65 protein-coding genes and 2 pseudogenes (2 of these 67 only partly in view) are annotated in these 55,222 nt (G+C 58.5%); 40 read left to right on the plus strand and 27 right to left on the minus strand.

Features of this window, described 5'->3' with window-relative positions; genetic code table 11:
* From K2Q04_RS09330 to K2Q04_RS09440, 23 genes are all read left to right on the plus strand, one after another.
* Positions 1-46 carry the 3' portion of a hypothetical protein gene (locus K2Q04_RS09330; RefSeq protein ID WP_291162335.1) on the plus strand. 1,070 nt of this gene lie to the left of the window's left edge, so 46 of the gene's 1,116 nt are visible here — the last part of the coding sequence; its start codon lies beyond the left edge, outside the window; its stop codon occupies positions 44-46.
* A 209-nt stretch (positions 47-255) separates the two neighbouring features.
* On the plus strand, positions 256-666 hold the full coding sequence (locus tag K2Q04_RS09335; RefSeq protein WP_291162338.1) for a hypothetical protein: 411 nt from the start codon (positions 256-258) through the stop codon (positions 664-666).
* A gap of 136 nt (positions 667-802) precedes the next feature.
* Positions 803-1,159, plus strand: a complete 357-nt coding sequence (locus K2Q04_RS09340) for a hypothetical protein (protein ID WP_291162341.1) — start codon at positions 803-805, stop codon at positions 1,157-1,159.
* A 123-nt stretch (positions 1,160-1,282) separates the two neighbouring features.
* A complete protein-coding gene (locus K2Q04_RS09345; protein WP_291162344.1) occupies positions 1,283-1,798 on the plus strand; it encodes a hypothetical protein in 516 nt (171 codons plus the stop codon).
* A gap of 83 nt (positions 1,799-1,881) precedes the next feature.
* Positions 1,882-2,268 carry a hypothetical protein gene (locus K2Q04_RS09350; protein WP_291162347.1) on the plus strand — a complete coding sequence of 129 codons (387 nt, stop codon included), beginning with the start codon at positions 1,882-1,884 and terminating at the stop codon, positions 2,266-2,268.
* Positions 2,269-3,154: 886 nt separating this feature from the next.
* The gene (locus K2Q04_RS09355) at positions 3,155-3,646 is read left to right on the plus strand and encodes a hypothetical protein (RefSeq protein WP_291162350.1); all 492 of its coding nucleotides are present in this window, start codon (positions 3,155-3,157) and stop codon (positions 3,644-3,646) included.
* Positions 3,647-3,915: 269 nt separating this feature from the next.
* Positions 3,916-4,476: a hypothetical protein gene (locus K2Q04_RS09360; protein ID WP_291162353.1), complete on the plus strand. Its 561-nt coding sequence runs from the start codon at positions 3,916-3,918 to the stop codon at positions 4,474-4,476.
* 174 nt (positions 4,477-4,650) lie between these two features.
* Positions 4,651-4,929: a hypothetical protein gene (locus tag K2Q04_RS09365; protein ID WP_291162356.1), complete on the plus strand. Its 279-nt coding sequence runs from the start codon at positions 4,651-4,653 to the stop codon at positions 4,927-4,929.
* A gap of 195 nt (positions 4,930-5,124) precedes the next feature.
* Complete coding sequence (locus K2Q04_RS09370) at positions 5,125-5,289, plus strand: hypothetical protein (RefSeq protein ID WP_291162400.1); 165 nt, start codon at positions 5,125-5,127, stop codon at positions 5,287-5,289.
* A 41-nt stretch (positions 5,290-5,330) separates the two neighbouring features.
* Entirely contained in the window at positions 5,331-5,537 is a 207-nt protein-coding gene (locus K2Q04_RS09375; RefSeq protein WP_291162402.1) for a hypothetical protein, read from the plus strand.
* Positions 5,538-5,540: 3 nt separating this feature from the next.
* Positions 5,541-6,314 carry an N-6 DNA methylase gene (locus K2Q04_RS09380; RefSeq protein WP_291162405.1) on the plus strand — a complete coding sequence of 258 codons (774 nt, stop codon included), beginning with the start codon at positions 5,541-5,543 and terminating at the stop codon, positions 6,312-6,314.
* Positions 6,315-6,422: 108 nt separating this feature from the next.
* Positions 6,423-6,683 carry a hypothetical protein gene (locus K2Q04_RS09385; RefSeq protein ID WP_291162408.1) on the plus strand — a complete coding sequence of 87 codons (261 nt, stop codon included), beginning with the start codon at positions 6,423-6,425 and terminating at the stop codon, positions 6,681-6,683.
* Entirely contained in the window at positions 6,683-6,829 is a 147-nt protein-coding gene (locus tag K2Q04_RS09390) for a hypothetical protein (RefSeq protein ID WP_291162411.1), read from the plus strand. Before K2Q04_RS09385 ends, K2Q04_RS09390 begins: the two co-directional genes overlap by 1 nt.
* Before the next feature lie 97 nt (positions 6,830-6,926).
* Positions 6,927-7,127 (plus strand): hypothetical protein, encoded by a 201-nt coding sequence (locus K2Q04_RS09395; protein WP_291162414.1) that lies wholly within the window; start codon positions 6,927-6,929, stop codon positions 7,125-7,127.
* On the plus strand, positions 7,124-7,339 hold the full coding sequence (locus K2Q04_RS09400) for a hypothetical protein (protein ID WP_291162416.1): 216 nt from the start codon (positions 7,124-7,126) through the stop codon (positions 7,337-7,339). Before K2Q04_RS09395 ends, K2Q04_RS09400 begins: the two co-directional genes overlap by 4 nt.
* Before the next feature lie 2 nt (positions 7,340-7,341).
* A complete protein-coding gene (locus tag K2Q04_RS09405) occupies positions 7,342-7,572 on the plus strand; it encodes a hypothetical protein (RefSeq protein ID WP_291162419.1) in 231 nt (76 codons plus the stop codon).
* Positions 7,573-7,687: 115 nt separating this feature from the next.
* A complete protein-coding gene (locus tag K2Q04_RS09410; RefSeq protein WP_291162420.1) occupies positions 7,688-7,969 on the plus strand; it encodes a hypothetical protein in 282 nt (93 codons plus the stop codon).
* A gap of 20 nt (positions 7,970-7,989) precedes the next feature.
* A complete protein-coding gene (locus tag K2Q04_RS09415; protein ID WP_291162422.1) occupies positions 7,990-8,196 on the plus strand; it encodes a hypothetical protein in 207 nt (68 codons plus the stop codon).
* A gap of 42 nt (positions 8,197-8,238) precedes the next feature.
* Positions 8,239-8,454 carry a hypothetical protein gene (locus K2Q04_RS09420; RefSeq protein ID WP_291162424.1) on the plus strand — a complete coding sequence of 72 codons (216 nt, stop codon included), beginning with the start codon at positions 8,239-8,241 and terminating at the stop codon, positions 8,452-8,454.
* A 13-nt stretch (positions 8,455-8,467) separates the two neighbouring features.
* Positions 8,468-8,710 (plus strand): hypothetical protein, encoded by a 243-nt coding sequence (locus tag K2Q04_RS09425; RefSeq protein ID WP_291162426.1) that lies wholly within the window; start codon positions 8,468-8,470, stop codon positions 8,708-8,710.
* Positions 8,711-8,796: 86 nt separating this feature from the next.
* Positions 8,797-9,003: a hypothetical protein gene (locus K2Q04_RS09430; RefSeq protein ID WP_291162429.1), complete on the plus strand. Its 207-nt coding sequence runs from the start codon at positions 8,797-8,799 to the stop codon at positions 9,001-9,003.
* Between the two features lie 11 nt (positions 9,004-9,014).
* Complete coding sequence (locus K2Q04_RS09435; protein WP_291162432.1) at positions 9,015-9,242, plus strand: hypothetical protein; 228 nt, start codon at positions 9,015-9,017, stop codon at positions 9,240-9,242.
* Complete coding sequence (locus tag K2Q04_RS09440; protein WP_291162437.1) at positions 9,229-10,203, plus strand: hypothetical protein; 975 nt, start codon at positions 9,229-9,231, stop codon at positions 10,201-10,203. Before K2Q04_RS09435 ends, K2Q04_RS09440 begins: the two co-directional genes overlap by 14 nt.
* 465 nt (positions 10,204-10,668) lie before the next feature.
* On the opposite strand, the gene dmeF is transcribed toward K2Q04_RS09440, so the two are convergent.
* A complete protein-coding gene (dmeF, locus tag K2Q04_RS09445) occupies positions 10,669-11,589 on the minus strand; it encodes a CDF family Co(II)/Ni(II) efflux transporter DmeF (RefSeq protein WP_291162440.1) in 921 nt (306 codons plus the stop codon).
* Positions 11,586-11,858: a metal/formaldehyde-sensitive transcriptional repressor gene (locus tag K2Q04_RS09450; RefSeq protein WP_291162442.1), complete on the minus strand. Its 273-nt coding sequence runs from the start codon at positions 11,856-11,858 to the stop codon at positions 11,586-11,588. Before K2Q04_RS09450 ends, dmeF begins: the two co-directional genes overlap by 4 nt.
* 763 nt (positions 11,859-12,621) lie before the next feature.
* Here K2Q04_RS09450 and K2Q04_RS09455 point away from each other — a divergent pair.
* The 6 genes from K2Q04_RS09455 to K2Q04_RS09480 all read left to right on the plus strand — a co-directional run bounded on the left by K2Q04_RS09455 (position 12,622) and on the right by K2Q04_RS09480 (position 17,421).
* Positions 12,622-12,876 (plus strand): hypothetical protein, encoded by a 255-nt coding sequence (locus K2Q04_RS09455; protein WP_291162445.1) that lies wholly within the window; start codon positions 12,622-12,624, stop codon positions 12,874-12,876.
* 149 nt (positions 12,877-13,025) lie between these two features.
* A complete protein-coding gene (locus K2Q04_RS09460; protein WP_291162448.1) occupies positions 13,026-14,348 on the plus strand; it encodes a TolC family protein in 1,323 nt (440 codons plus the stop codon).
* Between the two features lie 16 nt (positions 14,349-14,364).
* Positions 14,365-15,750 carry a copper oxidase gene (locus K2Q04_RS09465; RefSeq protein ID WP_291162451.1) on the plus strand — a complete coding sequence of 462 codons (1,386 nt, stop codon included), beginning with the start codon at positions 14,365-14,367 and terminating at the stop codon, positions 15,748-15,750.
* Between the two features lie 26 nt (positions 15,751-15,776).
* A complete protein-coding gene (locus tag K2Q04_RS09470) occupies positions 15,777-16,274 on the plus strand; it encodes a cupredoxin family protein (RefSeq protein WP_291162454.1) in 498 nt (165 codons plus the stop codon).
* A gap of 47 nt (positions 16,275-16,321) precedes the next feature.
* Positions 16,322-16,636 (plus strand): copper-binding protein, encoded by a 315-nt coding sequence (locus K2Q04_RS09475; RefSeq protein ID WP_291162457.1) that lies wholly within the window; start codon positions 16,322-16,324, stop codon positions 16,634-16,636.
* Between the two features lie 86 nt (positions 16,637-16,722).
* On the plus strand, positions 16,723-17,421 hold the full coding sequence (locus K2Q04_RS09480) for a tetratricopeptide repeat protein (RefSeq protein WP_291162460.1): 699 nt from the start codon (positions 16,723-16,725) through the stop codon (positions 17,419-17,421).
* A gap of 57 nt (positions 17,422-17,478) precedes the next feature.
* Here K2Q04_RS09480 and K2Q04_RS09485 read toward each other — a convergent pair whose 3' ends face one another.
* Positions 17,479-18,615, minus strand: coding sequence for a hypothetical protein (locus K2Q04_RS09485; protein ID WP_291162463.1), 1,137 nt, complete (start codon positions 18,613-18,615; stop codon positions 17,479-17,481).
* A gap of 709 nt (positions 18,616-19,324) precedes the next feature.
* Between K2Q04_RS09485 and K2Q04_RS09490 the strand changes: the two genes are divergently transcribed.
* On the plus strand, positions 19,325-21,340 hold the full coding sequence (locus K2Q04_RS09490; RefSeq protein ID WP_291162466.1) for a DUF4396 domain-containing protein: 2,016 nt from the start codon (positions 19,325-19,327) through the stop codon (positions 21,338-21,340).
* A gap of 24 nt (positions 21,341-21,364) precedes the next feature.
* Here the strand turns inward: K2Q04_RS09490 and K2Q04_RS09495 are convergent.
* Both K2Q04_RS09495 and K2Q04_RS09505 read right to left on the minus strand, forming a co-directional pair.
* A pseudogene (locus K2Q04_RS09495) lies at positions 21,365-21,532 on the minus strand (IS5/IS1182 family transposase); the annotation flags it as partial.
* A 1,278-nt stretch (positions 21,533-22,810) separates the two neighbouring features.
* Positions 22,811-23,662 (minus strand): hypothetical protein, encoded by an 852-nt coding sequence (locus K2Q04_RS09505; protein WP_291162469.1) that lies wholly within the window; start codon positions 23,660-23,662, stop codon positions 22,811-22,813.
* Between the two features lie 595 nt (positions 23,663-24,257).
* Here K2Q04_RS09505 and K2Q04_RS09510 point away from each other — a divergent pair.
* From K2Q04_RS09510 to K2Q04_RS09530, 5 genes and pseudogenes are all read left to right on the plus strand, one after another.
* A pseudogene (locus K2Q04_RS09510) lies at positions 24,258-24,533 on the plus strand (transposase); the annotation flags it as partial.
* Positions 24,534-24,827: 294 nt separating this feature from the next.
* A complete protein-coding gene (locus tag K2Q04_RS09515) occupies positions 24,828-25,823 on the plus strand; it encodes an efflux RND transporter periplasmic adaptor subunit (protein ID WP_291162787.1) in 996 nt (331 codons plus the stop codon).
* Positions 25,824-25,826: 3 nt separating this feature from the next.
* Positions 25,827-27,548 carry an ATP-binding cassette domain-containing protein gene (locus K2Q04_RS09520; protein WP_291162472.1) on the plus strand — a complete coding sequence of 574 codons (1,722 nt, stop codon included), beginning with the start codon at positions 25,827-25,829 and terminating at the stop codon, positions 27,546-27,548.
* A complete protein-coding gene (locus K2Q04_RS09525) occupies positions 27,545-28,687 on the plus strand; it encodes an ABC transporter permease (RefSeq protein WP_291162474.1) in 1,143 nt (380 codons plus the stop codon). Before K2Q04_RS09520 ends, K2Q04_RS09525 begins: the two co-directional genes overlap by 4 nt.
* 3 nt (positions 28,688-28,690) lie before the next feature.
* Positions 28,691-29,800, plus strand: coding sequence for an ABC transporter permease (locus K2Q04_RS09530; RefSeq protein ID WP_291162476.1), 1,110 nt, complete (start codon positions 28,691-28,693; stop codon positions 29,798-29,800).
* A 300-nt stretch (positions 29,801-30,100) separates the two neighbouring features.
* On the opposite strand, the gene K2Q04_RS09535 is transcribed toward K2Q04_RS09530, so the two are convergent.
* From K2Q04_RS09535 to K2Q04_RS09565, 7 genes are all read right to left on the minus strand, one after another.
* A complete protein-coding gene (locus K2Q04_RS09535; protein ID WP_291162478.1) occupies positions 30,101-30,709 on the minus strand; it encodes a TPM domain-containing protein in 609 nt (202 codons plus the stop codon).
* 11 nt (positions 30,710-30,720) lie between these two features.
* On the minus strand, positions 30,721-31,488 hold the full coding sequence (locus K2Q04_RS09540) for a YgcG family protein (protein WP_291162481.1): 768 nt from the start codon (positions 31,486-31,488) through the stop codon (positions 30,721-30,723).
* A gap of 12 nt (positions 31,489-31,500) precedes the next feature.
* Positions 31,501-32,112, minus strand: coding sequence for a LemA family protein (locus tag K2Q04_RS09545; protein WP_291162484.1), 612 nt, complete (start codon positions 32,110-32,112; stop codon positions 31,501-31,503).
* Positions 32,070-32,291, minus strand: a complete 222-nt coding sequence (locus K2Q04_RS09550; protein WP_291162487.1) for a methionine adenosyltransferase — start codon at positions 32,289-32,291, stop codon at positions 32,070-32,072. Before K2Q04_RS09550 ends, K2Q04_RS09545 begins: the two co-directional genes overlap by 43 nt.
* A 38-nt stretch (positions 32,292-32,329) precedes the next feature.
* Positions 32,330-32,620 carry a hypothetical protein gene (locus K2Q04_RS09555; RefSeq protein ID WP_291162489.1) on the minus strand — a complete coding sequence of 97 codons (291 nt, stop codon included), beginning with the start codon at positions 32,618-32,620 and terminating at the stop codon, positions 32,330-32,332.
* 29 nt (positions 32,621-32,649) lie between these two features.
* Positions 32,650-33,045, minus strand: a complete 396-nt coding sequence (locus K2Q04_RS09560; protein WP_291162491.1) for a hypothetical protein — start codon at positions 33,043-33,045, stop codon at positions 32,650-32,652.
* Between the two features lie 194 nt (positions 33,046-33,239).
* Positions 33,240-35,528 carry a heavy metal translocating P-type ATPase gene (locus tag K2Q04_RS09565; RefSeq protein ID WP_291162790.1) on the minus strand — a complete coding sequence of 763 codons (2,289 nt, stop codon included), beginning with the start codon at positions 35,526-35,528 and terminating at the stop codon, positions 33,240-33,242.
* A 123-nt stretch (positions 35,529-35,651) separates the two neighbouring features.
* Here K2Q04_RS09565 and K2Q04_RS09570 point away from each other — a divergent pair, with 123 nt between their 5' ends.
* A complete protein-coding gene (locus K2Q04_RS09570) occupies positions 35,652-35,927 on the plus strand; it encodes a metal-sensitive transcriptional regulator (protein WP_291162493.1) in 276 nt (91 codons plus the stop codon).
* Between the two features lie 85 nt (positions 35,928-36,012).
* Positions 36,013-36,492 (plus strand): DUF411 domain-containing protein, encoded by a 480-nt coding sequence (locus K2Q04_RS09575; protein ID WP_291162495.1) that lies wholly within the window; start codon positions 36,013-36,015, stop codon positions 36,490-36,492.
* Between the two features lie 306 nt (positions 36,493-36,798).
* On the opposite strand, the gene ppk2 is transcribed toward K2Q04_RS09575, so the two are convergent.
* The 11 genes from ppk2 to K2Q04_RS09630 form a co-directional block, all read right to left on the minus strand.
* Positions 36,799-37,590 carry a polyphosphate kinase 2 gene (ppk2, locus tag K2Q04_RS09580; protein WP_291162497.1) on the minus strand — a complete coding sequence of 264 codons (792 nt, stop codon included), beginning with the start codon at positions 37,588-37,590 and terminating at the stop codon, positions 36,799-36,801.
* 53 nt (positions 37,591-37,643) lie between these two features.
* Positions 37,644-38,897, minus strand: coding sequence for an MFS transporter (locus K2Q04_RS09585; RefSeq protein WP_291162499.1), 1,254 nt, complete (start codon positions 38,895-38,897; stop codon positions 37,644-37,646).
* Positions 38,894-41,323, minus strand: coding sequence for a heavy metal translocating P-type ATPase (locus K2Q04_RS09590; protein ID WP_291162502.1), 2,430 nt, complete (start codon positions 41,321-41,323; stop codon positions 38,894-38,896). The genes K2Q04_RS09585 and K2Q04_RS09590 overlap by 4 nt, the downstream gene beginning before the upstream one ends.
* Before the next feature lie 62 nt (positions 41,324-41,385).
* Positions 41,386-42,087 (minus strand): DUF6629 family protein, encoded by a 702-nt coding sequence (locus K2Q04_RS09595; RefSeq protein WP_366935745.1) that lies wholly within the window; start codon positions 42,085-42,087, stop codon positions 41,386-41,388.
* A 93-nt stretch (positions 42,088-42,180) separates the two neighbouring features.
* On the minus strand, positions 42,181-42,489 hold the full coding sequence (locus tag K2Q04_RS09600) for a hypothetical protein (protein ID WP_291162508.1): 309 nt from the start codon (positions 42,487-42,489) through the stop codon (positions 42,181-42,183).
* A 196-nt stretch (positions 42,490-42,685) separates the two neighbouring features.
* Positions 42,686-43,342: an isoprenylcysteine carboxylmethyltransferase family protein gene (locus K2Q04_RS09605; RefSeq protein ID WP_291162511.1), complete on the minus strand. Its 657-nt coding sequence runs from the start codon at positions 43,340-43,342 to the stop codon at positions 42,686-42,688.
* Complete coding sequence (locus tag K2Q04_RS09610) at positions 43,339-43,620, minus strand: DUF2933 domain-containing protein (protein ID WP_291162514.1); 282 nt, start codon at positions 43,618-43,620, stop codon at positions 43,339-43,341. Before K2Q04_RS09610 ends, K2Q04_RS09605 begins: the two co-directional genes overlap by 4 nt.
* Before the next feature lie 37 nt (positions 43,621-43,657).
* Positions 43,658-44,431: an enoyl-ACP reductase FabI gene (gene fabI, locus K2Q04_RS09615; RefSeq protein ID WP_291162793.1), complete on the minus strand. Its 774-nt coding sequence runs from the start codon at positions 44,429-44,431 to the stop codon at positions 43,658-43,660.
* Positions 44,432-45,080: 649 nt separating this feature from the next.
* The gene (locus K2Q04_RS09620; RefSeq protein ID WP_291162518.1) at positions 45,081-46,334 is read right to left on the minus strand and encodes a cyclopropane-fatty-acyl-phospholipid synthase family protein; all 1,254 of its coding nucleotides are present in this window, start codon (positions 46,332-46,334) and stop codon (positions 45,081-45,083) included.
* The gene (locus tag K2Q04_RS09625) at positions 46,331-48,028 is read right to left on the minus strand and encodes a DUF3141 domain-containing protein (protein ID WP_291162521.1); all 1,698 of its coding nucleotides are present in this window, start codon (positions 48,026-48,028) and stop codon (positions 46,331-46,333) included. The genes K2Q04_RS09620 and K2Q04_RS09625 overlap by 4 nt, the downstream gene beginning before the upstream one ends.
* A gap of 132 nt (positions 48,029-48,160) precedes the next feature.
* Positions 48,161-48,454 (minus strand): DUF5676 family membrane protein, encoded by a 294-nt coding sequence (locus K2Q04_RS09630; protein ID WP_291162523.1) that lies wholly within the window; start codon positions 48,452-48,454, stop codon positions 48,161-48,163.
* A gap of 241 nt (positions 48,455-48,695) precedes the next feature.
* On the opposite strand from K2Q04_RS09630, the gene K2Q04_RS09635 reads away from it, so the two are divergent.
* From K2Q04_RS09635 to K2Q04_RS09645, 3 genes are all read left to right on the plus strand, one after another.
* Complete coding sequence (locus K2Q04_RS09635; protein ID WP_291162526.1) at positions 48,696-49,100, plus strand: MerR family DNA-binding protein; 405 nt, start codon at positions 48,696-48,698, stop codon at positions 49,098-49,100.
* Positions 49,101-49,433: 333 nt separating this feature from the next.
* Complete coding sequence (locus K2Q04_RS09640; protein ID WP_291162529.1) at positions 49,434-49,631, plus strand: hypothetical protein; 198 nt, start codon at positions 49,434-49,436, stop codon at positions 49,629-49,631.
* 683 nt (positions 49,632-50,314) lie between these two features.
* Entirely contained in the window at positions 50,315-52,081 is a 1,767-nt protein-coding gene (locus K2Q04_RS09645; RefSeq protein ID WP_291162532.1) for an ABC transporter ATP-binding protein/permease, read from the plus strand.
* A gap of 68 nt (positions 52,082-52,149) precedes the next feature.
* On the opposite strand, the gene K2Q04_RS09650 is transcribed toward K2Q04_RS09645, so the two are convergent.
* The 4 genes from K2Q04_RS09650 to K2Q04_RS09665 all read right to left on the minus strand — a co-directional run.
* Entirely contained in the window at positions 52,150-52,314 is a 165-nt protein-coding gene (locus tag K2Q04_RS09650) for a hypothetical protein (protein ID WP_291162535.1), read from the minus strand.
* A gap of 29 nt (positions 52,315-52,343) precedes the next feature.
* A complete protein-coding gene (locus tag K2Q04_RS09655) occupies positions 52,344-52,853 on the minus strand; it encodes a hypothetical protein (RefSeq protein ID WP_291162538.1) in 510 nt (169 codons plus the stop codon).
* Positions 52,854-53,004: 151 nt separating this feature from the next.
* Positions 53,005-53,442, minus strand: coding sequence for a DUF411 domain-containing protein (locus K2Q04_RS09660; RefSeq protein WP_291162541.1), 438 nt, complete (start codon positions 53,440-53,442; stop codon positions 53,005-53,007).
* Between the two features lie 39 nt (positions 53,443-53,481).
* On the minus strand, positions 53,482-55,222 hold the 3' portion of the coding sequence (locus K2Q04_RS09665; protein ID WP_291162544.1) for an efflux RND transporter permease subunit. The gene runs 1,412 nt beyond the window's last position; only the last 1,741 of its 3,153 coding nucleotides appear in the window; its start codon lies beyond the right edge, outside the window; its stop codon occupies positions 53,482-53,484.

Genomic DNA, 55,222 nt, shown 5'->3' on the forward strand with positions numbered 1-55,222 from the left:
AGAAGCATTCCCGGACGCCTCGATCGAAGTGTCGCTTCCGGAGTAAATTCAATGAGGTAACCCACCGCCCATCCTGCTGGGCGGCTTCCCAGCCTCGTTGATAGAGAAGGCCTCTTGGTACCCGCGACGCACGGGTGTTGAGGGGCCTTTTCGTTTGTAGAAATTAATTTTGAAATCAATTGCACTTTTCATTTGCACTCGTTCCGGCCTAAGTTAGATGTCGAAAGGGTGATACATCTTTCTAGGAGTGAAGAGATGCAGACCCAGCAATCAATGATTTTCCCGCAGCGTGACGTAGCCGCGGTCATCGCCGCTCGCATGCAGAAGCACAATGGCGGCAAGTACGATGCCATTAAGCTGCCGACGGGATGGCAAGTTGTCCCGATCACGGTGCTCCCGGCTTACATGCCGCCGGCCAAGCCAAAGCCCGTCGCCGTCAGCCCGGCCAAGGGGGACTTGACAGTAGGACTCAAGGAGACAGCCGACACCGTCGTCCTGACGTTCGATCTGAAGTCGGTAACGCCCGCCTGGGTGATCGTCTGGCGTGACGGCAAGGAGATGAGTTTCGGCAAGACGACGTTGCTCGACTGGAAGGTCGATGACGACAAAGTGCACATCAAGCTGACGAAGAAAGCGGCCAAGTATCGAGGCCTGTTGGCAGCTTAACTACTTGTTAAGTTTACAGAAATTCAATTGCAGTTGATTGCACAATTCAATTGATTTCTGCACGTCCTAAAGCAGATTATTACGGTCATCACCCAAACATGGAGTGAAGGGGGTGACCGGAAAAAGGTCGAGTAAAATGCGTATCGTCTTCACCGGCCCTGCCATCGACGGCAACGGCAATACAATCCTTCGGGCGAATCTAGCGGCAGCTTGCCTCAAGGCTGATCTGTCAATTCAGCCTGCAGTTCGGCAAGATACCGAGATACTAGTAGCGAGTCGGACGGATACGGTGAAGGCGAAGGCGGCAGCTGCTCGAGGCTTGGAAGTGATCGGATACCCGGAGTACATCAACAAATACCTTAGTGGGGTCAAGTTGCCGACTTCGGGGCGCGCTAACATCTACACCGACTTCGCCATCAATAAGCTCAACCGAGACTTATTGGTGCCGGATTTCACAAACAATGAAACTCTAGCGGCTCTCGATTCGTTGTGAGCCGATGGACTCTACCCGCGACATGCCAGGAGGGCAGCGGACTTATGACTAGGAAACTTTTTGCAGGCGGAAGGGTGCAATTAATTACCCAGGCACGCCTGCTATACAACTAAGGAGGACGATGTGGCCGACGCTACCGTGCTTTATGATAAAGCTCTGGCACTGGCTCCGCAGCTCAAAGACAACTTCATGGACCTCGCGCACCATCTGCGCGATCTATTGGAGACTGATCCGGCTGAGTTTCAGAAGTTCTACAAGAAGTCGTCTGTCAACAAACGAAAGGCGTACTATCTCGTCGAGATCGATAGGGCGTTTCGAAAACTCGGCATCTCGAAGAACCGTTTGCACAAGATTGGCTGGACCAAGGTCATGATCTTGACGAAGCACATAAACGACAGCAATGCCCAGGAATTGATCACTATGGCTGAGCAGAACAGCGCGCACAGTCTGCAAGCGCTCCTCAAGGGCCAGAAGAAACCAGCGAACGCCCATTGCGTGCTGATGTACTTCAAAGATAGCGACTACAACCTGTTCTATAACGCCCTGATCAAACGCGGCGCGCAGCAGTCGGCCCGTGGCCTAATCAACAAGGAAGAAGCGCTCGTAAAGCTTCTTAAGGATCTCGAGAAAGACCGCTGAGTAACCACGAAAACCATTGGCTTGGCTGATGGTTTTGTGGCACGCTGCTTTTGCAATTAATTGCACAAACCCAGGAGGGAAGAATGGCAGCAGCACAGCAGCCTCAGCAGCAAATCTCGGCAACCAAGACCGCACCGGTAGACCTGACCAGCGTTCTACAGGGCGTGGACATGAAGCTCCAGAAGGAACGCGAGCAGATCGCCCGCGCCATCAACGATCCGAACCTGATCCGCGACTTCACGACGTTCAACTCGTGGGTAGCCGGCATGCAGGCCTCGATCCGTACGCTCGATTTGCTCACCGGCAAGGTGATGGACGTTCACGGCACGGCATGGCCCGAGATACCGGCGCCTAAGCCGCCACAGTCCGCTCAGCCGGAGCCCGCTACACCAGCAGAGGCAAAGCCAGCAGAAGCACCTTCCGCACCGATCGCGGCAAGCACTTCTGAAGGGGGCGCAACAGCCCAATGAAACGCGGCAGCACCCCAGTAACGTTCGTCAGCTCTGTAGCGCAGACACGTAAGGGTACCGCCCAGTTCCTTGTCCTCCAATCAGGAGGGCAGGGACCACTCAAGCTGGAGTACCCCGACAAAGCCTCGGCAATGAGTGCCAGAGCCCAAATCATGAAGTCCGGCAACACATACACAGTCGCGAGCATGAAGCTCTTCGGGGCAATCTCAGAAGCTCTCAGAGCGCCTCCGAAACAATCGCGGCAAGCACTTCCCGAAGAGTCAGACTGACAAGATCTGACAGGGACAAAGACCTAAGCCAAAAGCCAACTTTGGACGTCCCTGGAGACAGTCCCAAAATCGCGGCAAACGATAGTAGCAGAACCATGCCTGAAGGAGTGCAATTAATGGCAGCAAGCCCGCAAAACCCCAGCAGATACGAGACGTTTGAAGAGAGCCAGGCAAAGCTCAGAAACAGCCGAGAAAGACTGATCAAAGTGAGCCCAGACAACGATAATAGTAAGGGTGTCAGAACAGCTGCAATTACGTGGGTATTCGCACTGATCGTTGTGGGCGCATCGATCGGTTCAATCGCAACGATGACGTGGTTCAGCAGAGAGATCCAAGGCACTCACAGAACGCCGGTAGAACGCCCAGCAGATGTACAGCCCGTAGAGCAGGAGACGGCACCGGTATGAGCGGAGAGATAGATCCGACGTCGGCAGCGGCGATCGTTGCAATGGTCATGTGGCTGGGTGCAGCACTGCTGTGTCTGTTCGTGGCGGTGATGATGCTGCTGGGGAAACTCTGATGGGTGCGATGGAGCTCGGCATGCTGATCGGCGCTGGGTGCGTGTGGTTCGGCATTTTCTTGTGGGTGTTGTGGGGGAGGCTCTGATGGAGATCCAGATGACGTATGATCAGACGATGGTGCAGCACGTGAATTGGGAGCTTGTATCGCTAGCCGGCTTCTTGCTGGCGGGCGCCTTCATGGTCGCAATATGGCTGCGGTACTCGGCCAAGCTCGACCGTGATTTCGAAGCGCGTATCGCTGCATGGCGCGCATACGAAGGCGAAGAAGTCGCCGAAGAAGACGAGGAGCAGTTCGAGGAACCGGCACAGCCATACGGCCGTCCGAGCTGGTACCGCATGACGCCTGTGCAAAGGGCTGCAGACCCGAAGTCCGTCATACCGCCTGTGCCGAGTGAAGGCGAAGTCTGGAAGCACACGAAGACGGGTCTCAGGTACAAGGTGACGGGCGCAGTCTTCAACGCGCTGACCGATAAAGTCGACGTCACGTATGAGCCGCTCTATGTCCCGAGCGTACGGGAGTTCACCCGCCAGCTGCTCGATCAAAACGAGGACGGTACGGCCCGTTTCGTTCTGATCGATTTCGCCTGATTTGCAATTAATTGCACAAGCAGTCGCATTTCAATTGCACCGGTGTCCGCATGTGCGAGGATGTTTGTATCAAGGGAGCGGTTAGGCGCTCGGTCAGTCCGGCATAAAAGCAAGCTCGCCATTGACGGTATTCAGCCCGTAGATAGAGCATGTACGTGGCTTGATCGTTCCCAAAGCACCAGCTAGTTGGTGTGTGAAAGCCTCGGGCCGCTCAGTATACGGGTGGCTCGGGGCTTTCTTGCATCTAGTGCAGACCCAGGAGGGGTGAAGTGAAACGGTTGGCATATGCAACGCTCGTGTCCGGGCTCATGACAGGCGTCCTGTTGTCGTCAGGGACTGCCAGAGCAGAAGAATGGTATTTCAACAGCGAGCCAAACGCGTTCCAGGGCGCGGTGAATGACGCCTTCATTGTCACTAATCGGCAGATGATGACCGGCTTTACGTGCCGCAATAATTTCGACATGGCGATGAATTTGGTCACGCCCGAGAGGTTCAAAGGCGATCGCGTAGAAGGGAAGGCGACGCTCGCAATCATCGTCGATGACTTGCCGCCCACCGAAATCCCCGCCAAGCTCTTGGTGAACAACAACAATAAGTTCCTCTTCAAGGCAGACGATGCGGAGACCACCCGCACCCATGTCCTCACCATTGCCAAGCTCGTCCGCACGGCAAGTACAAGGTTTGCTGTTGCCGGCATGCTGGACGGTCAGATCATGCACTCGAGCAACTTCGACCTGATTGGTATGCCGAAAGCATTGGGCCAGCTCCTTGCTGCGTGTCAGCGCTCAACCGACACGATGAAGACAGGCAGGACTCCCGTAGAGAAGTAATCAGGGCCGGAATAGGGCGTCGCTTCTCAGGAGGTGGCGCCTTTTGTTATGCAGTTGTTAGCCGTAGTTTGCGCTTAATTGCAAACTTCTCTGCAGGCAGTCGCTTTTCAATTGCACTCGCTCGTATGCAACGCAGAATGAGGACATCAACGGCATCCAACTAGGATTGAAGCGATGCAAACCTCCTCTTTCTCGGCTCTTCGTGCACCTGTCTCCCCGGTAGCTATGGCCCCGGTCGACCTCAAGAAGCTCGCTCGTACGAACCCCCGCAACTTCGCAGCCATGGACGCATCGACGGTCCTCTGCATGGCAGCCCGCGAGTTCAGCCGCATGTTCGGTTCGAAAGAAGAGGCAGTCGCCCAGTTGAAGACGCTGCCGGTTGTTCGCCAGCATGCACTCGACAAGTCGCTCGCCAAGGCAGACGCCAAGCGCCTCGGCCTCATTCGCAACTGAGACGTCAGGAGTAGACGATGAAACGCGAGATCATCGGGCTCAAGCCTGGCTGTTGTGGCTGTTGCCCAGGCCACGATGAGTTCCCCGATGACAGCTACGGTAATCGTCGATCGAAGAGAGCCCGGTCGGAAGGCAAGGCTCGTGAGCACCGGCTTGTTCGCCGCGTGATGAAGGTTCGCACAAAGGCTGAAGCCAATGAGTAATACGCAAGAGAAGCTGCCCGACGGCTACGATGTACGTCTGCTGGGCTTCAAGAAGTGGGCCTGCATCGCACCCGACGGCACGCAGATAGCCGTTTGCACCAACCTCCGCTACGCCGCCAGCCGTTGCCAGCGCCACTCTGTCGGACTCAAGTTTTGATAGCAGTTTGCAATTAATTGCACAGCCAGGAGAATGAACGCATGAACGACACCACGAACGATAGTGGCGAAGTCAACTTCGCCGAGCGCGAGGCCAGGATCAGGGACAACCCGAGCATGGACGACTGTTACGCAACCGGCCGTTCGCACTTTGGCTACGGCTGGGCCTGCACGCCCTGGGGCCATTGGAGTGACGAGCAGAAAGAGGCCTATCGCGCTGGCTACCAGGCCGCGAAGCAGAAAGGCTGACCAGTGGCACGTAGTACCGCTCAGAAGGTCGCCCCGGCTAGCCGCCACAAGGCCCGCTCGAGGGAGTTCCTGGAGCTCGTCGGCAAGATCTCCATGCTGGAAGGCTGGCGTGAGTACGACGCCCTGACGAAGTGGCTGGAGGCTGCCACCTGTGCGCTCCGCAATCCGGTGCTCAGGACGATCGGCGACAAGCTCACGTGGGACGAGAACGAGGCCCGCTACATGAAGATCGTGCACTCGTGCCGGCACCCGGATGACACGATGGGCGCCATGAGCAAGATGCTGGCAGTTGCTCAGCTCGCACTCGACGAGGAGCCGTCTGACTTCATTGGGCCGATGTTCATGGAGGTCGCAGCCAACTCGCACGTCGGTCAGTTCTTCACGCCGCATGAGCTCTCGATAGTTGCCGCCCGCATGACAATGGCGAACCCTCGCGACATGCTCGAGGCTGTCATGAAGGACGAGGGCCGTGATCACCTGATGCTGTGCGAGCCCGCGTGCGGTGTTGGCGGAATGGTGTTAGCAGCCAATCAGGTGATGCGGGAGTTCAACCTCGATCCCGCGCGACACGCCCACTGGGTCTGCACGGACATAGATCTGAAGGCCGTCTGCGGCGCCTACATTCAGCTGACCTTGACTGACACGTCAGCCGTTGTCGTCCACGGCAACACGATCACGCGCGAGATGTTCGATGTCCTGATCACGGCGCCGGCCCTGCGCTACCCGAAGCGCAAGCTGCATCCCGATCACGTAGTCGAGCCCGCTCTGGTGGAGTAGTGTGCAATTAATTGCAAATTTAAGCAGGTGCAGTCGCTTTCTAATTGACCCCGCTCGTATGGGGCGCAGAGTACGTATAGACAACTTGGCAAACTAGGATTGAACCCCATGATCGCACTGAACGCCCTCCAGAAGACGGACATCAAATCGGTTTACACAGGCCGCGCTGGCAAGTGCTGCTGCGGATGCGCCGGCACCCACTCGGAGAAGCCAGCCACCAAGACGTATGTGCTGAACATCCTGAAGAAGAACGCAGCCGACGTTGACGATGACGGAGACAATCTCTCGGTTGAAATCGGTGGCCGCCTGTACGTCGCCTACCGCACGCAAGAAGCCCAGAACGCAGTCCAGAACGCAAGAGCCGCCTGATGAACCGCAAGTCCCAGAAGAAGCTGTCCCGCCTGATGAACGACCTGTTCGCACCCGATCGGGTTCGCGAGAGCGGGATGCAGGCCTCGATCGACCGCATGCTTGCAGCCAAGAAAGCCAAAGAGCAGGCCGCAGCGGGCAATTAATTGCAATTTCTCAGCAGGAGTCGTCGCATTTCAATTGACCACGCTCGCATGGGGCGCAGAGTGATTGCAGAACATATGGCAACTAGGAGTGAGCGCCATGATCGATGTCAGCAAGATCCGCCCGGTCGACCTTTACAACTGCGTGAGCGCGGTGGAGTTCGAGCTGGAGATTGAGATCGGCAAAGATGAAGTAGTCGACATCGCCCTTGGCACGCATGAAGCGTTCGGCCCTGAGACGGGTGTCGCCAAGATTGTCCGCGAAGTCCTCACAGAGGCGCAACAGGAGACCCAGCAGTGAAACTAGCCACTTACATTGACCAGCTGACAACCGCCGGAATTGAGCCTAAGATCGCCACAGCTCATGCTAAGGCGCTCGAAACCATGCTCGATGACAAGTACGTCACCAAGGATTACCTGGACGCCAAGCTGTCCGACGTGAAGGCTGTGCTCTTCCAGACCGTGGGCATTGCCGGTATCTTCCTCGCGATCATGAAGCTGACGGCTCACTGAAGGTGGCCGAGTACTGGCTCACGGGCGTCAATCCGTCCGACGGGGTGAAGATCTACGTCAAACGTATCGGCCCGCACCGCTTCTGGCACGAGGACCGGCTTGAATGGGTGCGCGACGTTGCGCAAGCCACTCGCTTCACCGAAGCCCAGGCGCAGACGAACTACTGGCGATTGAAACGCCTCATGCGCGGCGGCTACCAACTCACGACTGAGATAGCAAGCCCGAAGCGCTAAGAAAGCGCTAACGCCGAGTGTATGCCCGACGTTTAGCAAGCCGAGGATTTGCAATTAAATTCACTTGACCCGCCCCGGTCAGGTCGCAGTATGAAGCCATCACTAGGAGTGCAAGATGACTGAAGAGAAGACTGGAAAGAAGCCAGAAGACCCTCCGAATTTCACAGTGACCGTCGAGCGCATGCCTGGCGAGGTGTATAGGGCAACCGTTGGCCGGTTTGTCGGCGAGGGCAAAGAGAAGGTGTTCGCGATCCACGCGTGCTGGGAGTCGAAGAGCCAAGCCATCGCCATCAAGCGCGCCCTGGAGGAGTTTGAGGAGAACGTCGGCAAGAAGGAGCTGGAAGCCGACCACGATGCTCCGTGGGTCAAGCGGTCGGTGCCGGCTGATCTGCATTAAGCAAGCGTAGGAGAGTAGACGTGCCGAGGTTCAAAGTAACAGTTCAGCAGATGGTCGTAGAGGCGGCCGACATCGCAGTCAACGCCGACAGCTTGGAAGAAGCCGTCAAGCTCGTCAGGCAAGGTATCGATGACGGCACGATTGTTCCCGAGTGGAAGGACGAGCTCGCTCCGATATCGATCGACCATATAGGCGTCAAGATCAGGTCCGTCGTTTCGATCGATTGAGCATAATGCAATTAATTGCAAATACAATCTAGGAGCACGTCGTTGCCGAAGTACACTGTCCGCGTGAAGCAGTACGTGGAAGAGGTCGCTGAGTTCGAAGTCGAAGCCGACAATGACGAAGAGGCCATGGCCCTCGTCAAGTACGGTCTCGAGCATAGCTCGATTGATCTCGATTGGAAGGAAGGCAACGAGGCGCTCGGCCTGCGAGTAGCAACGCTGACCGAGAAGAAGCCTGACGACCCGAAACGTCTGAATTGAGCAGGAGAGCGCCGTGCCGAAGTACAAAGTAACGATCCAGCAGTTCGTCGAAGAGGTGGCTGAAGTGACGATCACTGCCGCCAGTCCCGAAGAGGCCATGCAACTCGCTCAGGAGGGTGTGGATGACGGCTCGCTCGATATCGACTGGAGTGATGGCTCTGACGTCATGGAGGCGAAGGCCATCCGCGCCAGACCGATTGCCAGAAAGGTAAGTAAGCCTGTTGAGCCGGATGATTGGATTGTAGTTTGCAATTAATTGCAAATTCAGTCGCTTTCAGTTTGACCCCGCTCGACTGCATCGCAGAATGAACGGGTCAAGCAATTCATCACTAGGAGTGAATGATGAAACGCGAATTTATCCTCCAGACTGAAATGACCGGCGAAGGCGCCCACCGCGCAATGGCGTTCGAGTGGACCGAGTATCGCGGCAGCCCGTACCTCAGCCTCCTTGAATGCTGGGAGTCGCCCTGCCCGAAGACCTCGCTCAACAAGCTGCGCCGCGAGCTCAAGAAGACGTACGGCGACTACAGCCTGAAGCGGGCAGCATGAGGAGTAGCACATTGCTGAAGTATGACCCCGAAATCGTTGCGCTTGCGTGCCGTATGGTCGAGCTGAGATTGGCCTACACCCGCGTGAACGATCGGTACGCCAAGTACCAGTCTGAGTGGCTCGATGTAACGCGGCGCCACGTGTGGGCGGCCTACACGGAGACAGTCGAGACGCTCAAGGCCACCGCCGAAGCGAAAGGATTAGACGAAACGAAAGGGAAGCCCGATGTCGACGCCTAAGAAACTGAAGCCACTGCTCGCCCTGAGCAAGGTACCTAACCTGCACACGGAAGTGACATGGCCCAAGATGATGAGCACGAAGCTCGACGGCTTCCGGTGCCTGATTGTTGAGGGTGAGCCGCGCTCTCGCAAGCTGCTCGAAATCCCGAACCTGCATGTCAGGCGGCACCTGACCAGCCTTCCACACGGCCTCGACGGCGAGCTGACCGTGGGAGCACCGAACGATCCGAACGTCTTCACGAACACGGCGAAGGGCGTGGGCAAGCAATCAGGAGAACCCGACTTCACGTTCTGGGTGTTCGACGACTTCTCGCTCGATGCGCCGTTCATGACCCGGCACGAGAATGCACGCACTGTGGTTGAGAGCCTGAACCTGCCGTACGTCAAGCTGCTGCCGCATGTGCATGTGAAGTCGGCCGACGAATCTGATGACATGAGCCGCTGGTGGTTCGACCAGGGTTACGAAGGAGCGATCCTGAGATCGATAGCAGGCCAGTACAAGTATGGCCGCTCGACGCTGAACGAGCAGATCATGCTGAAGATCAAGTTCTGGGAGGACACCGAAGGCGAAATCCTGGCAGTCCACGAGCAGGAGTCGAACACGAACGAAGCTCAGGTCGATGAGTTGGGCCACACGAAGCGCTCGACAGCCAAGGCCGGCAAGGTCGCCAACGGCACGCTGGGTGCAGTCGATGTCCGCTGGAACAACGGCAAGGAGACCGTCGAGTTCAGCTTGGCAGCCGGCGTGGCTGCGCTCTGGGCGATCAAGGACGAGCTGCCAGGCCAGATGGTCAGCTTCAAGTTCAACGGTATCGGCGTCAACGGCCGTCCCCGTTTCCCGATCTGGAAAGGCCTAAGAAGTGCAATTGATTGCACGACAGCAGATGCTGCGGTCAATGGCGATGCCGACCGCGCCTGTTCGCGTTTCCGGGTGTCTGGCTGCGCTGCAACGGACTGGTGAAGATGGACGGTCCCAATGTCGAGACGACGACGATGCCGAACTCACGGATGCGATCAATCACGAACGGATGCCCGTCCTGTTGAGCGAGCAAGCCGACTCCGAGACGTGGTTCTCGAGTCATCGGCCTAGATTTTCACACTGGCGCGGGGCTATGATCCCCGCCGCGATGCGCATTCTGCAGACCGGCCGGATCGCATCGACGTTGCGAGTCTGGGTAGAGCCTGCACATGGTTCTGATCTCGGCCGTGAACTTATAAACACCCCCGCTATCCGCCCCATTAGAAACCGCTTTTGAGCGATAAACTGCCGTTGGCAAACCGTACCGCCGCGATGGGCCAATGGCGGACATTTGAGCAAATCGGGGAAGGTTTCGGGATTAGAGTGGCAAGCACCCCGCCGACATACCCTCGCTTCCGCGTTGATGCGTCGGATCCAAATTCCGATCGCTGACCTAAGGGCAGCGCTTCAAACAAAAGGTTCGACCTCAATCGTTACGTGAGAAAGCTCGTGAATGTCCGACAGCTTTTCCCGGTAGTGCGATGGCGCGCGTGGGGCTTTGCACTTGAGGGCGATGATGGCGCCATGGTGCCCCGGCCCGAGCTGCCACACGTGCAAGTCGGTAATCTGATCCTGCGGGGTTTCAAGCGCGTGGCGGATTTCTCCCGGTAACTCTTCGTGGGAAGGGTTGTAGTCGAGGAGAACGCCGCCGGCATCGCGGATCAGTCCCCAAGACCAGTTTGCGATGACGATGGCGCCGACCACACCCATGACGGGGTCGAGCCATATCCAGCCGTAAAGACTACCCGCGGTCAGAGCGACAATCGCGAGAACCGAAGTCAGCGCATCGGCGAGCACATGGACGTAGGCCGCGCGTAAGTTGTTATCTTGGCCCTTGCCGTGGTGATGTTGATGGTGGGCATGGTCGTGACTGTGCCCAAGGTCGTGATGGTCCTCATTGCGCAGCAGCCATGCGCTGGCGATGTTCACCGCTAGACCCAACACGGCCACGGCGATCGCTTGATGGAAATCTATTTGAACCGGCTTGGCAAGGCGGAGCAGGCTTTCCCATCCGATGAGTACGGCAATCAGTGCAAGAACAATGGCACTGGCAAAGCCCGCGAGGTCGCCCATCTTGCCCGTTCCAAAGGTGAACCGGGCGTTCCTGGCGTTTCGGCGCGCGTAATAATAAGCGACCAACGCCATGATCATGGCGGCAGCGTGGGTGGCCATGTGCCAGCCGTCGGCGACCAACGCCATCGACCCGAAAATGGTCCCGGCAATGATCTCACCCGCCATCATGGTCGACGTACGGTATTCGTTGCGGTCGTGGCCGCTGCCAAGGAAAACGTGGTCATGCCCACTGGTGGGCACGTGGGCGGAAATCATGTCAGATAGCTCCTGATGACGTTGATGAGTTCGGCGCCCCCTTTGGACCTGATCCGCTCATCCGCGACGTCGACGACGTGGTTCCGGATATGGTCTTCAATCAATTCGGCGGTCAGCCCGTTGATGGCACCGCGAACGGACGCCACAAGATTGAGCACCTCATGGCAGGCCGCTTCGGCCTCAACGGCGCGCTCGATGGCTTCCATTTGCCCCTTCAACCGGCGGACCCGGGCGAGAAGCTTCGGTTTCATGGCGATGGTGTGTGGCATAGGATAGGGGTCTACCTTCTTTCAGTATAGCTTGGAGTTGATCGAAGTAGGCCGCACAAACAGCTAGGTCCGGCCGCAAGCGTGGCGATATGACAACGTTTCAGCCGCCACGCGTGCCAAAGCGTGGCTTGGCGCACTTGCGGCGGGCCGGCCGTCGTACTAGTTATTGAGTCGTTGGCTGCTACAGATCGGACGACCGTGCGATACTGGGTTAAATTTCTGGCGCTTATGGCCCTCATGATGCTGGGCTTGACGACGGCCGCCAGCGCCCATGGTGGCGTGGACGAGGACGTGTCCGCGAGGCCCGTAATGGCCGGCCAAGTTCATGCTGACACCGACGCGAAGATCCTTGGGACGTCCGCGCAATACTTCGAAGCGAGCGAACTCCCCGTCGGCCGTCCCTGCACGGGCGCATGTTGCTGTTTGGGAATATCTCACTGCGCCCCCTGTGGGCCGTCCGCGTCGGCGTTGCAGGGTGTCGGCGCCGGAATCAATTACGATCCAGCCGTCAAGCGAATCAACGTCGCCTATAATTCTTTAGCGAAGACACTCGACCGCAAATTCGGTCTCGAAAGACCTCCAAGAGTCTAATTGCGCCCAAACGGCGCCGACCCGTTGCCGGTCGAGTGCGATAAAGGCATAGCCGCCTCTTCGCGCCACATTCTCGTACATGTCGGCTTTTTGCGTCTTATGCGCCCCCACGGCCATTGGATTCGGAACGCACGCCATGGTGACCGCATGACCTCCAGATGTGAGGTTTCCAATGCTAGTTCGTGTTTTGATAGCAGCGCTCCTGGTGCCCACCCTTACCGCTTGGGGTGAAGCGCCCACTTGGCCGGTCAGTGGGCCCATGCCGGACAGGCCGGTCTCCGTGCGCGAACAGTCCTACGCCCCTGTGAACGCAGGCGCGAAGTCCTATCGGCCGGTCGAACCGATGCCCTGGGGCGACATCAATCGCCGCGTCGCGCCAAAGCAACCGGACGCCAAACCAAATTCGCAGGGCCACGACGCTCACTGAGCGTCATCGTTACGGGGGAAAGACAACGCATGCACGGGGGAACGTTGCGGTGGACATGGCGCGGGGGTGCTCGATCCATCGGAATAACAACAGTCGCGGCGGCTGGGCTCGCGCTCGGCGGTTGCGCTCATTTTTCGAAGGATGGCGGGATGACACTCGTCGCGGACCAGACTGGCAGCGTTCTTGGAACGCCGGCCGTAAAGATTAGGGATGAGGCCGACGCCGCAGCCGCAAAGGCGCGCGTGGGATCGCTTTTGGCGAGACCGCTTACCGCCAGCGGCGCGGTGGAGATCGCGTTGCTCAACAACCGCGCACTTCAGGCCGCATACAACGATCTCGGTGTTTCCGAGGCCGATCTTGTGCAGGCGAGTCTTCCGCCCGCTCCCACGTTTTCGTTGGTGCATCTGACGGGCGCCGAGCTTGAGGTTGAGCGGCTGGTCACGCAGAACATCCTCGCCCTGCTTACGCTGCCGCGCCGTCGCGAGATTGCGCAGGACACGTTCAAAGTCGCCCAGGCTCGCGCGATTGAAGCCACACTCGCCACGGCGGCCGAAGCGCGTCGCGCCTATTACCGCGCCGTGGCGGCCGGGCAAACGGTGAAGTTTCTTGAACAGTCTCGCGCCGCTGCCGACGCGGTGTCGGAACTGGCAAAGAAACTGGGCGAGACCGGCGCCTTACCGAAGCTCGACCAGGCGCGGGAGCACGCGTTCTACGCGGAAGTTAGCGGACAGCTCGCGGTCGCGCGTCTTAAACAACGCGGCGAACGCGAGAAACTCAATCGCGTGCTGGGGCTGTGGGGCGGTGAGCTCGTTTATCGACTCCCCGATAAACTTCAGGCGCTGCCACCGAAGCCACGAACGTCAGCCGATGTGGAGACCGAGGCGGTCACCTCGCGCATCGATCTTCAGATCGCGCGAATGGAGCTTGCCGCATTGTCCAAAGAGTACGGACTTACGCACGCGCTACGCTTCATCGATATGCTTGAGGCGAGCGGCGTAAGCCGGAATGAAATCAAAAGCGGCGAGCGGACGCCCCGCAACGGCTACGAACTGAGCTTGCAAATCCCGATCTACGATTTCGGTGAGGTCAAGACCAAACGCGCCGAAGAAACCTATCTCCGTGCCGTCAATCTGCTCATGGACAAGGCGGTCAATGTGCGCGCGGACGCGCGCCAGTCGTATCAAGTCTATCGTGGCGCGTACGACATCGCGCGCTACTACGACAAAGAAATCCTGCCATTGCGCGAGATCATCTCAGAGCAAACGCTGCTCAACTACAACGGCATGTTGTCTGACTTGTTCGGTTTACTCACAGACGCGCGGGACCGCATCAGCGCCAACGTTCAATCCATCGACGCCAAGCGGGATTTTTGGCTCGCAGATGTAGACCTCCATGCCGCGATCGTCGGGGGAGGTGGGATGAGCACCGTCGGCGGGGGCCAAATGCAGCGAACATCAGCACAGAACGACTAACGAAGGAACGAAGCTCATGACCGTTTCGCGTCGCAACTTCCTTGCAACCTCCGGGCTGGCGCTCGCGAGCGTGACGCAGGTGACCGGCCGTGTCGCCGCCGCGTCGATCCCCGAAGCGGCCACGCAGGCTTCGCCGTTAATGCAGCCGCCTCTGTATCCGTCGAGTGGTCCCGACTACCAACCAGTTGTCACCCTCAACGGGTGGACGTTGCCCTGGCGGCAGAACGGCGACTGGAAAGAGTTTCACCTCGTCGCCGAGCCGGTGGTCCGAGAAATCGCGCCGGGAATGAAGGCACATCTGTGGGGCTACAACGGGCAATCACCTGGACCCACCATCGAAGCTGTCGAAGGCGACAAGGTCCGCATCTTCGTCACCAACAAGCTCCCCGAGCACACGACCATCCATTGGCACGGCATGCCGGTGCCCAACGGCATGGACGGCGTCGGAGGGCTAACGCAGCCGCAGATCAAACCCGGCCAGACCTTCGCCTACGAATTCGAGATCCGCCGCTCGGGCACCTTCATGTACCACCCGCACGCCGACGAGATGCTGCAAATGGCCATGGGCATGATGGGCTTCTTCGTGGTGCATCCGAAGGATGCCAGCCAGCATCGTGTCGACCGCGACTTCGTGTTCCTCCTCAACGCCTACGACATCGAGCCGGGTGCGTACGTGCCCAAGGTCAACACCATGCTCGATTTCAACCTCTGGACCTTCAACAGCCGGGCCTTTCCCGGCATCGACCACATGGTCGTGCGCAAGGACGACCGCGTCCGCATTCGCTTCGGCAATCTTACAATGACCAATCATCCCATCCATTTGCACGGGCATGAGTTCGAAGTGACTTGTACTGATGGTGGCTGGACCAGACCTGAATCGCGTTGGCCCGAGGTGACGGTCGATTGCGCCGTCGGACAGATGCGGGCCGTTGAATTCATCGCGAGCCAGCCGGGCGACTGGGCGTTCCACTGCCACAAGTCACACCACACGATGAATGCTATGGGCCACGATGTGAAAACCTACGTCGGCGTCGATCTCAAAAGCATGCGGCAAAAAATCTCGAAGGTCGTGCCGGGCGGCTACATGCCCATGGGACAGGCGGGCGGCGCGGATATGGCCGAAATGGAAATGCCGCTACCCGACAACACCTTGCCGATGATGACGGGCTACGGCCAATACGGCCCCATCGAAATGGGCGGCATGTTCACCGTAATGAAGGTCCGCGAGGACCTCGATCGCAACGACTACAAGGACCCCGGCTGGTTCAAGCATCCCGAAGGCACCGTTGCGCGCGAGTGGACCGGCAAACTTGCCAAGGCGCAGGAGGCCCCCTCCGCCGAAACCAATCCAGACGATGTCGATCTGCGGGTGGTGAAGCCCACAGGTCCGATGAATCATTGATCAATCAACAGGGAGAAAAATCATCCATGCTTCGTACACTTCGAGTTCTCGCGGCGGCCGCGTTTAGCGTCGCGCTGACGTTCGGCTACATGCCGTCGATGCTGCCGCACGCCATGGCGCACGAGGGCGCTGACGACGACGATTATGCCGCCGGCGAACCCGGAGATGCCACCAAGCCGTTTCGGGTTGTGGAGATCACGATGCGCGAGAGCGACGGCGCGATGACGTATTCTCCGGATTCCGTCGATGTGAAGCAAGGCGAGCAAATCAAATTCATCGTGAAAAATACCGGGGCGCTCAAGCACGAGTTCTTCCTCGATTCGGAGCAGCACAACGCTCATCACAAGCTCGAAATGCAGAAAAACCCCGAGATGGAGCACGATGATCCGAACGCGCAAAGCATTGAGCCGGGTAAGCAGGTCGAAATCCTCTGGAAGTTCTCGAAGGCCGGTACCTTCGAGTTCGCATGCCTCATCCCTGGCCACTACGAGGCGGGAATGCACGGCAAGGTCGTCGTCAAATGACGCGACTGGGACGGGGGAATGTGTTGAGCAACTTAGGAGTTCACAGCATGAAACGAGTGAAAGCCACACTTTTCGGCGCAGCGCTGCTGTCGCTGCTGTCTTTTAACGGTTTGGCATCCGCCGAAGAGACCAAGGCGCTTCCGATGATCAACGGCGAAGTCAAAAAAGTCGATGAGTCCGCCGGCAAAATGACGATCAAGCACGACGCCATCACCAATCTCGACATGGGCGCTATGACGATGGTGTTCAAAGCCAATGACCCGGCGATGCTCAAGCAGGTGAAGCCTGGCGACAAGATCAAGTTCAGCGCCGACAAGGTCAACGGCCAGCTTACGGTCATGATGGTTGGGAAGGCCAAGTGACCGGCAGCGGGCGGCCTTCGTACCCCCGTCGGCCGTCCGCGATTCGTGCAAATTTCAATCACGCTGTTTCAGCGGTGAGGGACGGCATGCCAACTGACGCTAACAACGAAAACATCCACGCTTCAGTTGCGCCAAAGCGGACCGCCATGGCGCAGCCGACGCGCCGAACGGCCTGCATTTTGGCGGCTTGGCTTTTGCTTATCGCCGGCTCACGAACCGCAGTCGCGGACATCGTGACCGATTGCAGGTCCGGCAATCCAGCGCGGGCGATAGAGGGCTGTAGCATCGTCATTGATAGCGGTATGACGGCGCCCATGGATTTGGCCACTGCTTACACCTACCGCGCCAACGCATCCGAAACAGTCGGTAAACATGGCGACGCGCTCACCGACCTCAATAAGGCAATCGCGCTGAACCCGAATCTCGCGGGCCTCTACAGTAATCGCGGAAACGTTTACATGTCGCTCGGAGACGAAGACCAGGCGCTTGCGGACTACACCCAGGCGATCCAACTCGACCTGAACTTTGCGGGGGCCTACTTCAATCGCGGGAATGTCTATAGCCGCAGGGGCGACCTCGATAGCGCTTTGACGGACCTCACGGCGGCTGTGCACCTAAATCCCACGTACGCTCCCGCCTACTTTAATCGCGGCATTGTCTATTTCCGCATGGGCCGCGCGGCCGATGCGACGGTAGACTTCCGAAAAACCCTAGCACTGAATCCACAACATGAGGGGGCTCTGAGTGCTCTGAGACTTTTGGAAAAAACAGCGCACACAAAGTAGTTGCTTGCCTGAATGGCACAGCAACTGTCCTTGCAATCAAATTCATTCCTCGCAAGCTTAGGGGTTCGATTCCGCCTCTCGGGACTCGGGCTTGGTACACGCGCGCGGTTGCGCTCCGTTACCGACGAAGACCGGCGCGAATCCACCGCCCGGTGTCCGGAAGTTGGTGGTTTGCCCTTCGTAAAGGCGGGCGGCAATCAATTGAACCTGGCCGGCGTAGGTGTAATTCCGCAGGTCCGCCTTCATGGCCTGGATTTGACCATCGATCGAAATCGTCCGGGTGCTTGGGGGCACAATCGCCTGCGCCACGTAATCTCCGGTCAAGATCTCGGTCCATACCTTGCGGGTGACCTTGTCGCCACGATAAGCCGCTTTGCTGCCGAAACCTGCACTCGGCTTGAAGAACAGCTTGCTGCGGCGGCTCCACAATTCTTCAGGCTCGGCGAGCTTTACGAGTTCAGTCCGAGGTATGCCGTTAAGCAACGTCGCGATCAATTCCTCCGCGACGCCCCACTGCCGCAGGACTTTCTCGTCGCTAAGGACGACTAAGTTTTTCTTGTTGGCAAACAGAGCATGTGCGCGCGGATTGGGCGTTAACACCACTTGGCCGGCCAGATAGGCGTTTTGAAGGGCTTGGCACTCCGGCTGGCCCAAGTCGAAATCAGTGAGACGGTTATAGACGAGATCAACACGCTGCCCGGCGTGCCACAACGCGCCGTCACGCAGCGACAATGCGTCCGGAGTCGTGATGAATGCCGTTATGCCGTGGGCTTCAAACATCCTCTGGAACAGCACGAATTCCGGGTAGAGATATTGCTCGCTTGGCGACTGATCAACGATCGCGATCGATTGCAGTTGGCTCGTCCGACCTTGACGGCGCCATTCACGTTCGAAGCTGGACATAAACCGGTCGAGAAGGGCGGGCAGATCGCAAGGCATATCAGCGGAGATTGCCGCTTCATTGCAACAAGCCCGTTGAGCCTGCAACAGGTAGGCGTTGATGAGAGCGCCACCGGCATTGGTGTTGATCTCTATAAGTTTTGGACCGTCCGGACCCAAATGGAAATCATAGCCCATGAAGACCCCGATGGGCCCGGGCCGGAAGCGTGCGATCTCGGGCGCATAGTTCAAGACGGCGGATTGGTAGGATGGAAGACCGGCAACCGTCTCGATGCCGCGAATGATCGTCTGCATTTGTTCGGCGTGAGCTGGAGACAAGAACAACGGCTGCGCCGCCAACAAATAGGGACGCGTCTCGGAAAGCTCGCGGAAAAATCCGGGATCGTTCACCACGCCTTCGGCCGCTTGCCGCAGAGCCGCGATATCCAGCGTGACGCAGGCACAGTCGGTGTTGCGCTGTTCGATATTGTGCACCAATTCTGCGTTCATGCTCGCTCCTTTAATGCAGTCGATGTGTGTGGGGCAGCTATTTTTTGAGCAATAGGGCGACCAGTCACATCACCGAAACGTACCATCAATTTTATCGGACAATCCTAAGAAGATCGTGCCGCCGCCCCATTAGCAGGCCGAGCGGAGTGAGCGTGAGGAGATGCCGGCTGGAACTCGCTTCTTCTGTGGGTCTAAAGTGATCCGCGCAAATTTTTAGAATCCCCAGGAGAAAGATCGTGTCAAAGAACAACGATACGCTTCCAAGCGGGGGCAACGAGGGTGGCGAAAAGCCTCTCGGCCCGGAAGAGTTCTTAATTTTCGGCGACCTGCGATATTCGTTTATTGAGCCGACAAGTTGGCGCTTATTCGCATTCGCGTGATCGCGCTGGAGAACTTAATCGCATTGCTCGCTGACGCGTCCGACCGGTAACCTGGAACCAACGCCGAGCTTGAATGACGAACCCTGCAGCATCTTCCGCCGGCAGACAGCGATCCGACCAAGGAACAATACCCAATGCTGATTCAACCGATCGATATTTTCGTCTACGCTTGGCTGATCTTGGCGGTCCTGTCGGCCGCCTATGTGGCGTGGGACCAGTTTAATGGAAACCCGGAACCCCCCGTAATGAAATGGGGCTTTGTCCTAACGACCCTCTATATGGGTCCGATTGGCCTGCTGCTGTACGTCATGGCAGACAAAGAACCCCAACCAGGCGGCCACGAAGATTTCATCAAGCCGCTTTGGAAGCAGGGTGTGGGATCCACTGTTCATTGTGTCGCCGGCGATGCCACAGGCATCGTGGTTGCGGCTTTGGTTACCGCCTTGGTCGGACTGCCAATGTGGATCGATTTGATCGTTGAGTACGCCGCCGGGTTCCTATTCGGATTGTTGATCTTCCAGGCTCTGTTCATGCGCAAGATTATGGGCGGCAGTTACGTCGAGAATGTTCGCCGCAGCTTCCTGCCTGAACTGATTTCCATGAACTGCATGATGGCCGGGATGGCACCTGTCATGATTTACCTCATGATGGGGCGCGACATGCGCGCAATGTGGCCGGGAGAGCCGCTGTTCTGGGTGGTAATGTCGCTCGGGATCGTCGCTGGTTTCGCTGTTGCCTATCCAGTCAACGTATGGATGGTCTCGCGCGGAATGAAGCACGGGCTCATGACCGTGCGCGAAGACTCCACGCCCGGACCAATGCAGGAGAGCCCGCCGTCCCAAGCCCGCCGTGATGAGAAATCGCCGGGCCACACCGGCGGCGTGCATCCTGACATGCAAATGGCAGAGTCATCAGCCTTGGGCGCGCAGCCGCACGATCGGGCTCTGCAAAGACAGATTCCGGTGGCCGCTGCCGAGCACCTAAATCACCCGAGCGGAAGTTCTATGCAGAGCGGCAGTCGGCACATGCAGATCGGTGCGACTCGACCGCAGCTGGTTGCCGTCACCGTATTCTCGTCGCTAATGTTGCTCGCGGGCATGACGTTGCCTGCAGCCTTCTTCAACTTGCGACTGACCGCAGAAGAAGTAGGCGGGGCGATAATGCCGCCAGGCATGATCATGACCCAGGAAACCTCGGCCGCCGCGATGCTCGACATGGCGGCCGTCGACCCACGTCAGGTCACCGCAAATTACGGCCTGGATCGACATGGGGCGCGAGTGCTGGAGCCGCGCGTCGAAAACGGCGTCAAAGTCTTTGATCTGGAAACCTCCGTCATCCGCTGGCAAATACTGCCTGCGATCTCGGTCAATGCCTTCGCTTACAACGGCCAAGTCCCGGGACCCACATTGCGCTTTCGCCAAGGCGATCGCGTGCGGATTAACCTGACCAACCGACTGCCGGATTCGACGACCGTGCACTGGCACGGACTGATCCTGCCCAACGTCATGGACGGACCAGCTAAAATTACGCAAGCGCCAATCGAAAACGGCCAACGCTACAGTTACGAATTTACCGCCGTCCAGTCGGGGACCTATTTTTATCATTCGCACGATCACGTCGACCGGCAGCAAGCCCTGGGGCTTTATGGCGCGATCCTCATCGACCCGGAAAATCCCGCCGACGAGATTGCTGCGGACCACGATTACACGATCCAATTGCAAGAATGGCTAGTGCGAGACGGCCTGACTTACCCGGCGATGCCGATGGAAGGCGGCATGCCGAACTATTTTACTATCAATGGTCGCGCCTATCCTTCGACCGACACCATCAAGATGAAGGTCGGAGAAACGGTCAAGATACGCTTCATCGGCTCCAGCAGCGGTTTCATTCATCCCATGCATATCCACGGCGGCCCGTTCCTGGTGGTTGCTCGCGACGGCGAGACGCTCGCGCCGGGTGCCCGCTTCAAGGCCGACAGCATCAATGTCGGTCCCGGGCAACGCTACGACGTAATCTGGACAGCGCTCAAGGCCGGGAAATGGATGATTCATTGCCACATCTCGCACCACACGACCAACAACAACGCCGAACAGCAGGGGGGCGGCGGCCTGATGATGGACATCGACGTGGCCGGTGATCCAAAAATTTGAGCAAAACTGCTGTAGATGCTAAGGGCCAGCCGGGCAGCGATAGACGTTCTCGTCGGGCCGATAGACAAAGTCCTGCTTGCCGATGCGACCCTCCAACTTGGCGCCCGAAGTCATCGGCTTTTGCAGGGTTGCGATGATCCTCGCTCCGTGGCAGGCCAGGATCTCCGGGCTGTTGAAGTAACCTCGATCGGCATGTCCATATCCATAATCGTTTGCGGCATTGCCGAGCCGACGCGTGTCGACTGATGGATGCCACGACCGGAGAACAAGATTTGCCGCGCAGTTTTCTAAGCTCTGCTCTCTGCGTTTAATACTGAACTGCTGACAGGCCCGCAGCAAAGCCACGGGCCTGGACTAGAGACGTCTAAGTGCTCTTCGGATGGGGCGTTTGTGGCAACGGTTGCGGTTGCGGGATTGGGCTTGAGCAGCCGCCCCGCGTGATTGGCATCGCACACTGCTGATAGCCCGCTTGTGCCAGTCCGGCGAAACCGGTCACAGTCGCCGCACCTAGGAGCATAGCTCCGATCAGAGATTTCAACATTTTCGATTTTCCCGAGTTTTGAATATCTTCACCTGCCGCGCGCTTATGCGCGCAGCATTCTTTGCGAGCGTTGCCGCTCGTCGAATTCGGCGTGAAGGTTCAACCTCGGGGAGGCGGAATGGGCGGTCTTATGAGGAGCGACTGCAGTTCAAGGACGTATCGCGACGGCACCGCTTGACGAGTAGGTGTGAACGGGCTCACCCTATCAGTCAGGATCGCAGTGCCGGCAAAGCAGTGGTTTGCGCATCCGACCGCTGTTCTGCATTGCGGCATCGACCTGCAATCAAGCATGTCGTTGCAAGGGCAGACCGAATAATGCCCGGCATTCACTTCCACCGTTATCGTGCACGGCTTGGCCATCGCAACGCTAGCCATCGACGCAAAGGCCGTCGTAAACGAGAGCAAAACGACGAGTATAATGCGGTGCAAGGTCATCGAGAGTCCGATTATTTCGCCAGGGCCGCAATCGCCAGAACGAGCACGACAAATGGAGTAGCCCCGACGAGGCCCATTCCCCACATCATGCCACCCAAGGCATCCTGCATCATCGAATCTACTCCTTAGCATAGCCTTCAACAACGTATTTGTGGCACCCTTCGCTTGTGGCCGACACCGCGCCCGACGATCTGCGCGGGACGGCTGTCGGCCTCTTCAACCTAGTTACCGGCGGGTGTGTCGTTGCTGGCGAGCGTGCTCGCCGGCTGCCTCTGGCAAGCCTATGGTCCCGACGGCAACGTTTGCCGCCGACCCTCGACGCCGAAACAGCCGGACTGTTCGCAGCGATGTCCCGACGCTGTAATTTTGATCGCATCGGCCGCTCGGGCTGCTTCGAACGTCGCCGCCGCAACCGCCCCGCGCAAGCGCCGACGGCTAGAAACAATTGAACTGAGCTGTGAGGCCTGCTCGTGATACTCCCGATGCGTTGGATGTTATTCGAATTCGTAGCCGGCCGTCTGGCGGAGGATCGCATCTTGGCTATCCTTCGTGAGGCCGAATGCGCCGCCGATGCCGGCGTGAAGATGATTTTCGAACTCGGCCTCTAGATTGACGCCCGCGTATTGCTGCGTCTTGTCTGAATCGAACGTAAGACCGCGCACCGAGTCGCCGATCCCGCCATAAAACTCGACGCCGAGCGTCAGCTTCTCAAGATCCCATCTTTCGCTCTCGGCTTTTTCGCGAGCGTCTTCCTCGGCTTCCAATCCTGATTTTATGAGGACGTAGTTGAATCCGGCGGCATAGCCGAAGGACCAGACTCCATTGTCGAACTTGATCTCGTTGATCCAGTTGAAGGCGACGTTGAAGCGATCGGTGATGTCGTGTCCGACAATGAGCTTTGTCTCAAGCTCATGTTCTGTTCCCGCCGGACCTTCCGGCGTATCCGTCCGCCCAACGACAGATGTGATGAACCGGCTTTCCGGCTCCTTCTGCTCGTACTCGGCGTAAAGCACCGGATTGAAGAATGTCTCTTCCTTGAACAGGCGGACCCGGTTCTCAAACCGGAAACTGGCATAGTCGTAGTTCTCACCGTAGGTCTTCGCGCCCTCAAGATAGACGGCTGTCGTCCAGAGATCTGTGACGCCATATTCGATTTCGAAGAGTTGCGTGGTGTAGTCCTTCTCGCCCTGTCCAACTTGCGCGAAATCGGAAAAGACCTCAATTTCGGTCTCGCCCTTCTCCTCCAAGTGTTGATTATAGAGCACGAAGTTGGCGTCGTTGCCGGCGCGTGCCGGGTTCGCCGCATTAATCACCGTCGCGGTTACCAGCACGCAACTCAATGCCATTACATTTCGCATTCGTTCCCCCAACTGCGACCGCAACATCTCGCGTTATGGCGATTATATTCGGAACCCCGGAGGCAGGAATAGGATGTCTACTTCATATGTCAACAATCAGAGTTTACTGCGATCCTACGATGCGGATTTGTAGTTGGGTTGGTTGCGTTTCAGCCACATACCTAGAACTCCTCGCGCTTACGCAAGGGAAGGAACCTGGTGGTTCATCGACTGCGATAAGACGATCGCCGTTCATCCACGGGGGCGGTTCAAGGCGGATAACGGCATCGCGGGGCTCACCTGCTTTTCGCACGCAATAGACGAAGCGCGTATGATTATGGCAGTGTCGATACGTACGATTGTCGACCTGGTGGACGCTGTAGCCGTCGAACCTAAGATTGGGCGTCAGCAACGCAGGGAACGCTCCCGCACCAATTGAACTCGCGCTCAAGGCAGTTGTTGCGAGCGACGCCACGCTGAGAAGACGCATCAATTGTTTTGTTTTTTGTGTCGGTTGCATCTTGTCCTCACCGCTGAAACAGAACGGTTGAAAATCGTGCAGCTAGGCTGCTTAGAAAGCGCACAATAGTTTAGCGAGGCAACAGGAAGTCCGTGGGAGAACGGTTACGTCGAGAGCTTCAATGCCCGGCTCAGAGACGAGCTGCTGAACGGAGAAATCTTCTATTCGCTCCGCGAGGCCCAGATCGTCATCGAAAGCTGGCGACGCCATTACAACGCCGTCCGGCCACACGCTTCACTCAGCTACAAGCCACCAGCGCCCGAGGTCTTCGTGCCGACGATGGCTGCATGGCCACCTACGCAGCCTCCGGCCGCTCCGTCGTCCACGCAGCTTCTAGCCGATGGAGGCGCTGTGAACTAACATTCCACTTGGGCCACTCAGTCGGGGCTGATCAAGCCCCAAAAGCGATGAGGTGGGAACTGCGATGATCACACGCATGTCCTACGTTATGGATTTCTTCAAGAAATGCTCGCGCCAGATTGGAGCTGACATAGACGACGAACTAAGTATCGTCGACGACGGACACCTTTTTGTTGAGGGCAATATCGGTAGACTAGACGCCAGTGATTGATCTGACGCATGCGCAAGGCAACGCGAATTCGACGTCAATGAGTTAGTTAGGTAACTAGATCTGAACTAGAGGCGACCTTGAACGTGTTCGACAAGCGAGTGGCGATAGCAGCGGGCCTCACCATCGTCATCCTGGCCATTGTCGCGTGGAGCGGTCTTCTTGGCTTTCGCTCCAACGAGAGCGGCGTGATCGTCCTTCAGGGCAATGTCGACGTCCGACAGGTCAACCTGAGCTTCAAGGTCGCTGGCCGCATCGCCGAGATGATGGTCGACGAGGGTGACAAGGTCGAGACCGGAAAGATCGTTGCCTCGTTGGAGAAGTCCTACTTCGCCGACGAGGTAAGGCTGGCTCGCGCACGTGAGGCTGCCCAGACGGCTGTTGTAGCGCGGCTCGAGAACGGCACCCGGCCGGAAGAGGTCGCTCAAGCGCGCGCCGCTGTTTCCGAGCGTGAGGCTGGCGTCGCGCTAGCCGAAGCGACGCTAAACCGGCAGGAAGATCTTGCCGGTCGCGGTGTTTCCCCTCACCAACGGCATGATGAGGCAACCGCGGCGGCCCAGCAGGCGCAGGCGGCGCTGAAGTCCGCTCAGGAGACCTTGAAACTCGCTGAGATCGGCCCTCGCCGCGAGGACATTGATGCTGCGAAGGGTCAGCTCGAAGCCGAGAATGCGGCTCTTGCGCAAGCCGAGCGCCGGCTGACCGATGCCGATCTGATCGCCCCGAGCCACGGTGTGGTCTTGACCCGCGTCCGCGAGCCCGGCGCCATCGTCGCTACCGGCGAGACGGTTTATGCCGTGACCGTAACTTCGCCCGTCTGGGTGCGCAGCTACGTGTCCGAGCCCGACCTCGGGCGCATCGTACCTGGCATGTCCGTCGACGTGCGAACCGACGGGGGCAAGACTTATCGCGGGCAGATCGGCTTCATCTCACCGGTCGCCGAGTTCACGCCGAAGTCGGTGGAGACCAAGGAACTGCGCACGAGCCTGGTCTACCGCCTTCGCGTTGTGGTCGACGGGGAAACTGCCGGCCTGCTCCAAGGAATGCCGGTCACGGTCCTAGTGAAGACTGGAAACGGAAGCTGAACCATGAGCGAGGCATTGGTCCGGCTCGATGGCGTTTCGAAGCGGTTTGATGCGACCGCCGCGATTGCTGAAATGACCACCACGATTATGGGCGGAGGGATTACTGGTCTCGCCGGACCCGATGGCGCGGGCAAGACGACGCTGCTTCGCTTGATCTTGGGCCTGCTCAAACCGGATTCGGGCACGCTCAGCGTCTGCGGACGCGATCCTATCTCCGAGGCTTCCGAGGTCCGCGATCTCGTCGCCTACATGCCACAGCGATTCGGGCTCTACGAGGATCTGACGGTTCTCGAGAATCTGTCACTCTATGCTGACCTGCGCGCGGTTATCGGAGAAGACCGCCGTTCCGCCTTCGACCGCCTTCTGACGTTCACAAGCCTCGCTCCCTTCGCGGGCCGCATTGCGGGCGCATTGTCAGGAGGCATGAAGCAAAAGCTTGGGCTGGCCTGCGCACTCATCCGGACGCCGCGTCTGCTGCTACTCGATGAGCCGACCGCCGGCGTCGATCCGGTCTCGCGCCGCGAGCTGTGGCGCATGGTCCGGACCCTGACCAGTGAAGGCATTGGCGTCGTTTGGAGCACGGCCTATCTCGAGGAAGCGGAGCGGTGCGAACGCGTGCTCCTGATGAACGATGGCAGGCTGGTCTATGAAGGAACGCCGTCCGAGATCACGAGTCGCATGGCCGGACGGAGTTTCCACGTACGCAACGCCGGAGAGCGGCGCCGGGCCGTGCTCGCGGCCGCGGCCAAGATGCCCGGCGTCATAGACGGCGTCATCCAGGGCGCGAATGTCCGCATCGTCCTGGCGGCGGGAGCGACTCCCCCTTCCGCCGAAGACTTCAAGGGTCTCTCGCTGGAGGTCGTTCCAACGCCGCCTCGTTTCGAGGACGCCTTCGTCAACCTGCTGGGCAGCGCCACCCCGGCGGTGTCCCGTCTCCCAACAGCGGCGGACCCTGCGACGCGGAGCGCCGGCCCTGTCATCGAAGCGAGAGAGCTGACCCGCCGCTATGGTTCGTTTACAGCCGCTGACCGCATCTCTTTCGCAATTGGGAGGGGCGAGATCTTCGGTCTGCTCGGGCCGAATGGCGCCGGCAAATCGACCACCTTCAAGATGCTGTGTGGCCTCCTGCGCCCGACCTCAGGCGAGGCGCGCGTCGCCGGCCTCGACGTCGCGGTTCAGACATCCGCCGCGCGCAACCGGCTCGGCTATATGGCGCAGAAGTTTTCGCTCTATGGAGATCTCAGCGTCGCGCAGAACTTGGAGTTCTTCGCCGGGGTCTATGGGCTCACGGGTGCAGGCCGTCGGCGCGCCGTCGAGCGCGTGACGGACGCGTTCGGTCTGAAGCGATACCTCGACACGAACGCCGGAACGCTGCCGGCTGGCTATAAGCAACGCTTGGCGCTGTCATGCGCGGTCATGCACGAGCCGCCAGTGCTCTTTCTCGACGAGCCGACCTCGGGCGTCGATCCGCTAACGCGTCGTGAGTTCTGGGCACATATTAATGCGCTCGTGCACAGCGGCGTTACGGTGATGGTGACGACGCATTTCCTCGATGAGGCCGAGTATTGCGATCGCATCGCGCTCATCTATCGAGGACGCGTAATCGCAACCGGATCTCCCGACGATTTGAAAGCCAGCGTACGGACGCCAGCGCTTTCCGATCCGACGCTCGAGGATGCATTCATCGCGCTCGTCGAGGCGGACGACCAGAAAGCAGTCGCATGATGCCGTTGGCGTTGCAATCCACCGACCGCTTCCGCCGGATCGGTGCGCTGATTCGCAAAGAGACACGCCAGATCATCCGCGACCCAAGTACCATTGTCATCGCGGTGATCCTCCCACTGACACTACTGTTCCTGTTCGGCTACGGCGTCTCCTTCGATGCCCGGCGTATCGAGATCGGGCTGGTCGTCGAGGATCCGACACCGGAGACGGGCAGCTTCACGGCCTCGCTGACGAACTCGCCCCTCTTCGCAGCGCGTACGGCTCGTGATCGGCACAACTTCGACAGCGATCTTGTCGCTGGACGGATCGACGGGATTGTTATCCTAGCGGCCAATTTTGCCGCTCAGGCCGCGCGCGGCGACCGCGCGCCGATTCAGGTCATCGTCGACGGCAGCGACCCGAACAAGGCGACCCTGGTGCGCAACTACCTTCAGGGCGTTTGGGGAAACTGGCTCACCCAGGAGGCCATCGCGCGCGGCGAACGCGTGACCGTGCCCCTCACGGTCGTGCCGCGCGTCTGGTTCAATCCGGAGCTTTCCAGCCATCACTACCTCGTACCGGGCTCGATTGCGATCATTCTGATGCTCATCGGCGCCCTCCTCACAGCCCTCGTTGTCGCGCGTGAATGGGAGCGCGGTACGATGGAGGCGTTGCTCGCAACGCCCGTTGGCATTATCGACATTCTGGCAGGTAAACTCATTCCGTATTTCGTACTCGGCATGATCACCATGACACTCGCAACAGGCACGGCCTTGTTCCTGTTCAAAGTGCCATTTCGCGGGTCGTTCGCCGTGCTCGCGCTGATGACGGCTGTATTCCTCACCACAGCGCTGGCCCAGGGCCTCTTGATCTCCACGTTGACCCGCAATCAGCTCGTCGCCGCCCAGAGCACGATGATCTCCGCCTTCCTGCCGAGCTTTTTTTTGTCGGGTTTCGTGTTCGAGATCGCTGGCATGCCCTTGTCGCTGAGGATCATCTCGTACGCGGTGCCAGCCAGATACTTCGTCTCTGGCCTTCAGACGCTGTTCCTCGCAGGCAACGTGTGGAGCGTCATCTGGCCGAACCTCGCCGGGATGGCGATCATCGCTTCCATTTACATCACCCTGACAGCTTCAAAGACCAAAACAAGGCTCGACTGAAATATGCGCCCCCGCTTGTGGTCCCTGATCGTTAAAGAGCTTCTCGCCAACTGGCGCGACCGTCGCAACCGGATCATTCTTCTCATTTCTCCGATGATCCAAGTGCTGATCTTCTCCTTCGCCGCGACGCAGGAGGTGAAAAACGTGCCCCTTGCCGTGTTGGATGAGGATCGTAGTGTGCTATCGCGCGAGTTGATCTCGCGTTTTGAGGCCTCGCCTCAGTTCTCGCAAGTCATGCGGCTTGAGGGCGTAGCCGATATCGCCCCGGCCATTGATTCCCGTGAGGCACCAGCGGTCTTACACATCGCTCAGGATTTCTCGCGCAGGCTTACGGCAGGGCAGCCGGTTCAGGTTCAGCTCCTTCTTGACGGCCGGCGCTCGAACGCTGCGCAAATCATCCAGGGCTATACTGTCGAGATCGTCGATCGTCTGAACGCGGAGTTCGCCCGACTGGGTAGCCTGCGCGGTCCGCCAAGCTTTGTCGTGGCGCGGACCTGGTTCAATCCGAATTCCGATACGCTTTGGTCGACCGTGCCAGGCCTCTTTGCGGTACTGACGACTTCGGTTGGCATGATGGTATCTGCTCTGTCCGTCGCTCGTGAGCGGGAACTCGGCTCTTTCGAACAACTTCTCGTTTCACCGCTGACCTCCTTAGAGATCCTCGCTGGCAAGGCCGCATCGGCGCTAGTGATCGCTGTGGCCGAAACCACCATTGTCATGCTGATCGCGATGTACGTGCTTGTGGTGCCGATGGAAGGATCGATGTTGCTGCTCTACGGGTCGATGATCGTTTATCTCCTGTCCATCATTGGGATCGGATTGTTCATATCGTCGCTCTCCTCGACCCAGCAGCAAGCCGTTATCGGCAACTTCATGTTTCTCGCCCCGGCGATCCTTCTTTCGGGATATGCAACGCCTGTCTCAAACATGCCGGACTGGCTGCAGACGCTGACGCTCGCAAACCCGGTCCGCCATTTCGTCGTCATAGCGAAGGGCGCCTTCCTAAAGGATCTGCCCATCGACGTCATTGCGACTCACCTTTGGCCGCTGGCACTGATTGCAGTGGTTACGCTATCCGCTGCGACTTGGCTCTTTCGGGAAAAGACAGGGTAGGTCTCAGGATTTCTTGGAGTCGCGGTCGACATCTCCCGTGGGCAGCAGACAACCCGGCCATTTGGGAAATGCGGGTTAATGTCTCAACAGTGTTGCCGCCTGACTCTACGCGGGAGGCAGGATCGAAAGCAGAATCGAGCCGCGAGCAGTACTTTGACGCAGCTTGTCAACGCGCACTAGCCAGCGAGACCGAGTCGTTCGCGTGCAGGTTCTTGCCAGTCGGTCCCGGCCGGATAGCCTACGGCGGTAGCGAAAATTATTAAGCTGGTTGCAGGATGGGCGCCATCGGAGTGGAGTAGGTTAGATCTCTAAGAACTTGTCAGGCAACTCATCGCGGTTCAGTGCGCCCGGCGGAAAATGAGCGGCGAGAACCGCTCCGCATCGTTCGATCGCCGCGACAAAGCCGTCGGCAGGCCGGCCAACTTTGATCGCCGTAAGCAATACATTAATTGCGTCATCCCAGACCTGGGGCGAGACTTTTTCGTTGATCCCGGCGTCTGCGACGATCTCCGCATAGCGTTCGGCCGTAGAGGCAAAGATGAGCACGCCGGTGCGATGCTCGGTCTTGTCCAATCCTTGAGCAAAAAATTGACGCATCGCCTCAGCGTGCGCCCGATCTCGCTTGGCCTGTCGCGGTACGACGTGGAATCGAAGTTTCGGATGCGATAGGCCGATAGATGCAATCACGAAGGCGATAAGTTGCGACAGATAGATGGTCGCCGCGGACCATCTCGTTAGATAGATGAACGGCAACGGCGCGAACAAGGCTATTGCTGCCGCCCATGCGATCGGCACCAGTCGGTAGTCGCTTGAATGCCGAGCGACAACGCAGAAGATTTCTCCGGCGGTGCCCGACTCCGCATTTCGGATAGCATCCGTGATGCGTCTCTTGTCAGAGTCGGCGATCATTCTTTCTTCCTTCACCAGCTTCCTGACGAGCCCCCACCGCCGAACGTGCCGCCGCCGCCGCCGAAGCCGCCGCCCGACCGGGACGATCGCCCGTGTGATGACCTGCTTTCCGAAAGGAGTATCAGTAAGAGAGCCTGCAAGAGCGCCTGGCAATTTGCGCCCCCTGCGGTAGCGCAGAAGATCAGAAATCCGACCCCTAGGAGAACAATGACGATCACCAGCCAAAGCGGGACATCGTCAGGCTGCGTGATGTTGGGTGAGATACTTTGCGCGGCCCGTCGTTGCCATTCCTCAGCATCACCGCTTAACACCTGGATAAGGTCCTCGACACCGCGCTTGATGCCACCGGGAAAATCGCCAGCCTTGAAGCGCGGCAGGATTGAAGTCTCGATAATGTATTTGCCGATGGCATCGGTCAGCGTGCCCTCGAGTCCGTAACCGACTTCGATTCGGACTTTTCGTTCGGTTGGTGCCACGATCAGGAGCGCGCCGTTATTCTTATCCTTCTGGCCGATTTGCCAGCGCCGCCCCAGTTGATATCCATAGTCCTCGATTGAAGTGCCTTGAAGCGATTTCAATGTGACCACGACCAACTGGTCCGTCGTCTTCTTCTCAAGATCGGCCAGCGCCTCTGTCAGCGCCGCGCGCTCTGCCGCGTCAAGCACGGCCGCCTCGTCGACGACGCGCCCCGTGAGCGCGGGAAAGCTGAGCGTCTGCGCGGCGCATGCGCCGACCAGACAGATCCACGCCGCGGCAACGAAGATCGCACGGCGGAGCATGACCGCGCTCCCTTAGAACTTCACTTGCGGCAGCCGCTTTGCATCCTCAGAGACCGTAAACTCCTGCATTGGTTTGTTGCTCCTGTAGAGCGTTGATGCCCAGATTACACCCGGAAGGGTTCGAAGCTCCGTATTGTAGAGGCGCACCGCTTCGATGTAGTCGCGGCGTGCAACAGCAATACGATTTTCCGTGCCTTCGAGCTGCGACTGGAGTGCCAAGAAGTTTTGGTTTGACTTGAGGTCAGGATAGTTTTCGGAAACCGCGAGCAGTCGCCCGAGCGCGCCGGACAATTGCGCCTGCGCCTCTTGGAATTTCTTGAAAGCTTCTGGGTCGGTGATTGTACCCGCATTCACTTGGACTGACGTCGCGCGTGCGCGCGCGTCAGTTACTGCCTCGAGCACGGTGCGCTCCTGCTGCGCAAAGCCTTTAACCGTCTCGACCAAATTGGGGATGAGATCGGCCCGCCGCTGATATTGATTCAGCACGTCCGACCATTTCGCCTTGGCCTGTTCTTCGTAAGTCGGGATAGTATTGATGCCGCATCCCGACACCAGCAGTCCGAAAAGCGGCACGAGTATCGCTATCCGGGCAAATCGCGAGAGGCTTGTGAAAGAGGCAGACATGCAAATTCTCCTTGTCGGCTGCCACCGATCGCCCCGACGTTGTAGTGAAGAACGCGGCCGCATTCTCTCAAGTAAAACTGACCAAGGTCATAGGACACATGTTCGGCCAGAAGATCGCAGATAGTATCGGGATGGCCGCGACCCTTTCTTTCCACGACCTCGAATGAGGTTTCGCTCATCGTCGGACCTTTATGAGCGATAACCTCGAGATTCACGGCTACACCGTTGCCCGGCCCCAGATGAGGCGCGCAAAGCTAGGCCACAGATTGTAAAAGAACACGAACACCGCCGAGACGAACCAGCCATACATGGCGCTGGCGATCAGGCCATATAGGAAGCTCGGAATGTCCAGCAGTTTGAACTGCGGGAAAATGTCGACCAAAAGGGCATGGCCTTTGAGTTCGGGGAAGAAGCCCCACAGGGTTACGCAAAGCACGTAGATCACCTGAAACAGCATGCAGGTGGCAAACATTGTTGGCAGATAAGGAAGAGGATCGGATTTTGTCATGATGTGTCTCCTCTGAAGAGATGACGACGTCACTGCTGCTCCGGATGATGAGCTTTGTGATCTTCATCAGTGGGCGATGCAGGAGTAGTTGGTGCGTCGCCCGATTTTTGGCCGCCTTGCATCATGCCGCCACCCATCATTCCGCCGCCCATTTTCTGCATATTCCCCATCATCGTTCCCATCTGGTCGTGCATCTTCTGCATCTGGGTCTTCATGGATGGGTCGCTGGTGCTGCTCATCATGGCGCTCATATCCTTCATCATGACGCCCATGTTCTTCTGCATATCTCCCATCATCGGGCAGTTCATGCCGGCCGGGGCTTTCTGTGATGTGTCGGTTTTCGGTGTTGTGTCGGTTTGCGCGAAGGCAGCGGCCGGCAAAGCTAGCATTGCCGAAACCACGCATACGTTCATCAGAGCTTTCACGGTTGTTCTCCTTGGTTACCTGGTCCGCGAGTGCGCGCTTTCTATGCCGCACGGACCTACTTGATTGAATTCCATTTGGCGCGGGTGAAAACCTTGATGCCGGTCAAAAATCGGCGAAAAATCACGCAAGATTATGCTCGCGGAAGCTGTCCATAATGGACTCGTCAAAGCTTTGAGATGTGCGCAGCAACACTTCACAGTCGTACCTGGTTTAGCCGCAGCGCATTACCGATGACACTGACGGAGGAAAGGGCCATGGCTGCGGCCGCAATGATTGGGGACAGCAGAACCCCAAACATTGGATAGAGAACACCCGCAGCCACGGGTATCCCTGCCGCGTTGTAAAAGAAGGCGAAGAACAAGTTTTGCCGAATGTTGCCCATCGTCGCCGCAGAAAGGCGGCGCGCTCGTACAATTCCGTTCAGATCCCCCTTGAGCAGCGTGACGCCCGCGCTTTCCATGGCAACATCGGTGCCGGTCCCCATCGCAATACCGACGTCAGCGGCCGCCAGCGCCGGCGCATCATTGACACCGTCGCCGGCCATCGCGACGACACGTCCTTCGGAACGATATCGGGCGACGATCTTTCCTTTGTCCTCGGGCAGCACTTCCGCTTCGACATCCGAAATTCCGAGCTTCTGCGCGACCGCCCGCGCTGTCGTCGCGTTGTCACCGGTCAGCATGACGATGCGAATCCCGGCGGCTTTCAGCTCCGAGATCGCTTGGGCCGTGGTGACTTTGATGGGATCGGCAATAGCCAGGATGCCGGCGGCCTGCTTGTCGACGGCGACGTAGATCGCGGTGGCCCCTTCGCCGCGCAACTCGTCCGCCGCTTTGTCAAGATCGGCGGTGTTGACCCCGAGTTCGCTCATGATCCGCTTGTTACCAATGACCAGCTTGCGCCCGTCGACTGATCCCGTAACGCCTTTGCCCACTGGAGAGTCAAAATCTTGAGGCGCCGTCAGTGACAACCCCCGGTCCTTCGCCGCCCGCACGATGGCTGCGGCAAGCGGGTGCTCGCTGTTGCGTTCGACGCTGGCGGCCAGGCGGAGCAGCTCGTTTTCATCGAGACCGGTCGTTCGTATCGCGACGACGCTTGGTTTGCCTTCCGTCAGGGTGCCGGTCTTGTCGATGACGAGCGTATCGACCCGTTCAAAACGTTCAAGGGCCTCGGCACTTTTGATCAGCACGCCGGATTGGGCGCCCCGCCCAACGCCGACCATGATTGACATAGGGGTGGCGAGACCGAGTGCGCACGGACAGGCGATGATCAAAACCGAAACGGCTGCGACGAGACCGAATGCGAACCGTGGCTCTGGTCCCCAGATTGCCCACGCCGCGAAGGCAAGGATTGCCACCGCAATGACGGTCGGCACGAACCAGGCGGAGACCTGATCCGCAAGCCGTTGAATTGGCGCGCGGCTGCGCTGTGCCTGGGCCACCATCTGAACGATTTGCGCCAGCACCGTGTCGCGCCCGACCTTGTCGGCTCGCATTACGAAGCCGCCCGATTGATTCATCGTGGCGCCGATGACTTGGTCACCTGCCGCCTTTGTGACGGGCATGGACTCGCCCGTCACCATCGACTCATCGATCGAACTTCGACCATCGACGATGGCCCCATCGACAGGGACACGTTCGCCTGGACGCACACGCAGCTGGTCGCCGACCTGCACCTGATCGAGGCTCACGTCCTCATCTGTGCCATCCCCTCGAACGCGTCGCGCCATTTTCGGTGAAAGATCGAGCAGCGCCCGAATGGCGCCACTCGTCTCCTCGCGCGCCTTGAGCTCGAGAACCTGGCCGAGAAGCACGAGCACGGTGATGACGGCCGCCGCCTCGAAATAGATAGAGACCGATCCGTCCATGCCGCGCATGGCGGACGGAAACAGATCCGGCAGCGCCGTGCCAACGATGCTGTAAATCCATGCTACGCCGGTACCCATGGCAATGAGCGTGAACATGTTCAGATTGCCGGTGCGAACCGAGGCAACGCCGCGCACGAAAAAGGGCCAACCCGCCCACAGCACGACGGGCGTGGCGAGCAGCAGCTGCAGCCAATTCGACGTCTGCTGCCCGAGCCATTGATGCAAACCGGCGAGGTGCCCGCCCATCTCCAGAGCAACGACGGGCAAGGAGAGAACCAGCCCCACCCAGAATCGCCGACGCATGTCAGCAAGCTCGGGATTCTCGCCCTGACCAGCGGTGACGAGTTCCGGCTCGAGTGCCATGCCGCATATGGGGCACGAGCCGGGACCAACCTGACGGATCTGCGGATGCATCGGGCAAGTATAGATCGTGCCTTCCGGAACAGGCCGAGCTGGCTTTGTTTCAGGGGTCAGGTATTGCTCGGGCGCGCTGGCGAACTTTTCCTTGCAGCGTGCAGCGCAGAAATAATAGGTGCGCCCAGCGTGGACATGCCGGTACTTGGCAGTGTGAGGGTCCACGGTCATGCCGCAGACGGGGTCTTTGTTGCCCTCCATCGAGCCGTGTTGATGGCCATGATGCCCGTGCGCGTGGACGTCTGCCGACATAATTCTGGACCTTTCTTGTACCCTCTGGGGGTATGCTTGACCTTAGTACCCTAAGGGGGTATCCGTCAATGCATGGCTAAACCGTCGAAAAGCTCAAATCTGAAGCGCCTGAGCCGGATTGAAGGACAGGTTCGCGGCCTTATGCGCATGATCGAAGAAGATCGGTACTGCATCGACATCGTCACGCAGATCGCTGCGGTCCGGGCGGCTCTGCGCCGCGTTGAAGAGGAGGTGCTTCAGGATCACATCGGGCATTGTGTCGAACACGCGATTGTCAGCGGAAATGCCGTTGATCAGCGCCGCAAGATTAAGGAGCTTATGGACGTTTTGAGCCGCGCATCGCGTTGATTTCCATCAACGTAGGCCGCGAGATCAACGAGTATGAGAAACAAGATGACGGGGATTGCCTTGTTGGCCATTGCTGGAGAAGACGATGAAGCCGGAAGGTTACCACTATGAACGGCGCGCGATACTGGGCTTGATCGCCTCGGCAGTGGCTACGCTTGCCACTAGCGTTCGTGCTGAGTCGGCGCCAACCATCAAGGTATTCAAGGACGCTGACTGCAATTGCTGCGGCGCATGGGTCGAACACCTGCGGGCCCATGGGTTTGTGGCGACCATCACTGAAACCTCTGAGATGCAGGCCGTGAAAGCACGCTCAGGCGTGCCGAAGGCACTTTCGTCCTGCCATACAGCAGAAATCGCCGGCTACGTTGTTGAAGGTCATGTGCCCGCTCACGCAATTCAGCGTTTACTTGCTGAGAATCCCCAGGCCATCGGTCTCGCCGTTTCCGGGATGCCTATTGGCTCGCCCGGTATGGAGGGGGGAAGGCCCGTAGCCTACGACGTGATCCTTTTTGAACAGGATCGGCAAGACGTCTTTGGTCGCTACAAAGCCGATCGTCCTGTGTAACTGACAGAACTTCGTTGAGTACTTCCATAGACGGTTCGAGGAGGAGCCAGGAGCATGATGCACGATTGGATGTGGGGGATGGGGACTGGCAGTCTCCTCGGATTGATCGTGGTTGCGCTAGTGATCGCGGCCCTCGTGAAGTACGTGTTCTTCGATTAGTGCGGAGTGCCATACTGTGTAGATGGCGAAGGGCTGGAAGTTCGTGGCGACTCTCCGCGGAGCGTGAGCGCCTCGAAGGTCGCTTTATCCATGACGCCTTCAACCTCGACCGCTGCCGAGCCCAATCCGAGCGGTATCGCTCGTGCTTCACGTGGCCAGCAGACCGGCGTTCGCATGCGCCTCATCGTACGGGAAAACAATTGCGGGATCTGGAACCGCAAGGTGCTTATCCGTTTGGGGACAGGCCAACCTCGAAATGAAGTCTCGGATCACGTTGAGCCGCGCGAGGCGCTTGTCGTCGGCGCGAACGACAATCCAAGGAGAGAGTGGGCTTGAAGTTCTTTCGAACATGCGATCGCGAGCTTCCGTATACGCATCCCAGTGCTTAACGGATACCGCATCAATCGGACTAACCTTCCACTGCTTTAGGGGGTCGTCCTGCCGATTCCGAAGCCGCTTTTTCTGCTCGCTTTTGCTGATGTCCAGATAGTACTTCAGGATTTGAATCCCGGATGCGATCAACATGTGTTCAAACGGAATGACATCCTGCAGAAAGCTTTCGTATTCGCTGTCTGTGCAGAAACCCATGACGGGCTCGACGCCAGCTCTGTTGTACCAGCTGCGATTGAAGAGCACCATTTCCTGCGATGCCGGCAAATAGCGCGTGTAGCGCCTGAAGTACCAGGAGGCCCGGTCATGATCCGACGGCTTGCCGAGCGCCACGACCCGCGTCTCCCGAGGGCTAAGATGCTTGACAATTCGCTTGATCACACCATCTTTGCCGCTCGCATCCCGACCTTCGAAGATGACCAAGACCTTGTGTCCGTGTTTTATGGTATGTTTTTGAATTTTTACGAGTTCGACCTGGAGGTCATGCAGTGTTGAGGCGTAGGCCTCACGATTATTCAGATCGCTATTTTTATCGGCATCTTTTGACATGGGCTCTTCTCGCTAGCGCTTGAGATTGAGTTACGAGGCGTGTGGCTATTGGCTTAGGGCGACGTCGGACGCGCGTGATCGAGACGACGCGGCAATCGCCAACATGCGACTGCGGCTGCCGCCAGAAAGCTCGACGTCAGCAAGAAAGGCGCGCCAGCAATAATTGTGCTCGCGAACAGCGAGCCGCCTGCCAACGATCCCAACACCTGCCCAAGATTGCTCACGGCGCTCTGCTTCCCGAGCTCGGCACCCCTGCTTTTTCCACCTTCCAGCGATACCCAGTACGTCAGAATCGGGAACAGAATGCCGGCGCTGGCCGCGACGACGGCAACAACGGCCAGGAGAGCCGTAAACGCAGTCATCCGGGGCACGAGAGCAAGCGCCGCAGCCATGGTGATGAGGGAAGGCACGATGAACCATCGGGTCGAGGCCGGCGTGATCATCGGCGAGAACACCGCAGCCTGAACAATGAACATGACCAAGCTGCAGACTGTGAACATCAAAGCGACCTGCCGGGGATCCATGCCAAGGTCCTGATTGCCCCGCAAGGCAAGTCCGACCTCGAATGCGCTGATCCCTATGGCGACGACGAAGCCAACCGCGCGCAGCGTCCAGATAGTTCGCATGTTGATTTCGCACGTTGGGTGTGACTGGCTTTGATCTGATGGGGAAGCGATGGTCCCTCTGGGTACCCAAATGTGCACGGCCAGCGCTGCCGCGAACGCAAGGATTGAAACGGCAAGAAAAGGAAGGGCATACGACCGCCGCATAACCGCGCCAGCAAGGGACCCGGTTGGGAGTGTCGCTAGAAACCCGCTGAGCATGGGACCAATGAGGAACCCCGAAATGCTTGCCATGCTGACCCAGGCGAGACGGCGCGCACGCCACGCATCGCTGCCCCCCTGGTCCGCAATGACGGCAGATGCGACCGGCGTGATAGCTGACGCGAACAGACCGGTAAAGAAGCGCTCTGCGTAGAATGCGCCAATCGTCGGATTGATTGACCCCAGCAGCAGGCTGACACTAAAGCCGACAAGACCGATGACGAGGATCACCCGGCGTCCCCGCCGATCTGAGAGCCATCCCCAGACGGGTGCAAAGAGAAAGAGCGCCATGGCGTGGACCGCCGTCAATAACCCGGTGTGACGTGCCACTTCGGTCGCCGCATTGGGGCCGTGGATTGCCAGCAGCATGAGCGGAAGAATGGGCAGAACGATCCCATAGCCAGCCGATACCATAGACACGCTGAGCAACAGGGCTGCCAAAGGAGCGCCGGAGAACGGCGGCTCTCCTGGTGTCTCGGTCATGCAGTGGCCCCGGCGAGGGTGGGGCTGCCGGCTATCGCGCCGGCACTTTTGATGCCCGACAATTTCGTGCGCTTAAGCATCAAAGCATTGACGGCAACGAGAGCCGAGCTTCCGGACATGGCAAGCGCCGCGATCTCGGGGCTCAGCGTGAACGGATAGAACACGCCTGCAGCCAATGGAAAGGCGACAACATTATAGCCCACCGCCCACCAGAGGTTCTGGTGCATTTTTCGCAGCGTCGCGCGGGAGAGTTCGATCGCGCCGACAACATCGTAGGGATCGCTTTTCATAAGGACAACATCGGCGCTCTCCATGGCGACGTCTGTCCCCGCACCAATGGCAAAGCCGACATCGGCTTGGGTCAGGGCGGGAGCATCGTTGACCCCGTCCCCCACCATGCCGACCTTCTTGCCCTGCGATTGCAATTCCTTGACCTTGGATGCCTTCTGGCCGGGCAACACGTCTGCGAGAACGATGTCGATGCCCAGTTCGTGGCCGATACGCTCGGCGGTGCCTTGATTGTCTCCGGTGATCATTGCGACCTGCACGCCACGTGCCTGGAGCTGCTTGATGGTATCTGCTGCGGTAGGACGTGGTTTGTCGGCAATGGCAATAAGTGCGAGGATCTTGTTGTCGCGCGCCAGATGTACGACCGTGCGGCCAGCGCCCTGGAGTCGCTCGGCATCGCGCTTAAGTTCGCCAATATCGATATTCTGCGCGTTCATGAGCCGGCGGTTGCCGAGGAATACCGGCTTGCCGCCCACCGTCGCTTGCGCACCCATTCCCTCAAGGTTGGTGAAGGAATCAGCCTTGCCTGCGTCAATGCCTGCGGCTCGGCGGAGGATGGCTTGCGCAAGCGGATGATCAGAACCGGCCTCCACCGACGCAGCAATGCCGAGTATCTCACGCTGATCTACACCACTGGCAGGAACGACTTCGACCACTTCCGGCTGGCCCATCGTGAGCGTCCCGGTTTTGTCGAAAACCACGACGTCCAGTTTTGTTGCCTCTTCCAGGGCCCCAGCGTTCTTGAACAGGATGCCGTTCATGGCACCGAGCCCGGTGCCGACCATGACGGCCATGGGTGTCGCGAGGCCGAGTGCATCGGGGCAGGCGATGACGAACACCGTTATCGTGAGAGTAAGCGCGAACAATAGCGGCTTACCAAGCCACCAGAACCAAACAATGAAGGTGAGAAGACCAATCAGTACTGCGGCTAGTACGAGCCACTGAGAGGCACGATCAGCAAGCAGCTGCGCCGGTGCCTTTGAGTTCTGCGCCTCCTGCACAAGCTTGACGATCTGCGCGAGTGCGGTGTCAGCGCCCACCTTGGTTGCCGTGTAGCGGAACGTGCCGCTCTTGTTGATGGTTGCGCCAATAACGGTATCACCGGGCTTCTTATCGACAGGCATGGACTCCCCTGTCAGCATCGACTCGTCCACCGTGGAGCGTCCTTCCGTAACGCGGCCGTCGACCGGGATCTTGTTCCCCGGGCGGATCACGACGGCATCACCGGCGAGGACCTCCGCCGTTGGCACTTCGATCTCGCGCCCGCTGCGGATCACATTGGCTTTTGGCGGCGCCAAGTCCAGCAGCGCCCGGATCGCAGCAGACGCGCCGGCGCGCGCCCGCATCTCGAGCCAATGACCCAGAAGAATGAACACGAGCAGGATGGCGGAGGCCTCGTAGAACTGCTCGCCCGCGAAGAAGAATGTCGCCCCTACGCTGAAAAGATAACCCGTCCCGACGCTGAGAACGACGAGCACGGCCATATTGAGGACGCCGTTTTTCAGCGCTCGGTAGGCTGCGACGACGAAGGGCCAGACCGGATACAGGATGGCACCACTTGCCAGGAAGAATAGGATGACGTTGAGGCTTAGTCCGAATGGTGGGGTCAATAACGGCGTCGTCATCCCCATCGGCGAGAACACGAATATCGGCAATGAGAATGCGAGGCTAATGAAGAAACGGTTTCGCATATCGCGGACCATGTCCTGCATGTCCATGCCGGCGCCGTGGCCCATCTCATGGCTCATGTCGTCCATTTGCATCGCGTGGTCTGCATGTTTATGTGCGGGTGGTAGCAGTTCCGCAGCGATCGGAGTCTCCTGACGCATCGCTGAATGGTCATGCTTGCGATGGAAAGTCCCGGGCGGCTTGACCGCAGCGGTGCCTGAAGATGACGGGGCACGCTGGCAGAGATGCGAGGGTGCGAGCTCACCGGTGCAATGATGACCGCATTGGTCGATGGCTTCCTTGATGACAGCCGGCGTAACCCTAGCCTCGTCGTAGTTGACAGTCGCGCTGCCCGAGACCTGATTGACCGCAACGTCTGCGACACCGTCAAGCTTGGCCAATTGCCGTTCGACGCCTAACGCACCGAGCGGTGAGAGCAATGCACCGACGTGGAGATTGATTGTCTTCATGACCGTCTCACCTTTTGAATGTCTGGAGCCACGGTGGGCTACTTCCAAATCAACGAACCATCTCAAAATCGCCCGGGTTCCGGCTCGCAAGCCTCGATCGGTTGGGCCCGCCTACTTCCAATTCGGTTGGTCATGTTGACAATGTAGAGCGACATGATCGCTCCGCCGAAACAGAACACCGAAATGTATGCGAACTGGAAGAACGCGTATGTCACGAGCACCACGAACGTAACCAGATAGCCGAAGATATTGACCTCTCTGATCGAAGAAGTGACGAGCGGCGCGATGATCACAAATAGGTACACAATGTAGGTAAATTCCCGAGGGACGATAAAGTCCAACAGGTGGGTGCCCTGATAGCTGATGGCCCGGTCCAGAAACTTGGTAATTAGCCAGCCGTCATGCGCGAAGTAGGGGACATATTGCAGCGCGCCGATCATTCCGCCGAGAATTGCAAAGAGCAGATAAATCTGACGGCGCCGGCACGGCTCGAGATAGTAGGTCGAGTAGGGGACCCATACCGGCCACGCAAGCCAGGAGAAGAACATATAGGCCAGTGAAAAACGCTGGACCCACTCCGGGTCTGACCAATGGCCGCTTATCCAAACCAGACCTTCAAAAAATTGCTGAAGGCCAAATAACAGCGGCAAAGTCGCAAGGGGGACGAAGCTGCGATCCTTTCGATAAGCATTCAGCATTGCGTATGTTCCGGCGGGGACAAGAACGGCGGCGGACGCGAAGCTCACCTCAGCTGAAAAGCACATAACTTCTCGATCCCCGAACAGTTCTCACTCGGTCGCGGGTCTTCGGGCCCGCGCAATGCATCAATCGGAGCCCAAAGGCGTGAGGCCATAAGATCAGTTTCCACCCGCCGAATGGGTCATTGTCAGCCGGTTCAAGCGCAGCGAAAACCAGGTAAAGATCACGACGTCGATCAACGTTGCAAGCACGGCCTCCGTCATCACGATGACCTGAAACACCGACAGCTGGTTTACGCCTCGCGCCCAGTCGACGACGGCGTAACCAACGACGAATAGAGGCAACACAGACACAAGAATCTCGACTAGCGCGTGTACGACTCCTCCGCGTGGTTGCTCGAGAATGGCGCGGGCCTGCCAAGCCACGTAGAGAAGCGCAATGACGCCAATCCAAGACACATGTTTCATGGCCTCATCGGTAGTTGCCACGCTCGGTGTGTGTCCAACCCATAAGATCCACCATAGCAAGACCGATAGGACGATCGGAGCCCCATGCCTAACCGCCACGTAAAGGATAGTCCAAGCCGCATGACCGCTGTTGCTCTTGCCTGCGAGGTTAGCGTGCATCGCTTCCATGTTTAATCTCCGGGGTTCGAACCGATTGTCACGCGCGCGTCGTATCGATTGGGCGAAGTGAGCGCGGAATGAAGCCCGGAACACGCGCCGCATAGCTCCGATAGGCATCGCCGAATGTCGAGAGCGCTTCTTGTTCCTCGGTACGCGCGAGCCGCACGTACATCCATACGAGGACAGGGAACATCGCGAGGGTCAGGAGCGTCGGCCATTGGAGGAGAAAGCCGAACATCACGAGGATAAAGCCAACGTATTGGGGGTGTCGGACGTAGGCGTAGGGCCCAGTTGTGGCGAGGGCCTTTCGCTTCTGTGCCTCGTATAGCACTCGCCACGCCGCAGAGATCACCCAGAAGCCGCCGACGATGAAGGCAAAACTCAGCAGGTGGAAGGGCCCGAAGTGGGGATTGCCCCGCCAGCCGAACATCATTTCGAACAAGTGTCCCGCATCGTGCGAGAGCCAATCGACATTGGGATAGCGGCTTTGTAGCCATCCTGACAGCATATAGATGGTCAGCGGAAACCCGTACATTTCCGTGAATAGTGCAACGATGAAAGCGCTGAAAGCGCCGAATGATCTCCAATCGCGCGCCGTCTGCGGTCTGGAAAAGCTGAAGGCGAAAATTATAAAGATCAGCGAGTTGATGATCACAAGGCCCCAGAGGCCATACGCGGGTCCATCGTCGGTCATTGTATATTTTCCTTCGTTCCAGAAGATGTTTTGCTGGGCTCTCGGTCAGGGGACCCGTGCCCTCCGTGATGACCGTGACCGAACACGTGCAGCAGCGGACACGCCAATAGGAAGAGGAAGGGCAAATAGCCGAGGAAGTGCGCCCGGTGCTCGCTGAAGAGCATCACCAAGGCGATCGCCAGGAAGCCGAGAAAGACGAAGAACGTTCGTGACCCGAGGAATCTTCCTGATGGGGCCGAGCCCCGATGCTCAGCTTGCGGATTTTCGTGATCGTGCATGTTACTCTCCATTCGTCTGTGTTCGATGCCGCTGAAATCAGTGCAGGACCATTCCAGCGACGTGAAAGCCGGCGTCGGCGTGTACGATCTCGCCCGTGATGGACGTTGCGTAGTCGCTTGCAAGAAGCACAGAAACGCGGCCGACCTCGCAGGCGTCGACCGTGCGCCGAAGCGGGGCTTTGGCAGCGGCCTCGGCGATCAGCTCATCGAAGTGGTCGATGCCCGACGCGGCGCGCGTCCTGATCGGCCCGGCGGAGATGGCGTTGACGCGAATGCCCTTCGGACCGAGTTCGTGGGCAAGATATCGGACGGAGGCTTCCAATGCGGCCTTCACCGGCCCCATGACGTTGTAATGATCGACCACTTTTTCGGCGCCATAATAGCTCAAGGTGAGTAGCGTGCCACCTTGAATCATGAGTGGTTCCGCTAGCCGCGCCATGCGTATAAATGAGTGGCACGAGATTATCATCGACTCGGCGAAGCCGTCCGCAGAACAGTCGGTCAGACGGCCATGGAGATCCTCTTTACGTGCCCACGCAATGGCGTGGAATATGACGTCAATGCGCCCCCACTTCGCCTTGATCTCCTCGAACACGGCTTCGAGTTGCCCCGGGACATTCACGTCACAAGGCAAGAGGATCTCTGCGCCGAGTTCGGCTGCGAGGGGTGCGACATACGGCATGGCTTTGTCATTCAAATAGGTCATGGCGAGGTCGGCTCCAGCTCCTCTGATATGTTTGGCCGCCCACCAAGCGAGGCTGTCAGCATTCGCAACGCCAATAACCAGCGCTTTGCGCCCCTTGAGGTCGATGGCTTCCACTGGTCGTATTCCTCGTTTTTCAATCGATGCGAACGGTGACGACGGCAGCAAGGAGACGATGATGCTGCCGGCTACTTGCGAGCCTTGCTGCCACCACAACAGCCGACGTCAGCCTGCGGTGTGGAGGAGTGTACGGAGTGCGCAGTGTCCGATGGCTTGGATTGCACCTTGTTACCCGGATGAGGCTCGTGGCCCTTTTCGTGGTTGCCACAGCAGCATCCTGATTTCTTCGCTGCATCTGGCGTCTGCGCTGACGTTTCGTTGGTCTTTGACATGTCATTCTCCATCGGGTTTTGGGTATTTTTTCTGCGAATTGTTCGGTCAGCAGCCGTGGCGATGCCGTGAGTCTGCGTGACCAGCGTGGGCGGGTGCGCCACGTGGCGCTGGATCGTTTGAACCGGCGGTGGGCGACGCTGAACTGTTTATGTGAGTGAGCTCAGTTTCCGATTCCGCCGATGTGTTGTTTGCAGGGGGCGGATTCTGCCGGTCATCGCTGCTCTGGCGGCGGTGGCCGCCATGGCCGAACATGTGCATGGCGACGAAGCCAACGGCCAACGCAATCCAGAACCAGTTATTCTGAAGCCATTCCATAGGCCTTGCCTCCATTTGTTTAGGCCAGCCGCACCATGCGACTGGCGCCTTACTCGGCTGCGACGCTCACGTCGGGCCGTTGTGTCTCTTGCAATCGCAAACCGGCTTCGCGCTCGGTGACGTAGTTGCGGGTGAGCGGCACGGCATCGAGCCGCTTCGCCAATTGGATCTGAAACACCATCAGGCCGCCATGCCTGAACGCAGCCTCAAACCCTGCTAGATAAAACTCCCACATTCGGCAAAATCGCTCATCGTAAAGCATGGCGGCGTCGGCGCGTCGTGAGACGAAGCGCTCACGCCATGCATTGAGCGTTTGGGCATAGTGAAGCCGCAGGATTTCGATGTCGGTCACGATGAGGCCCGCTCGTTCTACCGCCGGAAGAACTTCGGACAATCCGGGCAAGTAGCCGCCAGGGAAGATATACTTGGCGACCCAAGGATTAGTGATAGTCGCCCCGTCGATACTGCCAATGGAATGGAGAAGCATGACACCGTCATCGGCAAGGAGATCGGCCGCCTTGGAGAAAAATGCATCGTAGTGGCTGAGACCAACGTGCTCGAACATTCCGACAGAAACGATGCGATCGAACTGACCCTGGATCGCCCGGTAGTCCTGAAGTCGAAAGTCAACCGCGCCTGCGAGTCCTTTTTGGACGGCTCGTTTGCGCGCGATCTCGAGCTGCTCAACCGACAGCGTGACGCCCGTCACCCGAGCGCTGCATTGCTCAGCAAGATACAGCGCCAACCCACCCCACCCGCTTCCGATATCAAGGACATGTTGGCCTGGCTCGACGATGAGCTTCGCCGCGATATGGCGCTTCTTTGCAAGCTGAGCCTCTTCGATGTTTTGTTCGGGGTGCTCGAAATAGGCGCAGGAGTACTGGCGATCGGGATCGAGAAACAGATCGTAAAGGCGGCCGTCTAGATCATAGTGATGAGCGACATTGCGTTTGGCTCGGCGTTCGGAATTGCGCTGACGGACTGATCGAAGAACCTTGCGGACGCTCGACCGTATCCTCAACAAACGTGTCTGCGGCTGGAGCCCAAGATTGCGCGTCGCGATCAACAGCAAATCGTAAATCGAGCCCCGCTCGATAACGAGGCGACCATCCATATAGAGCTCGCCTAGGGCCAGCGGCGGGTTCGACAGCAGCCGGAGCTCCGCAGCCCTGTCGGCAAAGCGGATGGAGGCGAATGGTTCTTTTTCATTTCCAAAGACGCGCTTCGCGCCGGACGCACCGATCGCTTCGAGAGTTCCGTCCTTGATGAAACGTTTGAGGAAGGCAGCCAAAAGACGGTTCATGCCCGGCCTCCGTAAATGCTGGCGAACGCGCGCTCTTCAGCGGCATCTCGAACCCTCTGAAGCGTTTCCCAGGAGGACGAGGTCTGGGCAATGAGCTGTCGCTCCTGGGCGATCAAAGGATGATCGTCGGATAAGGGCTTGCGATCGTTCGAAATGATATCAGCCAAAGTCGAAAAAGCGGCCATCCACGGAGCGAAACTATCTGAAAACATGTAGCGGCTGGTCCGCATGGGATGAAGCCATTGCGCCGCGAGTGCGATCCAAGGATTGCTCATGGCTTGGACCCAAGGGCTGAAGAATGTGCGATAGACGCCTTCATTGAACTCCGAGACCTGACGAACCCGGTCGAAAGTTGCGCGCGGATAGTCGAACCGGATATCCTCGACATTCCGAGGCTCGAACCGCACCGAATATTGATCGCGGGCGCAGTCGGGATCGCCGGTCGGATGATCGATTTTCATCTCATAGAGGCCGGGGGAAAGCCGTTCGATCTCGGGAAGATTTTCGAGGATGGCGCGGTGTTCGAACCGCACGACTTTCGCCGACACAAATATGCCGAGGTGACCTATTTTCTGATCGGTGAGATAGACAATCCGCTGGTTGCACGCCTTCAGATCTTCTGTGCTTCTATAGACGGCGGGGATCCAGCCGAGAGCTTGGTGCGGAGGCGTGATGTTGTCGCCGTAAGACGCAAAGATGACGAGCGGATTACGAATTTTGCGCAGATCGACGGCGCAGCGCTCGTCAAGCCGTACCTGCCCCTGCTCAAGCTCGTTGCCGATGAAAAGGTCCTCGACTGTGGACACGATCTCTTCGCGGCTCAAGCGATAGAAGCCGCCCCACCAGCGTTCGAAGTCGAGAAACCTGTCAGCCTCGGTGTCGATCCTTGTGAACAGGTTGGCGTATTTTTCGAAATACGAATTGCCGGGTTTAAGATTCTCGAAATTCTGCACAAGCCACGCGCCATCGAAACGCCCGCCGTTGACGTCTGCCAGAAAGTGGTTGAGCCACACGCCACCGACGAAGCCGCCTGTCATCCGCATCGGGTTCAAGCCTGGCTCGCCAGCCCAATACGAAAGTGGCGAACCATTGAGGACCGCAGCTCCGACTTGCTGTTCGCAATCCGCCGCAACAAGCGCCGCAGCCCATCCCCCCTGACAGTTTCCATAGAGAACGGGACGCTTGCCATCGTGGCGCTCGGCCACTTCCGCAACGAATCGGCCAAGCGCCTTGATGACGTCGCCTAGCGTTTGGCCCTTACAAGGCTCCGGAAAGAAAACGACGAAGTATACGGGGTGGCCAGTGTGCAGGGCGGTCCCGACCTCCGAGTCGCGCTTGAAGCCACCGATGCCCGGCCCGTGCCCTGCCCGGGGATCGATTATGAGAACCGGGGGCTTTGCGAGATCGACGCAATCGTCCCAGCAGTCATCACCGGCCTCCGTGATGCGCAAGAGAGCGTAGTTGACTGGACGCTCAAACTGTCGGGCATCGAGAAGCGTTTCATATTTGAAGTTGAGCAACGGCGGCAATCCGGCACGCTCGTGATCCAGCATGTTGTTGGCGCGTTTTCTCAGCGTATCGAAGAACAAGATCGTGCGTTCCAAGACGTCCCGCTGGTAGGCTAGGAAGTCTAGCGCGCTGGCGGCTGCCGGGGTTGGCTGGTCAACGGCCACGGCGGCGCTTGTGGCGACCACCTGCGTCAATCCATTCCGGCCCGGTCTCGTTTCTGCATGTTGGGTCGTTATTGCGGAAACAGAAGCCAGCGGTGCTTTTGTTGTCTCCGCATACGCAACGGATGTTTGGCGGGTAGGCATATTTGACTCTCCTTAAGCGCAGCGAGAAGTGAAAAAGTTGAATAGGGACCCGAAGACGAGGGCGACGTACCAGCCGTAGGCAAGAGTCTCGATCAGGCCGAGCAGGATGCCGAAGGGGGTCCATTCAAAGCCCGGGAAAAACTGGAACCATGGGAGGTGATTGCTCACGTCGGGAACGAAAAGCCGGAGTGCGACGCAGAGGAGATAAGTGACAGCGAAGAAGATGCTCAGGCTCGTTCCGAATACGCCGATAGGCAATCCCGAACGTGTATCAGTCGGTCGAGCAGGGGCTTGATGGATACTCATGACAAAGTCCTCACGGGGTTAGGCGAGTTTGCTTCCGTCCGGAGCTCACCCGGCTCAAGTTTGATTTAGTCGCGCCCTTGCGCAGGTCGCCTCTATCGGCGCCAGGCGGATCGGTGTTCGCATCCACCACCCCGAGCTTCCTTTCTTTGGATTGGCGGCCTGGCGGAGCGCTCATTTGACACTTTGACGCTAATGTCTCCAACGATAGGAGACTCCAATCACGTCTTAGCGAGGCCTGCACATGTTCCGTATCGGCGACGCCGCACGACTGTCGGGGATAACCATCAAACTGATCCGGTATTATGAGAGCGTCGGTCTCCTCAGGGTTGTCGACAGGCAAACGAACGGCTACCGGACCTACGAACTGCGTGACGTCCACGAGCTCCGCTTCATCAAGCGAGCACGGTTGCTTGGCTTTCCAATCAAAGAAATTAAGGAACTCCTCGAGCTTTGGCGCAACAAGCAACGGCGCAGCCATACAGTCCGCAGGCTGGCCGAGGCACATCTCGCCAACCTGAATGCCCGCATAAGGGCTTTTGAGGGCGTGACTGGCGTTCTGGAGCGTCTGATCAATGCTTGCGAGGGGAACGATCGGCCCGATTGCCCCATCCTGGATGAGCTCGGAGCAGAGGAACAAATCGATTGAGTTATCGCAGCCTATTTCGTTGGCGCCGCTCTGCTTAGACGTGTCTGCAAACTCGAACATTGGCATCATCCTCACGCGCGTATTTCATGGGGGGCCGACCCGCGCTGTTGCTCGTGCTGCAATTGAAAGATGCAGCTTCCGGCAAGGTGCTCAGAAAAGATCAGTGTCAACCGCGAGCTAAATATTTTGAGCTCGCCGCAAGTGCCACTTGCACGCCTGCCAGACGGAGCCGAAAAGGTGGCGCAGTGACCAGGGCTACAGCAGTTGAGACGACGCTCGGGTCAGACTCGCGGAGGAGGAAGGTCGGGGGCAACCGACACAGCGAGATGGCCAATGAAGGCCATTGCGCACCAAGAACCCAACGAGGGCGGGCTTGGCGTGGAGTTCTCTGCAGGAATCAGCCCTGGCGCCGCGCAAGAGGGGCAATGCGTGCCACCGGCAATTGAACCGCAACATCCGTCGGAACAGCAATCCCCATCGCAGGGATTCATGGAAATCACGAAGCTGTTTGCAACAATGATGGCTCGCTGACTATCCAACCGATCGAGCGTCATAGCCTCCTTGATTTGACCCGACGTCAGTTCGTTACCAAATGGAGATTTTGAATAGGAATGACCAGCGTGCGCCAATGAAACCTCTGGCGCTAAGGCCATGAACACAAGGCTTATCGCCAACAGCAATCCCCTTGCTGTAATTGATTGGCGCATCGGTCACTCCTGACGCCCGAGGAGGGCCGGAAAGGGTCACATTACTACAAGTACCAATATGCCTGCGGCTTGGCCCTTGAGCTTTGATTTACCTCAAGCGTCGTCCATAAAAAGTCTGGAGCACTTGTCGCACGCAGCCTTTACCAACGTAGTACCAACGTAGTACCAACGTAGGTCCTGTCTCAAATTCTGCCAACACCACCAGTTCGGTCGTCCTTGGGAACGGGTCAAGCCTTGAGAACTCGGTAATGGCCGGTTGCCATTCGCCTCTCTCAATGCCGCCTTATAATTAAGCAGATTGCCGATTGAAATGGCGCGATCATAAACAGCCCATCGCCATCGTTGGAATGTCGCAAGTAGCACTAACTTATTGAGAGTGAGCGGCTTTCTCATGCCAAATCAGCCGCACGTCCCGTCAAGTATGCTGGCACGGTCCGTGCCTCACTTGTCTCGAACCTTAAAAACCTGTCGAGTAGTTCTCGGCGATTGATGGGGAGAAGAGGCGTGATGATCACAGTGCGCGAGCAGGCTTTCGCAGTCTGGCGGCTGGCGGTCCCGTACTTTCGGTCAGCGGAAAAATCCGTCGTCCATCTCGGGCCTTTCGGACCCTACCGCGTCAAGGAGGGCTGGATTGGCTGCTGCCTGCTATTGGCAGTCATCTGCGCCCAGTGCGGGCAGATTTGCCTCACGGTCTACTTCAATCAATGGAACGCCGTCTTTTTTGATGCACTTCAGAATAAGGATCTACCAACTTTCTGGCGGCAGCTCCTTGTCTTCTCGGTCATCGCCGCTGCCTTCATGGTCATCGCGGTTTACCAGCTCTATCTCAGTCAGTGGCTCCAGATTCGCTGGCGGCGGTGGATGACGCATTACTATCTCGACCATTGGCTTGACGATGGCCTGCACTATCGCATGCGGCTAAGTGGAGATGCCACGGACAACCCTGACCAGCGCATCGCCGACGATATCGCACAATTCGTCGATCAAACACTGACGCTTGGCATTGGCCTGTTGTCCGCGGTCGGAACGCTGGCGTCGTTCTGTGTCGTCCTCTGGGGTATCTCGAATGAGGTTCCACTCTCGATTTCGGGATACGATCTCGCCGTACCAGGCCATCTGGTGTGGATCGCAGGCGCATTGGCGCTTTTGGCCACTGTCGGTTCCCACCTCATCGGCCGGCGGCTCATCGGCCTCAACTTCAATCACCAACGCCTCGGCGCCGATTTCCGCTTTGGGCTGGCGCGCGTGCGAATGCATTCGGAACAAGTTGCGCTCATGCGCGGTGAGCGTGTCGAGCGTGGTCTTCTGACTGACCATTTCGTGAGCATTGTCGCCAACTGGCATGCGATCATGGGCCGACAGAAAATTCTCACGTTCTTCACGGCCGGTTACAATCAGATCGCGGTGATCCTGCCGTACATCATCCTTGCCGGCCCATTTTTCGGGGGCCGTATTCAGCTCGGAACGTTGATGCAGACTGTGGGCGCATTTGGCCAGGTCCAATCGTCGTTCTCATATTTCGTCAATATTTATTCGAGCCTCGCCACGTGGAAGGCCGTCGTTGATCGGTTGGTGGGATTCGAAAGCCAAATCATGCTCGCCCGTGATCCAATGTCGAGACGCGGCGTCAAGGTAGGGCAAGCACAATCCGAGGTGGCGCTTTCCGTAGCTGATGTGCACGTCCAAACCCCCGACGGAACGCAACTTCTCGCCCGTACGAATTTCGTGGTTGAGGCAGGGAAGGCTCTTCTGCTGAAGGGCCCGTCGGGATGCGGAAAGACGACCCTATTTCGCACAATCTCTGGCTTCTGGCCGCATTCCCAAGGTGTCGTTGCGCTGGCGCCGAATGCACGCGTGCTCGTCGTCCCGCAAAAACCTTACTTGCCGCTTGGATCTTTAAGGACGGCGGTCGCCTATCCTGCAACGGCGTTTGATGTTCCAGATGAAAGGATAAGCGACGCGCTCGGCAAAGTCGGTCTTGGTTATCTGCTCCAATCTCTAGATCGAGTTGAGCAATGGAGCGATGCTCTCTCCCTTGGAGAGCAGCAGCGTATCGCCTTTGCCCGAGCTTTGCTGACGAGACCCGATGTACTGTTGATGGATGAAGCGACGTCGGCGCTCGACGAGCTATCCGAGGCCGCGCTGTTTCGTAGGCTTAGGGCTGAACTCCCTGAGGCCGCCATCGTCTCCGTCGGTCACCGCTCAAGTCTCAGCACCTTGCATCACGACTCGATAAACCTTGTTTCACCTTTGGCGATGGCTCAAACAGCTTAGGACCGGAACGAAATTTCGTCGACGAGCGAGAGCAGGCCCGCGGCAGAGCCACGGGCCTGTCTTGTTCCTTACTTACCTGGTTGAGGGAGCTGCGGTCCCGGTTGTGGAACCATTGGGCAACCGCCGCGCGTGATGGGCATTGGGCAGGTCCAATTGCCCGCTTGCGCCAGCCCGGCGAAGCCGGTCACGGTCACGACGCCGAGGAGCAAAGCTCCGATTATCGATTTCATCATTTTCGGTTCTCCCGAGTTTGGGATGATTGTCACGTCACCACGCACGCTTGTGTGCGCGGCATGGTTGCGAGCTTCACGGCTCGCCACGTCAGGTCTTGGTTCAGGCCCGGGGAGGCGGAGTGGGCGGCTTTACAAGCAACGAGTGCAGGACAATGCCGTATCGCGTTGATGCCGCCGGACGAGAGACTGGAGGTACACCCGCACCATTGGGTAGGATCGCGCAGTTGATGAAACAGTGGTTCACGCATCCGGCCGCGGTCCCGCATTGCGGCATTGTTCTGCAACCAGGCATAAACCTGTCGCACGGGCAGTGCGAAGGATTGCTGGCGCTCATCTCCGCGGTCATCATGCACGGCTTCGCCATTGCGACGCTGGCAAACGGCGCAAAGGCCGTGATCAGCGACAGCAGCAGGGCAAGTATAGTGCGGTGCAAAGTCATCGGACTTACCTACCTTATAGCTCGCAATCGGCTGCCGAAATTTCAAGATGAATAGTTCTGCTGCCGGCACTCGCGTAGAAATCACGGTCATCTCCATCATTTGCTCATCCAGGGCCTCTCCGCAGTCAGTTGTGAGACCGCAGGTATTTGATCAACGCCGCAATCGCCAGAACGAGCGCGATGATGGTGAGTAGCCCGAGGAGGCCCATTCCCCACATCATGCCCCCCATGCCGTCGTGCAGCATCGAGGCCTACTCCTTGGCGTAGATGGGCGCAGGGCCATCGTGGCCTGTGATGGTTAGAACCTCGAAGGGGTCTTCTTTGGTTCCCGACATCCCAGGCGAGCCTTGTGGCATGCCGGGGAGCGAAATGCCCTTGATGTCGGGCTTTTCCGCAAGCAGCCGCTTGATCGGACCGACCGGCACATGGCCTTCAACAACGTATTTGCCGATGACCGTGGAATGGCACCCTTCGAGGTCTTCGCGCACGCCGTACTTTTGCTTAATCAGCGTCATGTTGGGATGTTCGATGACGGTGACATTGAAACCGTTGGCGCGAAGATAGTTGGCATAGCCGTCGCAGCAGACGCAGCCGGGATTCTTGTACAGTGTGGCGGCGATTTTTTCCTCCGCCGCCGCGAAGCCGGAGGCAAAAACCAAAACGATGACTGCGAATAAGAAGCGTTTCATGTGAGTCTCTCCCTTCCAAAAATCTAAGACGGAGCAGGTCTACTCGGCCGGGTTGAGTTGCGGTGCACGGACCGGTTCCTCGGCAGGCAATTGCCAGCCTTTGACCAGTCCGTAGATGGCCGGGATGACGATGAGGGTCAGCAACGTTGATGAAACCATGCCGCCGATCATCGGCACGGCGATGCGCTGCATCACTTCCGAGCCGGTGCCGGTGCTCCACATGATGGGGAGAAGCCCCGCCATGATGGCCACCACCGTCATCATCTTCGGCCGCACGCGCTCCACCGCGCCGACCATAATCGCGTGGTAGAGGTCTGCGCGAGTGAACGGGCGTTTATAGAGGAGACACTCCGCGTGAATCTCCCGCGAGGCATTGTCGAGGTAGATCAGCATGATCACGCCGGTTTCGGCCGCGACGCCCGCGAGTGCGATGAAGCCGACCGCGACGGCCACGGAGAGGTTGAAGCCGAGCCACCACATCAGCCAGAATCCGCCCACCAGCGCGAACGGCAGCGACAGCATGACGATGAGGGTCTCGGTGAGGCGCCGGAAGTTGAGGTAGAGCAGCAGGAAGATGATCATCAGCGTCACTGGCACCACAATCTGCATGCGGGCTTCGGCGCGTTCGAGGTATTCGAACTGGCCACTCCACACCAGGTAGGTGCCGGTCGGCAGTTGCACGTTCTCGGCGACAGCCTTCTTGGCGTCGGCGACGTAGCCGCCGAGATCACGGTCGCGGATGTCGACGAAGACGTACGTCGCCAACTTGGCGTTCTCGGTGCGGATGCTGGTGGCGCCTTGCGTGAGCTTGATGTCCGCGACTTCTCCCAACGGCACCGTGCCGCCGTTCGGCAATGACACCAGCACGTCCTTGGCAATCGCCTGCGGGTTGGAGCGCAGATCGCGTGGATAGCGAATGGCGACTGTATACCGCTCCCTCCCCTCCACCGTGGTGGTGATGGGTTCGGCGCCGAGTGCCATCGCCACGACGTCCTGCACGTCGGAGATCATCAGCCCGTAGCGGGCCAGCCGCTCGCGGTTCGGGATGATTTCGAGGTAGTAGCCGCCAAGAACTCGTTCGGCATAAGCGCTGGAGGTGCCCGGGACCGATTTGAGTGCGGTTTCGACTTGGCGAGCGACTTTGTCCATGGCTGTCAGGTCTGTACCGATCACCTTGACGCCGACGGGCGTGCGAATGCCGGTCGCCAGCATGTCGATGCGCGCCTTGATGGGCATGGTCCAGGCATTGGAGACGCCAGGGAACTGCAAGGCGTTGTCCATCTCCTTGATGAGCCCGTCAACGGTGAGCCCCGGCCGCCATTCCTCCTTCGGTTTGAGGTTGATGACGGTCTCGAACATTTCGATCGGCGCCGGGTCGGTTGCGGTCTGCGCGCGGCCGGCCTTGCCGTAGACCGATGCGACCTCCGGGAATGATTTGATGATGCGGTCCTGGGTCTGCAGCAGCTCGGCCGACTTGGTGACCGACAGCCCCGGCAGTGTCGTCGGCATGTAGAGCAGCGTGCCCTCGTTCAAGTTCGGCATGAACTCGCTGCCGATCTGGGTGGCGGGCCATACCGACACCGCAAGGATGCCCACCGCCAGCGCGATGGTCAGCGCTTTGGCTTTCAGCACGGCGCGGATGATCGGCCGGTAGATGGCGATGAGAGCGCGGTTCAGCGGGTTCTTCGCTTCCGGGATGATCCGACCGCGCACAAAGATGATCATCAACGCGGGCACGAGCGTCACCGAAAGGATCGCCGCAGCTGCCATCGAGAAGGTC

This window comes from Hyphomicrobium sp. (assembly GCF_019753045.1).
Taxonomy (GTDB): domain Bacteria; phylum Pseudomonadota; class Alphaproteobacteria; order Rhizobiales; family Hyphomicrobiaceae; genus Hyphomicrobium_B.

What these genes read in the sequence shown, in the direction of transcription:
- K2Q04_RS09335 (WP_291162338.1), top strand. Translation starts at nt 256, where the DNA reads ATGCAGACCCAGCAATCAATGATTTTCCCGCAGCGTGACGTAGCCGCG.
- K2Q04_RS09340 (WP_291162341.1), top strand. Translation starts at nt 803, where the DNA reads ATGCGTATCGTCTTCACCGGCCCTGCCATCGACGGCAACGGCAATACA.
- K2Q04_RS09350 (WP_291162347.1), top strand. Translation starts at nt 1,882, where the DNA reads ATGGCAGCAGCACAGCAGCCTCAGCAGCAAATCTCGGCAACCAAGACC.
- K2Q04_RS09355 (WP_291162350.1), top strand. Translation starts at nt 3,155, where the DNA reads ATGACGTATGATCAGACGATGGTGCAGCACGTGAATTGGGAGCTTGTA.
- K2Q04_RS09365 (WP_291162356.1), top strand. Translation starts at nt 4,651, where the DNA reads ATGCAAACCTCCTCTTTCTCGGCTCTTCGTGCACCTGTCTCCCCGGTA.
- K2Q04_RS09370 (WP_291162400.1), top strand. Translation starts at nt 5,125, where the DNA reads ATGAGTAATACGCAAGAGAAGCTGCCCGACGGCTACGATGTACGTCTG.
- K2Q04_RS09375 (WP_291162402.1), top strand. Translation starts at nt 5,331, where the DNA reads ATGAACGACACCACGAACGATAGTGGCGAAGTCAACTTCGCCGAGCGC.
- K2Q04_RS09385 (WP_291162408.1), top strand. Translation starts at nt 6,423, where the DNA reads ATGATCGCACTGAACGCCCTCCAGAAGACGGACATCAAATCGGTTTAC.
- K2Q04_RS09390 (WP_291162411.1), top strand. Translation starts at nt 6,683, where the DNA reads ATGAACCGCAAGTCCCAGAAGAAGCTGTCCCGCCTGATGAACGACCTG.
- K2Q04_RS09395 (WP_291162414.1), top strand. Translation starts at nt 6,927, where the DNA reads ATGATCGATGTCAGCAAGATCCGCCCGGTCGACCTTTACAACTGCGTG.
- K2Q04_RS09410 (WP_291162420.1), top strand. Translation starts at nt 7,688, where the DNA reads ATGACTGAAGAGAAGACTGGAAAGAAGCCAGAAGACCCTCCGAATTTC.
- K2Q04_RS09430 (WP_291162429.1), top strand. Translation starts at nt 8,797, where the DNA reads ATGAAACGCGAATTTATCCTCCAGACTGAAATGACCGGCGAAGGCGCC.
- K2Q04_RS09440 (WP_291162437.1), top strand. Translation starts at nt 9,229, where the DNA reads ATGTCGACGCCTAAGAAACTGAAGCCACTGCTCGCCCTGAGCAAGGTA.
- dmeF (WP_291162440.1), bottom strand. Translation starts at nt 11,589, where the DNA reads ATGATTTCCGCCCACGTGCCCACCAGTGGGCATGACCACGTTTTCCTT.
- K2Q04_RS09450 (WP_291162442.1), bottom strand. Translation starts at nt 11,858, where the DNA reads ATGCCACACACCATCGCCATGAAACCGAAGCTTCTCGCCCGGGTCCGC.
- K2Q04_RS09455 (WP_291162445.1), top strand. Translation starts at nt 12,622, where the DNA reads ATGCTAGTTCGTGTTTTGATAGCAGCGCTCCTGGTGCCCACCCTTACC.
- K2Q04_RS09460 (WP_291162448.1), top strand. Translation starts at nt 13,026, where the DNA reads ATGACACTCGTCGCGGACCAGACTGGCAGCGTTCTTGGAACGCCGGCC.
- K2Q04_RS09465 (WP_291162451.1), top strand. Translation starts at nt 14,365, where the DNA reads ATGACCGTTTCGCGTCGCAACTTCCTTGCAACCTCCGGGCTGGCGCTC.
- K2Q04_RS09470 (WP_291162454.1), top strand. Translation starts at nt 15,777, where the DNA reads ATGCTTCGTACACTTCGAGTTCTCGCGGCGGCCGCGTTTAGCGTCGCG.
- K2Q04_RS09475 (WP_291162457.1), top strand. Translation starts at nt 16,322, where the DNA reads ATGAAACGAGTGAAAGCCACACTTTTCGGCGCAGCGCTGCTGTCGCTG.
- K2Q04_RS09480 (WP_291162460.1), top strand. Translation starts at nt 16,723, where the DNA reads ATGCCAACTGACGCTAACAACGAAAACATCCACGCTTCAGTTGCGCCA.
- K2Q04_RS09485 (WP_291162463.1), bottom strand. Translation starts at nt 18,615, where the DNA reads ATGCAGACGATCATTCGCGGCATCGAGACGGTTGCCGGTCTTCCATCC.
- K2Q04_RS09490 (WP_291162466.1), top strand. Translation starts at nt 19,325, where the DNA reads ATGCTGATTCAACCGATCGATATTTTCGTCTACGCTTGGCTGATCTTG.
- K2Q04_RS09505 (WP_291162469.1), bottom strand. Translation starts at nt 23,662, where the DNA reads ATGGCATTGAGTTGCGTGCTGGTAACCGCGACGGTGATTAATGCGGCG.
- K2Q04_RS09520 (WP_291162472.1), top strand. Translation starts at nt 25,827, where the DNA reads ATGAGCGAGGCATTGGTCCGGCTCGATGGCGTTTCGAAGCGGTTTGAT.
- K2Q04_RS09525 (WP_291162474.1), top strand. Translation starts at nt 27,545, where the DNA reads ATGATGCCGTTGGCGTTGCAATCCACCGACCGCTTCCGCCGGATCGGT.
- K2Q04_RS09530 (WP_291162476.1), top strand. Translation starts at nt 28,691, where the DNA reads ATGCGCCCCCGCTTGTGGTCCCTGATCGTTAAAGAGCTTCTCGCCAAC.
- K2Q04_RS09535 (WP_291162478.1), bottom strand. Translation starts at nt 30,709, where the DNA reads ATGATCGCCGACTCTGACAAGAGACGCATCACGGATGCTATCCGAAAT.
- K2Q04_RS09540 (WP_291162481.1), bottom strand. Translation starts at nt 31,488, where the DNA reads ATGCTCCGCCGTGCGATCTTCGTTGCCGCGGCGTGGATCTGTCTGGTC.
- K2Q04_RS09545 (WP_291162484.1), bottom strand. Translation starts at nt 32,112, where the DNA reads ATGTCTGCCTCTTTCACAAGCCTCTCGCGATTTGCCCGGATAGCGATA.
- K2Q04_RS09550 (WP_291162487.1), bottom strand. Translation starts at nt 32,291, where the DNA reads ATGAGCGAAACCTCATTCGAGGTCGTGGAAAGAAAGGGTCGCGGCCAT.
- K2Q04_RS09555 (WP_291162489.1), bottom strand. Translation starts at nt 32,620, where the DNA reads ATGACAAAATCCGATCCTCTTCCTTATCTGCCAACAATGTTTGCCACC.
- K2Q04_RS09565 (WP_291162790.1), bottom strand. Translation starts at nt 35,528, where the DNA reads ATGGAGGGCAACAAAGACCCCGTCTGCGGCATGACCGTGGACCCTCAC.
- K2Q04_RS09570 (WP_291162493.1), top strand. Translation starts at nt 35,652, where the DNA reads ATGGCTAAACCGTCGAAAAGCTCAAATCTGAAGCGCCTGAGCCGGATT.
- K2Q04_RS09575 (WP_291162495.1), top strand. Translation starts at nt 36,013, where the DNA reads ATGAAGCCGGAAGGTTACCACTATGAACGGCGCGCGATACTGGGCTTG.
- ppk2 (WP_291162497.1), bottom strand. Translation starts at nt 37,590, where the DNA reads ATGTCAAAAGATGCCGATAAAAATAGCGATCTGAATAATCGTGAGGCC.
- K2Q04_RS09585 (WP_291162499.1), bottom strand. Translation starts at nt 38,897, where the DNA reads ATGACCGAGACACCAGGAGAGCCGCCGTTCTCCGGCGCTCCTTTGGCA.
- K2Q04_RS09590 (WP_291162502.1), bottom strand. Translation starts at nt 41,323, where the DNA reads ATGAAGACAATCAATCTCCACGTCGGTGCATTGCTCTCACCGCTCGGT.
- K2Q04_RS09595 (WP_366935745.1), bottom strand. Translation starts at nt 42,087, where the DNA reads ATGTGCTTTTCAGCTGAGGTGAGCTTCGCGTCCGCCGCCGTTCTTGTC.
- K2Q04_RS09600 (WP_291162508.1), bottom strand. Translation starts at nt 42,489, where the DNA reads ATGAAACATGTGTCTTGGATTGGCGTCATTGCGCTTCTCTACGTGGCT.
- K2Q04_RS09605 (WP_291162511.1), bottom strand. Translation starts at nt 43,342, where the DNA reads ATGACCGACGATGGACCCGCGTATGGCCTCTGGGGCCTTGTGATCATC.
- K2Q04_RS09610 (WP_291162514.1), bottom strand. Translation starts at nt 43,620, where the DNA reads ATGCACGATCACGAAAATCCGCAAGCTGAGCATCGGGGCTCGGCCCCA.
- K2Q04_RS09620 (WP_291162518.1), bottom strand. Translation starts at nt 46,334, where the DNA reads ATGAACCGTCTTTTGGCTGCCTTCCTCAAACGTTTCATCAAGGACGGA.
- K2Q04_RS09630 (WP_291162523.1), bottom strand. Translation starts at nt 48,454, where the DNA reads ATGAGTATCCATCAAGCCCCTGCTCGACCGACTGATACACGTTCGGGA.
- K2Q04_RS09635 (WP_291162526.1), top strand. Translation starts at nt 48,696, where the DNA reads ATGTTCCGTATCGGCGACGCCGCACGACTGTCGGGGATAACCATCAAA.
- K2Q04_RS09640 (WP_291162529.1), top strand. Translation starts at nt 49,434, where the DNA reads ATGAAGGCCATTGCGCACCAAGAACCCAACGAGGGCGGGCTTGGCGTG.
- K2Q04_RS09645 (WP_291162532.1), top strand. Translation starts at nt 50,315, where the DNA reads ATGATCACAGTGCGCGAGCAGGCTTTCGCAGTCTGGCGGCTGGCGGTC.
- K2Q04_RS09650 (WP_291162535.1), bottom strand. Translation starts at nt 52,314, where the DNA reads ATGATGAAATCGATAATCGGAGCTTTGCTCCTCGGCGTCGTGACCGTG.
- K2Q04_RS09655 (WP_291162538.1), bottom strand. Translation starts at nt 52,853, where the DNA reads ATGATGGAGATGACCGTGATTTCTACGCGAGTGCCGGCAGCAGAACTA.
- K2Q04_RS09660 (WP_291162541.1), bottom strand. Translation starts at nt 53,442, where the DNA reads ATGAAACGCTTCTTATTCGCAGTCATCGTTTTGGTTTTTGCCTCCGGC.